Source organism: Streptomyces sp. NPDC058985, assembly GCF_042740985.1.
Classification (GTDB): Bacteria; Actinomycetota; Actinomycetes; order Streptomycetales; family Streptomycetaceae; genus Streptomyces.
The window spans coordinates 149031-206701 of record NZ_JBHYJX010000010.1 but is presented as its reverse complement, the minus strand read 5'-3'; the positions used below and the strand labels follow the sequence as shown (position 1 = coordinate 206701).

The window sequence follows — 57671 nt, the reverse complement described above, 5'->3', positions numbered from 1 at the left end:
TCGCTGAACAGCGCCGCGGTCAGCGATTCCAGATCGGAGTACAGCCATGGGTTGAGCTCCGCGATCAGCCAGTCCTCGCGGTCGTCCTGGCGCTGCAGGAGACGTATCACCTTGCCCAGGACCGTCGATTTTCCGGAACCCCAGGGGCCGATAAAAGCCAAGACGCCTGTTTCGGTCTGGGCCCGGACGCGCCCCAGCAACTCCACCGCGTGCCGCGCGTACTGTTCACGCCCCAGCAGGTCGGACCCCTCGGCGTCGAGGAACGGTTCGTCGTTGAAGAAGCGCGCGTCGCTCATCGGCATAGCGTGCCTGACCGCGTTGCTGCCTCGCTGCACATTGGTCGAGGCGGGCAGGTGCTGGGGTGGATGCCGATGGTGGTGAGGAGGTGTTGCTGGGTGGTGCGGAGGATGTTCCAGCGGGTGCTTTGTGTCTCGGCCCATCGCTGGATGGCGGGGGAGTGGTCCTGGCCGGCGTCGTGCTGCTCGCGGGCTTGGTGGTAGGTGCGTTGCCAGATGTGGGGCCAGGGTGGGTTCCACCAGGGGTCGAGGGTGTCGAGTGCGTGGGTGGTGGTGGGGGAGAGGCGTCCTTGTCGGGCGGCGCGGCGATTTTTGCACGAGCCAGCGGCCGAGGGGGAAGTCGTCGTGGTGGGTGTCGGCGCTGGGGGAGAGGTGGCCGTGGAGGGCGGCGTAGGTGCGTGCGTGGGCGAGTCCGGGGCTTGTGGGGTAGACGCGGCTGGTCCGGCGGCGGCTGGCGGGGGTGATGTCCAGGTCGGTCAGGAGTTGTTGCTGTTGGGGGCGTAGATGTGTCCAGGCGGCGTGTTGTGCTCTGATCCAGCTTCTTACGTCAGCCGGCAAGCCGGTGGGGCGGCTTTGCGTGGTGCGGGCGCGGGTGTAGGCGCGTTGCCAGGCCAGGTCCCAGGGTGGGTTCCACCACGGGTCGATCGTGGTGAGGGCCTGGTGGCGGGCGTTTGAGGTGGTGTCGCGTCGGACTTGTTGGCGTTGGTCATTCAGCCAGCGCCCCAGCGGGAAGCCGTCGTGAACGGTGGAGTAGGCCACGGCCAGGGTGTGGTGGGCGGCGGCGTAGGCGCGGGCGTGCGCGAGCGCGGTTTCGGCGTAGGGGTTGAGGGGCTGGGTGCGGGCGGTTTCGCTGGTGAGGCCGATGTCGGCGAGGAGGCGCTGTTGGTCGGGGTGGAGGTCGTCGTAGTGGTTGCGTTGTGCGCGTAGCCAGGTGCGCTGGGCGGGGGCGAAGCTGCGGAAGTGGTGGTCGGCGTCGAGGTGATGGCCGGCGTTGATCTGGTCGTGGATGTGCTGCCAGGCGCGCTGCCACGCCAGGCTCCAGGGCGGGCACCACCACGGATCCACGGCGGTCAGCGCCTTCGCCGCAGCAGACTGAGGCGCGCCCCTGTCGGCGTCGGTTCGGGCGTGCTGGCGTTGCCGGCGCAGCCACCGCCCCAGTTCGAACCCGTCGTGGACGGTGCTGATCGCGGCGGCGAGGGTGCCGTGTGTGGAGTGGTAGGAGCGCGCGTAGCCGAGGCCGACAGCAACGTCGGCCTCGCGCTCGGCGGGCCGTGCGGCGGCGCCGCGGGCCCGGTCCGCGGTCAGCCCGATGTGGGCGAGGAGGTCCTGCTGGTCGGGCTGGAGGGTGTCGTACTGGGCGCACTGGGTGGTCAGCCATGTGGCGAGCTGCTGACTCTCACGTCCGAGCCGCACGCGATTCTCATTTAGATGTCAGCTGAGAGATGTCCATGGCCCGCTAGTTGTAGGGATGTCACGGGTTTGCTTCAGACACAGTATGAGAACTGCTGATGTATGCACCTGAGAATCACGAGTTCAGTCCACCGAGAATCACAATACGACGCGGACTGTGACCTGCTGTTTCGCGCTGAGCGGTGGCGAGATGGTCTACACACGCTTCGCAGTCGACTGCGCTCGCATGTGCTGCACCTGGATCGGACTGTGCAACGCCGCGGTCTCCGCCCTGGCAGGAAGTCTGGGGCACCCCCGCCTGCGCGGGCGCTACAGGCTGACCGGAGCAGCAAGCTGAACAGGGCCGCCGAGTCATTCCCGCTGATACGGGCTCTGCTGGCCAATGACCACCTGGCAGGGCTGACAGCACGAGTCACCCCTTCTTGTGGGCTCGAAGGTCTCGGCGCCGAGGATGGTGCCACGAAGGCGTAGCATCCCGCTCGCGCCGGCCATGCCTCATCGTCGAGACCATGGAGCGCACTTCGGCGACCGTACCGACGGCGACGGGTCACTCCCGCTCGCGCGGGCTCTACCTCGCTGGGTCGTCCCGCGGGCTGCAGTTCCAGGAGTCATCCCCGCTCGCGCGGGCTCTACCCTCTCTGAACTGGTCATTCTAGCGCGGTTTGCCCGCGTTTTGCTTGGGACAGGGCAGTTGGCGGCTCGTCGTTTTAGCGTCGCCGGGGTTCAGGACAGGCTCAGGTGATCGCGAGGTGGCTGCCACAGCAAGGCCCGTTGAGGGTTGCGCGAAACCAGTGCAGCCCCATCAGCGGGTCCACTCAGGTCATCGACTGGCCGGCGGCACAGCGCTTCACCTGCAAGTCGAGCGGCTGTCCCCGCGGCTTGCCGAGCGGGGCAGCCGGGCAGAGTATGCCGAGCCGTTGCGGCACGAGGGACAACTCGACGCACAGGCCGCCCAGAAGCAGAACTGCTGACCCCGGATTCTCACCTTCGGTGAACTGCTGCCCACGCCACCACCGTTGCTGCGCCGAAGCCCTCGGCCGGCCTTGGTCCCGTCACCCTGGGCGTGGCCGTCCGTGCCTGTGCAGGCAGCGGAGTCAGGGACTCGCAGACCGGCCGGGACCTCGACGCCGCAGAAGGCGCCGGCTGAACGCGCCCGAGCCGCCCAGACCCTCCAGCTCCGGCAGCGCGGCGCCCCGTGGCGCCGCTCGCCCTCGTTCTGCGGCTGGAGCGATGTGCCCACCGCTCACACTCGACAGGCACATGCTCAGGTTCCCCCCCCCCGGGACACGGAAGGTTGACGAGCGGACCGCAACACTCCACAATATCGAACAGAAATTCGATAGAGGGGCTGGCATGGCGTGTGGACGCCGTGTCGGGGCGGGGGGAGACTGCACACCATGGGAAAGGGTTCTCACAGCGCTGCTCCGAATGCCATCGGCTACCAGCACCAGACGTGGTGGGCCCTGGTCGAGCTCCTGCAGACCGGCGCCAGCAGACCTGACGCAGCGCTGAGCCTGGAGCTGTACGACGACGTGGCGTGGGAACAGGCGGGGACGGCCACCGAACTCCTCCAGGTCAAGCATCACATCGGGCAGCACCGGTCACTCACCGACACGGCAACGGACGTGTGGCGCACGCTGAAGGTGTGGATGGACGAAGCCTCGCCGTCCGACCCCGCCGGTCCCGCGCTCGCCCTGGTGACGACCGAGACCGCGGCCCAGGGAACGGCCGTCGCCGCCCTGTGTCCGCACAGCCGCGATGAGGCGGAGGCCAAACGTCTGCTGGAGCACGTCGCCCGCACGTCCACCGCCCAGCTGACCGAGAAGGCCCGTGCCCAGTTCCTCGGTCTGGGGGAGGCGGACAGGCTGACATTCGTCTCACGCATCCGGGTGATCGACCGCTCGCCCCACATCCAGGACGTCGCCGCCCAGGTCAAGGAGCGACTGCACTGGGCCCTGCCGCCCGGGCATGAGGACCTCTTCCTGGCCATGGTCTGGCGGTGGTGGGACGAGACGGCGCTCGCCCTGTTGCAGGGCGTCCAGCGCGGCGTCGATGTGGGAGACGCGCAGGCGGCGATCGCCGACATCCGAGACCAGTTCACCCGCGAGAACCTGCCCACCCTGGTGGAACTGGCGGACGTCAACGCAGGAGAGCTGGAACAGACGTACCGCATGCACCCCTTCGTCCAGCAGATGCACTGGGTGGCCTATCCGCCACGTAACCTGCAGAAGGCGATCGTGGACTACTACCGCGCCTACACCCACTCGGTACGCTGGCTCGAAGAGGACCTCATCGGGGCAACCGAGCTGACCCGCTTCGAGAACGAACTCGTCGACGAGTGGGAGCGCGAGTTCGAGTGGATGATCGACACCCTCGACCAGGACGCGGACGACGACGCGAAAAAGACCGCAGGCAAGCAACTGCTCCGGCAACTCCTCGGCCAGACCAGCCTCGCAGTGCGCTCCCGCTACAACGACCCGTTCTTCGCCCGTGGGCAGCGGCACATGCTCGCCGACACTGGCAAAATTGGCTGGCACGCCGACTTCGAGACCCGCATCGCCGAACTGCTGAAGGTGGCCACGTGACGCCGCCGCTTTCTTCGGCCGCTGCGACGAGGAGATGAGCATGACCGCCTGGAGCGACCGCTCTCCGATCTCCGCCGTCATGCTCAACCCGGCCCTGATGGCGGCCGTCCTGGCCAACGCGACGCAGGGACACGAGAAGGAAACTGGCCAGCCCATGCCCTGGGTCCTGGGCTTCGTCGCCGCTCCCATGGTCCTGCACCAGCCCACCCGTAACGCCCTGCCCGCCTCGACCAGAACCCACCTGGGCGCCTGGATCGGCAAGAACCCCGTCCTGCGGGCCGGATTCCCCGCCCGCGCCCAAACCCTGGCAGAGCCCGTCAAGGAGGGCACCCGGTTCGGCCTGGCCCACCACGCCCTCACCCTGGAACCCGACGGCTGCCTGAGAGCCACCTTTCGCCGGCCGCGGGGATTCAAGGCCCCCGAAGAGCTCGACCAGATGCTGCGCAAGGCCAACCTGGTGGGACGGTGGCTGGCCAAATCCGACAGCCCGGCGACTGTCTTTGCCGTCCTCGGCGTGACACCCTGACCGGGTGCAATTGCTCGCGATCATCCTCTACAGCAAGACGGGCGACCGACAGGTCCTGGAATTCACCCCAGGAGCCCTCAACGTCGTGACGGGCGAGTCGAAAACAGGCAAGAGCGCCTTGCTCGAGATCGTCGAGTCCTGCCTGGGACGTGACACCCTGCAAATGCCGGTGGGCCCCATCACCAGCACGGTGTCCTGGTACGCCGCCCTGTTCCAACTGGACGGCGGCCGCGCCTTCGTCGCGCGTCCCGCTCCCAAGGCAGGTAAGTCATCGACGCAGCAGGCCATGCTCGCCTTCGGCGCAGACCTCGAGCCGCTCGACTTCGAGCAGCTCGAAGTCAACTCGGACACCAACACGGTGCGCGAGCAGCTCGGCCGGCGCATCGGCATCGAGGAGAACCTGCACGAGCCCCCGGCCGGCTCGGGCCGCCAGGCGCTGGAGGCCCACATCGGGCATGCAGCCCTGCTCTGCCTGCAGCGTCAGAGCGAGATCGCCGACCCCGGGTTTCTCTTCCACCGACAGGGCGAGCAGTTCATGGCTCAGACCCTGAAAGACACCATCCCCTACTTCCTCGGCGCCGTTCCCCGCGACCAGGCGCTCAGACGAGCCCAGCTCGCAGCAGCCAGGCGCGAGGTGCGCACCGCCGACACGGCCTACCAGCAGGCCCTCCAGGGCGCCCAGAGAGCACAGGCCGGGCTCGCTTCGCTGTGGCGAGAGGCCTTCGCGCTCGGCATGGTCACCACCGAGGAGCAGCCCGAGCGCACCGCAGCACTGTCCGCCCTGCACGCCGCGGTGAGTTCCGGCCCCGTGCCGACAGCTGTCGACCCTGAGACAGCTGGCCGCCGCAACGCACTCGAACGAGAACGCGACCAGCTCCGCGCCCGCCTCAGAGGCGTGGCCGCGGAACGTGAACTTCTCCTGCAGCAAGACGACTACGCCGGCGACTACGCCGGCGCCGTTCGCACCCAGACGGCACGCCTGGCCAGTCTCAATCTCCTGGGCGTGCAACCGGACAGCGACAGGGACGAGTCTGCTGTCTGCCCCTTGTGCAGGTCGGCGATGAGCGAGCCCGACCCCACAGCGCGCGAACTCCACCAGAGCCTTGAACGCCTGCAGACCCAACTGCAGGACGTCGAGGCCGCACGGCCCGCTCGACGGGCCGCCCTCACCCAGCTGGACGAGCGGGCAGACGAACTGCGGGCATCACTGCGCAGCGTCGAAGCGACGCTGCAGTCCCTCGTCTCCGCCCGCGCTGTCACCGAGGAACTCACCGACACCTCTCGCCGCGATTTCATGCGCGGCCGCATCCACGCGAGCTTGGCCGCGCTACCCGCCAGTACACAGGAGGAAGTGGCCCGGCTGAAGCACCTTCTCGAGGCGGCGCAGAACCGGGTCGAAGCGCTGACGGCTGAACTCGACCCGAACGAAGAACGTGAACAGCTCACCTCGCGCCTCGTCGCGATCAGCCAGGACATGACCGACTGGGCCGACCGGCTCCAGCTCGAACACAGCGGGCAGAGCGTCCGCCTCGACCTCAGCCGCCTGACCGTCGTGACCGACACCGAACAGGGACCGGCCCCCCTCTTCCGCATCGGCAGTGGAGAGAACTGGGTCGGCTACCACGTCATCGTCCATCTCGCTCTGCACCGCTACTTCTCCCGGCAAGGCCGCCCCGTCCCGCGCATCCTGATGCTGGACCAGCCCACCCAGGTCTGGTACCGCTCGGAAGTCGACCAAGCCTCAGGAACCCTCGAGGACGACACGGACCGGGCAGCTGTGACCCGGCTGTTCCGACTCATCCACGACGTAGCCCGTGAACTCGCCCCCGACCTCCAGATCATCGTCTCCGACCACGCCAACCTGGACGAGCCATGGTTCCAGGGCTCCGTGCGCCACAACTGGCGCGGTGGACGCAAGCTCATCCCGGAGCGCTGGATTGAGGAGGCCGGCCAGGCGGGGTAGCACTCCAACGTGCGAGCGTGCGCCACCCGCAGACCGAGGCACCGCAGCCAAGACGGCCCGCTCCACGCCAACTGCCGCACCGAACCGAGGGATGCTTACTCCCTGCCTCTGCAGCGCAGTACCGCGGACCCCGCTCCCTCGGCTGGCGCAGACCAATTTCGGTGACGGCTGGCTCACGACACGGTTCTTCCGCTGAGGCGGTGGTCGCTGCGCGGTCGCAGATGGTGGGAAGACGACCGCTTCAACCAACGAGACGGCCGGGGAAGGCACCCGGCGGCGGCTGCGGCAGAGCAGCCGCGGATCGCTGAGCCGGCGGCTCCGCACCTGCGGCTGTCAGTGGCGAGTCGCACATTTGGAGGACAACTGTGCGGTACTCGCTGGAGGAGGAAGCCATGGATAAGCGAGCACGGGACCTTGCAAGCGAGCTCGGGGTCCCGGTGCACGAGATCATTGGGCGTGCCTGGAAGTTCAACCGGTCCGTGGTGACAGCCGACTCCCTCCTCTCCAGAGCGCTGGAGGAAGGCATCCGCCACGCAGCGCTGTTGGCCTCTGTGTCCGCCTTTGGTCGGCCCCGCGCACCCCAGCCGCCGGCAGGGAGGCACAGGCGACGGCCTTGGCGGACACTCGGCGACCTCGCCCCCATGGAGCAGGCGCTGGCCCGTGATCAGATCAGGAGGCGGAGTCCTTACTGGTATGGCGCCCCCGACCACAAAATCGCACCAGACGAATACGGCACCGTGCAACGCCTGGCTCGGGTCTGGGCGGACAACTGGTTCAATGACAAGGAGGTCACAGCCTGGTTGGCCCTGGGCGTACAGAGTCCCGGCGACGCTGCTGGGTGGCGGAAGCAAGGCTTCGACGCTACGTCCGCCGCCGCGTGGCTGGCCATTCGCGTACAGTCCACCAGCGCGGCAATCTTCACTGCGGCAGGTGTCACGCCCGCGATGCTGGACACCGCGTACGCCATGAAAGGCAAGGCACTGCGTGGCGGCAAGCTGCCCCTGCAACAAGCGCTGGTGCCGAACGTGGACGGCTCCAGCACTTGGAGCGGGTCGACAAGCACCTCAACAGCCAGGCCGACTGGTTCGCAGACCCTGAACTGCGCCCCGGCCGCTGGGTCTGGTTCGAGGCGCCGCTGCGCTTCATCACCCTCCGGGGCGCATACCAGCACCTGGTTCTCTTCGCCGATCCCGCTCCCGGGGAAGAGCCTGCGCACGAGCAGGAAACAGGCTGCCGTCTGCTGATGCACGGCTCCGCCCGACACCTCCTCGGATACGCACCCGTCACGATCGACGGGCCCCCGCTTGAGGGGATCGACGGTGGCTCCAGCATCGGAACAACGTTCCTGACGACCGCTGGTCACGTGGTACAGGCCTTGTCGCTGGAACACAACCCCGCGGCAGACAGCACGCCCCCGCCGAGTCCGGACCTCAACGGCGCCGCCGTCCGGCACCTGGTGGACGCACTCGACGCCCGGCACGAGCAGGCGGGAAGCGCCGCACTCATGCACGGGTACGCCCGGGTGACGTCCCTACTGCCGGCCACGGACAGCGCTCAGCGGCTGGTCGTGGCAAGCCCTCTGACCGTGGAGTACGCGTACAACCAGTCATGACACGCCAAACGACCCACGACCGCGCAGAGCGATGAAGGATGCCCCACATGAACGGCACCGGCGATGACCTGCCAGATGTGATGCGCTTCCTGCGCGGCTACCTCACGGAGACCTTCGCAGACCTGATCGACATGGGGGACCTCAACCGCTACCCCTCGGCCGGAAGGGACTTGGGCTTCCTCTCGCGAGCCCTGGCAGCTCAGGCCGTGCGCATCCTCACCCAATGCAGCGCCCAGGAGGCCGCAGCAGCAGTGACAGACGGCGCGGACGACAACGGAATCGACGCCGTCGCCTTTTCGCCGAACGGCTCGGACATCTGGTTCATCCAGGCAAAGTGGAGCGACAGAGGCAGGGCGGTACTAGGAAAGGACGGCGCCCTCAAGCTTGTGGCAGGACTGCGCCGCTTGGCCAGCGGCCACTACGAGGGCGTCAACGCGAAAATCAATCGCCAGCTCACACGGATCGACGAGGCACTGAGCTCACCGCAGTGCACCGTGCACTTGGTCGCCGCCCTCGCCGGAGACGGCCAGCTCACCCACCAAGCGGAACAACGGCTGGCCCGGGTGGGAGAGGAGTTCGGCTTCGACGGCCGTACCCCGGTCAAAGTACATACGCTCGGTCTGGCGGACTTCCACTCCTCAGCCCGCCTCCACACTGCCCACGCACCGGTGCGCATCACGGCGACTCTCACACAGGGCTGGCACGCGGTTCACACGCCATACCCGGCGTACATCGGAAGCGTCCCCGCCGGCGAAGCAGCCGCATGGTTCGAGGCACACGGCTCCCACCTGCTGGCTCCGGCCTTGCGCAACGCCCGCAACGACCGGATCGATCAGACCCTCGTCGAGCAACTCATCAGCGAGCCCGAGCACTTCTGGTACCTCTCCAGCGGCGTCACAATCCTGTGCGACTCCGTCAGGGCGCAGTTCTTCGCCCGCCGAATCCCGGGAGAACCAGCCCGGCTCGAACTCGAAAACGCACGAGTCATCAACGGGGCGAGCACTCTCGCCGCGGTGGCTCACGCGGTGGCACGCCACCCCGCCACTGCCGAACACGCACTCGTCCCACTGCGCGTGATCTGCGTCGACAACGCACCAGAACGCTTCCTCTCCCAGCTCACAACAGCCTCCCAAAGCGACAGCAGCGCGGACCTCCTCGACAGGATCGAAGCCGACCCGCAGCAACTGCAGATCCGTGAGGAGTTCGCCGCGGAGCTGGGAAAGCACTACGTCTTCAAAAGGGGCACCCCGCCCCCCGCACCCAGCGCCGGATGCACCATGCAGGAAGCAGCCGTCGCCCTCGCCTGCGCCCACCCGGACGTCTCCCTGACCGCTCACACGAGCGCCGACCTCGAGTACGTCCTCCTCCCGTCCCCGGCCGGCGCCTACACCCGCCTGTTCGGCCAGGCCCCGCCCGGCCGCCAGATCTGGGCAGTGGTACAGGCACACCGCCTGGTCCAAAGCACCCTGGCCGACATCGCGCGCGCCGCATCCCCGTGGACGCGCGACGTGATGGAGCACGGCAACCTTCTGATCAGTCACCTTGTCCTCCAGAGCATCGGCCTTGAGGAAACCGAATACTGGGTTCAGAGCGCACAGGAAAGTCAGGACTGGGCGTTGGAATGGACCAAGGACATCGTCCGCGCGCTCGCATCCGCCGCAAAGAACCTCTATGGGCAAAACGTCTTCCTGGCCAGCGTGTTCACCGACGCCCACAAGTGCCGCAGACTCGCTGAGGCCGTCACTGGAGAGCTTGCCACCCTCAACCAAGCACGAAACGACAGCCCTGCCGCTCACGTAAGGCGCCGCCCCAGCAGCGTCTCAGTCCTGATCGACCACGCCCGCATCCCGGACGGCACACGCCTGATCTACCGCCCCAGCAGTCCTGTCGAAGATCAAGCCATCGGCGACTGGCTGCGTGAAGACCCCCGACGCTACCTCGCCACATGGGTCAACGACCGTCAGCGCCCGTTGATCTGGGAAGCCGACCAGCAGGCCTACTCACCCAGCGGACTCGTCATGCACATCTGGAGGGAAGCTCGCTGGAACGAGGCCCCCGTCGCGGTCCGAGGCCCCGCCAGCTGGTACCTGCCCGGCGAAAGCACACTCGCCGACCTCGCCGGACAGCTCACCCCCCGCGCAGCGCTGGACGGCGGCGCCTGACGTGAGAACCATCAACGACCGCTACGAACTGCGCACCCTGTTGGGACAGGGCAGCATGGGACAGGTCTGGCAAGCCTGGGACAACCGACTCAAACGCGCCATCGCGATCAAAATCATCAGCCCCGAACGGCTCGCCACCCCCGACAAGGGCCTCACAGCCGAAGACATGATCGCCCGCTTCCGCCGCGAAGCCGAACTCGGCGCCCGGTTCTCCCACCCCAACATGCCCGTACTCCACGACGCAGAACTACACGGAGGCGGGAAAGACCTTTACATGGTCTGGGAACTGGTGCTGGGCAAAAACCTCGGCGAAATCCTCGACGAGAACAGACGCCTCCCCGCAGACCAAGCCCTCTTCATCGCCCAGCAGACAGCACAAGTGCTGGACAGCCTGCACTCCTACCCGGTGATCCACCGGGACGTGAAACCAGCCAACATCATGGTCACCGACGCAGGCGCCGTAAAACTCCTCGATCTCGGCATAGCCGCGGTGTTCGGCACCGCCAATCCCCGCCTGACGCAAGCAGGTCAACTACTCGGCACCCTCGCCTACATGGCGCCAGAACAATTCAACAGCGGTCTCATAGCTCCTCAGACCGACCTCTACGCCTTGGGCTGCGTCATGTACGAAATGCTCGCGGGCGAACCCCCATACACCGGCGAAGCCATCGTCATCATGGACGGACACCGCAACGGCACACCAGTACCGCTGCAGACCCTGTGCCCGGACCTACACCCACAGATCGCCGAACTCGTCATGAGCCTCCTGGCCAAAGACACCACCGAGCGCCCCGCCTCCGCTCGCCGCGTCCTCGACCAGCTCAACGCCCTCCACGTCACTGCCCGACCAGCGACACCCTCAACACCCCCGAAGAGCGCACCGCCAGGAAAACCCACCAATCCGGACCTTCCAGCCGCAACCCGCAAGGGCCAAGCCCTCGCGCTCTTCCACGCCGGCCACTTCGGGAAGGCCCTACCGCTTTACTCCGCCCTCAGCACCGAACTGGCCGACGCCGGCCCCCACCACGCAGCCGACGCCGCAGAGTGTCAAGCCAAAGCCGCCCACTGCCACCTACGCCTAGGCAACGTCGAGTACGCCCTCAGCGCCTACCTCTCCCTGGCCGAAACACTCCCACAGGACGACCCCCTCGAACCCCTGCTGCTCGACGTACGATGCGAGATCGCACTGCTGCAGGAAATGACAGGTCGCCCAGAGGCCCTGGAATCCCTGGCGAACCTCTACCCGCTCCTGGACGAACACCTTGGCCGCGACGCACCCCGGACGACGCAAGTACGCGAAGCCCTCAACCGTGCTGCGGCGCGGTCCCTGACGAACTCGTGACCTCTGCGGAGCAAACGAGCCTCTCGCTCGTCTCACGGGAGTACCTCGATCGACGGCACCGGAGGAGACACCCTCGGGCGTGCGACTCATGCGAGCGGGCCGTCGAGATGAACGGGCTTACAAGCCGGGTTACTCCCGCTCGCGCGTCCGCTATGTCGATCTGATCAAAGGCAGACTGGATCGTCACGGCTCCCTCCTGCTCGCGCGGGCACTGCGCCGACAGGACGGCCGTGGTGCTAGGCCAGTCCGAGTCACTCCTGCTCGCCTGGGAACGACATCTTCTTCCCCCTCCACGTTGCGTAGGCAGACGAGGCACTGGAGTCACCCCCGCTCGCGCAGGCACGATCTGGTGTTCAGCCCGTGCACCACGTCAGGGTGTGTGCCACAGTTCACTCACCACCCCACTCTGCCTTGCGCAGCCCCCTGGCTCCACTCCGTATCGAGTGGCAGACCCATCGGCGGGAAACGATCTTCGGCCAACTGGGAAGCGATCTTCCACCGCTTCTGGAGCGGTGTGTCGGCTGCTTCACTGCGGCAGGCCGGGAGTTACCGGCCAGGCTCCGGGGCGTCACCGACCGCGAGAATCGTGCCGTCCTGACGCGCCACGGACGTTCGGCAGGCCTGTCCGCCCGTGGGCAGGAGACGACTGGTGCGAGGAGGAAGGAGGGCGGTCGTGCTCCGGTTCTGGGCGTCGAAGTCACCTCGTTCTGCGGCGGCTGCGTGACCGCCGGAGTGCAGCGGGCGCTCCCACTGGTGGGGTAACAGCCAGCACTGGCTGGCTTTGCGCCCAGGGGTTGTTCGTGAGTGCGAGAGCAGTGAGAAGGGCAGGGGCTGTTCAGGCGCGGGGTCGTCGACACGGCCAGCCGATGCCGGTGACCGGGTGGGATCTTCGGGTAGGCGACAGACGGGTCCATTCCAAGGCCGCGCGGTGACGGTGGCCCTCTCGTCGAGACGCCCGTGGCGGAGTGCGGATCTGGGGCGTTCTTGCGGGCCGCCGCATCGAGGGCGTCGAAGGCCTTGCTTCCGCCTGACCTCTGGACGGCTCACCGCATGTCTGTGGCCTCTATTTCACCCACCTCCATGTGATGACCATCACATGGAGGTGGGTGAAGTTTTTTGCCGTTGAGGCTTCCTGCAGGGGCCGAGGAGAGAAGGTCTTCTCGTTAACCCGTAAGGAGTTCGTGCGTGCCCAGTAAGTCTTCGAACAGGAGGCGCCTGCTCGCCTTCCTGGCGCCGGTGATCGACACTTCAGCCGGACTGCTTGCGGCCGTCTGGTCGTCTTCCCGGTGGGGAATCGATCCGATGGACGGCGGGAAGCTGGAGGACTGGCCGACGCTGCGTCTGCGCATCCCAGGGCTGGTGAAGGGCCATGAGGCTGCCCATACGGCACAGCCACAAAGTGATCGTTTCCTCGTCAGCGCGCCTCCACCTTCCGAGCCTCTCTTGGGAAGGATGCGGGAACAAGCTGTCGAAATCCGCAAACCGGAGGCCGCTTCCCTCCCTGCTGCGGGACATCCGGCATCGGTCATCGCGAAGCTCCGTCAACCGCAAGCACTGCCCATCCGCCATCCCGGCCAGACTATGGGGCACGACAGGCCGACGCCTTCGATGGTCACATTCCGGGTCTTGAGTCCCACACCGGGCGAGGGGCTTGCCACGCTGTTCATCGGTGGCAACGGCTCCTCGCCTCTTCCGCCTGTGACCGTCTATCGCGATGGCACCGTCGACACTCGACGGCCCACGCTCTACCCGCCGGACCGCACCGGAGAGTCGACTTCGGAGCTGATCCCGCAGTCTGACCGATCGGCCCTGCAATCCCGCGCTGTCCAGGCGCTGGAAGCGCGGCAGGCGGCGTTGGCCGGACACGACTACCTCGTGGAAGCCTTTGCAGCAGACGTACTGGGACTGGCGCGCAGTGCCCGCTGGCGAGAAGCCGTGTCCACGGCCCTGCTCGGAGACTGGGCCGAACCGCTGTTCTCGGGGCAGCGTCTCGATGACGCCGCGGTGACCCGACTGCGCGTGGAGGCTCGCATCACCCATCGACACTTGGTGCCCCTTTGGCGTCGCCGGACCCGGCACGGCCGGGTACTGCTGCTGGACACTCCACTGGGCGATGGCCTCAGCCTGCATGATCTTGCATCCGGAATCACCGACACCGAGGCCCCTCTCCTCGAACACGACCCGGAAGACGCACGGCTCGCCGCCCTCATCCGAGCCCTGCAGCCAGCCGAACGGGCTGCTGCCCTGGCCTGGGCGGATCCCAATGTGCGGAGTTGGACTGAAGCCGCTCAGCAAGCTGGCGCTGACGATCCGATTGCCTTCGGGGAGCGGGTGCGCCGCAAGTGTCGTCGTCTCGCAGCCGAACTTGCCCGCCGCCGCTCCCTGACCGTCCACGCCGGCGGTGAGTCGGCATGACCATGCTGTTCTCTGCACTGCCTGAGTTCCTCGGCACCCTTGCCGCATCCTCGGTCATCGCCGCAGGCACCCGAGTTGTCCATCATCTTCGGACACGACGTTGCAGGGCAAAGGGTGCCCACGAGTCGGACCGCCCGACACCTTGATGGCACCTCCCGCATCGGGTGCTCACACTTCACACAAACGGCGGCGACGGTCCGGCGCTTCGCGCAGGCCGCTGGTCCTTGGCGGCCAGACTTCCTCGGTGAAGGTGGGCGCGCAGCTACCGTGATTCGATGACTACGCGGGCGGCACGCGCCCCGTGAGGTTCTCCCAGTCGTTAAGAGCCTCCTCCAGCTTGGAGTCTGCGGCCTTGCGATGCGGGTCCTGGCGATTGCGCTGCCGTACCTGGGTGAGCCGGTCGTGCGCTGCTTCCTGTGCACGGGTGTCTGCCCTGGCTTCTTCCAACGCCTCTTCAGCCGTCGCGAGTTGGTGAGGAATCCGGGCGCGAAAGCTGTTCTCTTCCGCGACGGCGTTTTGGATGGCCACGGTGAAGTCGCGCACTGCCTCCTCGTCGAACCGCTGCTGGCCGTCCGTTGCAGGAAGAAGGTGAGGGTACTTCGCACGGTGCACCCGCCCGGTGGCATCGGTGAGGTAAATCGAGTGGTTGGTCTTGCCCGGGTCGAAGCGGGCATCGAGGCCGGCCAGCTCGATCGATCGCGTCCCCGGCCCGGACGTCACCATCAGGACGTGCCGGAACAGGACGAGCTCACCGAGGCCGCCCAGTCGCTCACCGGCGCCGGGACTGCGCAGTCGTGCAATCTGCTGCTCCAGCTGACGCAGCCTCCGCTCGTACGCGCTCTGCGCCGAAGTGAGACTAGCTAACGCAGCAGACTCGGTCTCGGCCGCCCTGCGGGAGACCTCCCGCGCCCTCTGGCGTGCACTGGCCAATGCTTCACGGTCGCTCTCGTACTTCAAGCTGAACGCGAAGGCCCACCCGCCAGGAAACCTGTGCCGCCTCCACAACACCCACAGGCCCAGGCCAATGACAACAACCACAACCCACTGCACCGCGCTCATGCCCTCTCCTTCCACTGCCGACTGACTGTCTTACTGCCGTTGAGTCGACTGCGGCGGCGGATTGGGGCAAGAGGTCAGCAACACCACATCCCTCTGGGCACTTTCACTTCGCACGTCCCGGACAACTCACCTTCCCCGGTGACGGTCTCAATGAATTGGGGAGAGGCGAACAAGCGTGCGGCGGGAATCCGGTGGAGCAGACCGCCATGCCGAAAATCGGAGGCGAAGACGTCGTTCCTGCTAGCGTAGGGACAAGGTGAAGGTCGGCTCTCTCCGGCGCTCCTCGTACGGGGCACCCCCGCTCGCGCGGGCTCCATACCAGTCCGGCGCCCGCGACGTAGTAGATCGCGGAGAGTCACCTCGCTCGCATGGGCAACAGTAGTTCGGCGACGGCACGGATCCGCGGCGCTTGTTGGACCTGCTTTGCGCAGCACTCGACGGTCCCTGGGAACAGCGGGGCGAGACGCCTCAGCCGACACGCCCATACTGGGACCGCAGACGGCTCACCAGACCGGCGATCTCCGCCGGCGTGAACACCGTGACATCCGGCAGGTCGGTTTCGGCGATGGCGATCTGCCACCGGCCACGGTCATCCCGGGCCACCTTGACCGAAGGCTCCGCGAACCAGTCCGTGCTGATCCCACGCCTCACCACGACGCCGATGAGCGCCGGATACGACGGCATGAGTCCCAGCAGAGACCCGGGAGTCATCAGCAGGTCGGCCAGCGCCTCGATGGCGTCATCGCCTCGCACTCCTTCCGAGTTGAATCTGAACTGGCCGGCACCGGCGTCCGTCAAGGTCACCGCCAGATACTTGCAGTCCTCAAAGCGTTCCCACGGCGGAATCCTCCAGGAGAAGGTCATAACCCTCATCCTCCGTGCCGAGTACGGGAGTTGCCGAGGTATCCGCTCTCTTCTCGCGGCACGGAGACGTGTTTCAGCCACGGGCCGGAGCGCGCCTGCGATCCGGGGCTGAGCAGCGTTAGCATCCGCGAGCCGAAGACCCGGGGGAGGCGACGCGGATGCTGTGGACCTTATTGAACAAGCCCTGGTTGGCTCCAGTGGTCCAGAAGGTGCAGCTCTTCAGAAGTCCGAGCCGGGACGAGGTCTACGAGCGGTGTGTCGAGGCGGCCGTCGATGCCCCTCCGCGCGCACACAAGCTCGGCATACGGCCTGGCGCCTCACGCCGTCACGTCTTCAACGACATGCACACCCCGGAGTACCGTGCCGCGGTCTACACCAAGGTCGACGGCGCGCTGCAGAAAACCGCGTACGACAAAGCCGCAGTCGACTTCGAGCGCGTCCGGGCCCGGCAGCAGGCAGCTGCCGATCAGACCGAGTGGCCCTGGAAGGTCGTCTGCAGCGTGCTGCTGGGCGCAGGGTTCATCGTGCTCACCACCTGGGGCGTGTTGGCCCTGCTGATCGCTCTGATCAGCGGATCCTTGCTGACCTTCATTCTGTTCTGGAGTGGCACCGCTGTCTGGTTCAACCTCCGCTACTGCCTGATCGCCGGATCGCTCGCCATCTCTCGCGTTGGGGCCCGCGTCGAACTCGGCTACCGCGCCGTGCTCTGGGGCGAGACCCTGCACGACGACGGCGTCGTTCCCGTCATGGACGCCATGATCCGCAATCTCCTGGGCGACGATCCCGACTCCCTGTTCGTCCCACAGGGAACCTCCACCGGCCTGCGTGCACCGCGAGCGCCCGGCTTCGCCATCCCCACTGAGGCCATGGAACAGCTACAGCGAAAGCTCAGCCACCTCGATGAAGGCACCATCGCCGTCTGCGGTCCCCGCGGCGTCGGCAAGTCCACCCTGCTCGAAAACGCGGCAGATCAGGCCGATTTCGGCTTCGTAGCCCAAGCTCCGGCCACCTACGCCCCGCACGACTTCCTCATCTCGCTCTCCGTGCGCCTGTGCCAGAAGTACATGGACTACGAAAACTACCCGGTACCGGAGTTCGCCCGACTGTCCCCGTTCCACCGCCTGCTTCAAAGCACCCGCCGCCGCCTTACAGCGCTGGTCCGCTGGTCCTCGTTCGCGCTGCCCGCGGGGGCATTGCTGGTCCTCGGTGCCTCATCGGCGGCCCGCTCCCTGTACGACCAGTACAAGAACTCGGCCACCCACACCGCAGACACTGCCGTCCACGCCGTCCACGCCTGGCTCCGCGAGGTCTGGAACGGCGACGCCGTCGTGACAAGCGTCCTGGTCATCGTGGCCGGCATCGCCTGGTGGCTCTCTCGCCACGACCCGTGGATTCCCCGATCCCTAGGGAGACTGTGGAGCAGACTGGGCGCCAAGCTCGGGATCCTGCTGGCCCTCGCCAGCCTGGGCAGTGCCTTCTTCGATCCGCAGATCCGCCAGCTCGCCCAGCACGTCCACCTCAGCACCATCCTCGTCACCGCGCTCCTGGCCGGCGGATGGTTCTACTCCTGGACGGCCAGCAACCTCGCCCAATCCCGCGCAGCCCATATGGAGATCGGCTACTGGACCATCTACGCCAGCGACGCCTTCCGGCTCCTCGCTGCCGGTCTGGGCACATACCTGGTGTACATCTTGGTGCGCACCCCCTCGACCTACGCGCCGTTCGCCGACACAGACAACCCGAGCCGACTCGCCGGAATGGTCGCCGGCGCCCTTCTCGCCCGCGCTGCCGGATGGAAGCCCCGACCGGCCAAACCCCACCTCGTCACCCGCTGCGAGAACCACCTCTACCGACTGCAGACCATCCAGACGACGACTAACACCCTCTCCAACGGCACTGCCCAGATCATGTCACTCGGCGGCTCGCACGCGACGTCCATCTCCACACTGCCACCGAACTTCCCCGCCCTGGTCGAAGAATTCCGTGACTTGCTCACCGAAATCGCCGACACGCTCGCCCGCCGCAAAAAGCGGGTCCTCATCGGCATCGACGAAGTCGACCGGCTCGGCTCCGACGCCCAGGCCCTCGCCTTCCTCGCGGAGATCAAGGCCATCCTGGGCGTGCGCCACGTCTACTACCTGATCTCCGTCGCCGAAGACGTCGGCGCCGCTTTCGTCCGCCGCGGCCTGCCCCATCGCGACGTCACCGACAGCTCGCTCGACGACATCATCCACGTCGAGGCCTGCACCCTCAAAGAAGCCAAGACCATCCTCGACAGGCGCTCCCAGGACCACACCGTCCACACCGCGCTTCTGGCACACAGCCTCTCCGGCGGACTCCTGCGCGATCTGCTCCGCTACGGCCTGCAGATCGAAGAGATTCAGGTCAAGACCCGCACCCACGAACTCGCCCACATCGCCCGCGAGCTCATCCTCGAAGAACTCTCCGAAACCCTCGCCGGCTTTCGGACCCTGCTCGGCAAGCAACAGTGGACTCATGAAACCAGCGGCGTACTCAGCGACCTCCGCACGCTCTGCGGGCACCTCAAGACCTCACAGTGCGAGTGCACCGACGGCCCGCTGCGACAAGCGCTCGGAGAATTCGCCCACCAGCCCGCGGACGCTAGGCCCCTCTCTGCTGACATCGCGGACGGCGCCCGCCAGCTCATCGAGGAAGCCGCCGCATACAGCTACTTCTCGCTCACCCTCCTCGAAATCCTCACCGCTCCCGGTCTCGACCGCCGCACCGAAGAAGCCAAGGCGGAGGGCCCCTACGGAGCACTCGAACGGCTCGCTGAAGCACGTCTGGAACTGACGATCTCACCGCACAGCGCCCGTACCCTCATCACCCGCATCCGCAAGGCCTGGTCCCTCAACGACAGCCCGACCATCGACATCTTCGGGTCCGTCCTGCGCCGATGGTCCTGCCCCCTGCACGGATCGGACTCCTTCGGCCGGCGCAGAACGCGACCAAGCCGCGCTCCCCGCCTCGCCGACCCGTCGGACAGGCATTGACCAGAACGGGCGCGCAGCCGTCGCGCGCCAAGAGGCAGCCCCACACGCGTGGGTGACGTGCGCTGTGGTCCCAGCTGGTGTGCCGCATCTGCGAGACAGCCCCACACGCCGGTCCGTAAGCGTTCCGGCGGACCGCAGACGCACGGTCATCACCGACCTGTGCGCCGCACGAAGAGACTGACACGCCAGACCGGATGATTCCAGAGTCGAAGGAAGCGGCCGCCGCTCGGTCCAAGGCCGCGCATCGATACCGCCTACGTGCGCAGGAGCATGTCGTTGGCAGAGATCGACGAGACACCCACACGCCCAGGAGACAGGGCGAGGACTGTGGTGTCGTTGAAACCCCTGCCACAGGCCTACGCGTGTCGCAGACCTGGGCCGGACGATGAGGCAGGAACCTGTCGGTGCGGGGTCTCCCGCCGTGAATTCCCCGGTTGCGCGGGCTCGACGGTCTGGGCGCCGATGATGATGCCACGAAGGACGCATCATCCCGCTCGCGCCGGCCACGCCTCATCGTCGAGACCATAGAGCGCGCTTCGGCGACCGTACCGACGGCTCACTCCCCCTCACGCGCGCGCTACCCGTACGTCCAACTGGTGCGCAGCACGCCAGCCCAGTCATCCCCGCTTGCGCGGGCGTTACATGATCGACCTTGAAGAGCGCGTGAACCGCGTGGAGTCATCCCCGCTCGCGCGGGCGTTACCCTCTCTGACCTGGTCATTCTAGCGCAGTTTGCCCGTCTTCTGCGTGGGATTGGGTATAGAGAACGATGATGCGACCGAAGATCTCGTACTGCTTCCAGGGCATGCTGCAGAAGTCACCAGCCAGCCGATGACCTTGTTGCTGCCCCCCGGAAGCGACGGCCCGCCGCCTCCGCGCCCGGATAGGTCACGAAGTCGTTCCCGTCTGGAGGGCTGCTGGCAGAGAGCCGGTGCGGACGTGGGTCCCTCATGCCCGTCGGCCTGAGGGACCCACGTGCCGTTTCATTACTCCTTGACCGGGGTCGCCTTCAGCAGGGGCAGCCACTGTGATGGCAGCGCTTGCTCGGCCCGGAAGATGTCGGCGAGTTCGGCAGGGCTGAGCACTGTGATCGTGCGTGCTCGGGCGGTGCGCCACGAGCGGATGAGGCGGTCGAAGACTTCCAGGACCGTTGGCGGGCGTACGAGGTAGGTCTCGTCGTCGGCGAGCATGCGCGCGGCGGCCATGATCTTCGGCTTGGGGGACATGAGGAGCGCGATGGAGCCGCTGGGCGCAGAGGTCTTTCGCTCTGCCTCCGTGTACCTGAGGTGTCCTTGGGTTTGGCGGACATTGTCGGGGCCGATCTCACCGGTGGGCGTGGCTTCGCTCTTGGCCTCCCAGGTGACCCAGCGGGCGTCGTCGAAGATCCAGACGGCATCAGGGGCTGCGGGGTTGGCGTCGTCGTCGTTGCCGTAGCTCTCCGAGGCGCCGGCGAAGGTGCCGAGGTGGACGAGTCCGGCTTCGTAGGCGCGGTACTCGGTGTCTGCGAGGCCGGCCCGCGCTTCGGTGAGGGCGCGTTCGAAGGGCTCGGGGCGGTGCAGTTCGGTACGGGCGATGACGGCGCGCATCGCGGCTTCATCAACGGGGTCGAGGTCGCCGAGGACGGGCGCGTGGGCACGGTCGCTCGGCGAGGCAATGTGGGCGAGGAAACTGCTGGTCTGCGCCTTGCGCTGGAGCTCGCGGTAGTAGCGGGCCCCGGTGGCGCGGTGCGTCGAGTCTCCGCTCTGCTGCGCGAGCCGCTCGGCGATGCTGTATCCGAGGTAGTTCCATAGCGCGGCATAGCGCTGGGGTGTCCGCTCGCCTTTGAGCTGGTCCAGGACGCGCTGTACGGCGGTGAGGGCCCAGTCCCATTGGTTGTTCCAGATCGCCTCCCAGGCCGCGACCTCGTGCCGGGCCGCGTTGTGCAGCTCACGGGAGCTGGGGGCGACGGTACGGGTGTACTGCTCGCGCTGGGAGGAGATATGGGTGTCGACCGCAGCCCAGTCCTGATCATGCCTGCGGAAGACGGCGAGGTTGTCGAGCATCTCGTTGGAGGTGGTGCCCAAGCTGTTCGTCCGTCCGAACTCGACCTCGGCGTGGACTTCCGGGTGCAGTGCCCCCTGGACGTCTGGACCGGACAGGTACGACGTCAGGGACCGGCCGAGCACCATGACGGCCGCCCAGTCCTTGTTGTTGCGTGTGGCCCGGCCCGAGCCCTGCACGATGCGCGCGCGGATGCGCTCCTGAAGCACTTCCAGGGCGCCGAGTGATTCGTGCAGGAAGCGTTCCTGCAGGTCTCCTCGGGCGGGCAGGCCTGCGAGTACGACGAGCCGGCAGTCGGCTCCGGGGAGGTCTATGCCGTCGTAGCGGTTGGTGAGGAGCAGGGCCGCCTGGTCCATCGCGGTGAAGGCAGTGAGGTCGTCTTCGACGTCGTTGGCCTTCACGACGGGATATGTCTCGGGCAGGCACTCCTTGGCGAACGTCTCGGCGGTACGGCTGTCGGGGGTGAGGATGACCGCTCGTCCCGCGCTGCTGATAACCCCGGAGACGAAGGCGGGTACCCGCGCGGGCGCCGTAGACAGATCGTCGGTCAGTTCGGGGAACATGAAGAACCGTCGCCCGGTGCCCCGGGTCTCCCAGCCCTTGGGGACGGGGATACGGTCGATCTTCCTTCGCCCGAAGGCACGCTCGAGCTCGCCGCCGTCTCCGAGGGTCGCACTCATGTATACGCGGCGGGCAGGGCTGCTGAAGGCCTCGTGCTGCGTCGTGGGCGCGATGAGCGGGCGGATGAGGATCTGTCCGTACGAGACGTAGGTCAGGCATCGGTCGAGGCGTCCCTGGAGGAACTTCCAGGCATGGAAGGCGTCCGTACTCAGCTTCGAGCCGTGGGCTGCTGCCGCGACGGCTTCTTCGAGGGGGATGGACTGCTCGGCAACACCGATGGGGGAGGCGAGGTACACATACGACGACGAGTCTTCTGCCTTCGGAGCGCGCAGCCGGGTGTCCACGAGTGGATCCAGTGCGGGCTTCAGCACGGAGAGAACGTCGAGGTACGCACTCTCCTCAGTCTTGCGGGAGATGGCGAGACTCCACGGACTGGCCACATACCCCTCGGCCGCGTGAGCGTCGTCCAGGACGAGCATGCCAGCGTTGTCGAGAGCCGGATTCGAGTTGAATACATGGCTGTAGACGCTGACGGCGACGGCTTCCCCTGCCTCGTACTGCGCCTGGTGGGCTGGATTCCACGTTTTCACGCGATTGACGAGAAGTACGTTCGGAATCCCATACTCGTCGAACTTCGCTGCCGTTTGCCGCGCCAATTGCCGCGTGGGACAGAGGTAGGCGACACGTTCGCCGTATTTGCGGCGCCGGTAGTCGCTGATCAGTCCTCCGACAAGAGTTTTACCCGCCCCGGTCGGCAGCTCAATTGCTACGTCTGACGCGTGCGACTTCGTTTCGTGCCAGTCTCGAAGGACATCCTGTTGGTGTCCCCACACGAATTCGGGCCCACGGTTCGTGAGGGCAAGAATCCGATACAGGTCGACCGGGTCTTCCGGCATGGCCGCCTCGGCGGACTTGAGCTTGAAGGCCACTGCACTCCGTTCCCCCCGCTGAGCTGACAAGAGCTCAGCATCCATCCCCTGCTCGACTTCTCAAAGTACTGCAGCATGCCCGGCCGCTGGCAACAACTGGATGCGGAGGGGGTGATGCATGTCCACGCGTCCGAAGGAGACCCCCGACTCGAGCCTGTCCGTAGAGGCAGACGAACGATCTCCAGGCCACGCCACGGGCTGTCGCATGCACGCCCCGGGGGCGGTGTCCGCCGTTATACGGTCAGGAGCTGGCAGTCATGCGGCAGGCGGGGCATACCTTGGGGCTTCGGGGCCCGTAGCGGTGGATGGGGGCAGCACACAGCATGCAGGGCCCTATCTCCCAGGGCGGGCACCTCAGTTCCGCTGCGACGACGAGGCGCTCGCGCCGTGACAGGCGCAGGGCAACAGGCCTCGAGGGCTGCAGGAGGGCATCGGCGGGGGCGTGGCCGAAAGTGTGTAGCCCGATGGCTGAGGCTCTGTCGCGTGGCGGGCGCGGACTGCTGGTGTGGGGGCCTTCCTCCCCGTAGCGGCAGGAAATGTCGAGTGCCTGCTCCCGGTAGGTGACCGGCTCGTCGTCGACCGGGCCGGGCGCGGGCGGGTCGTCGGCCTCTGCGGTGATCTCGCGCCAACGGTCGACGTCGCGCGCAAGGGCCCACAGGTAGGAGGTGCGCCTCGCGTCCTGCGGGTCGCGGGAGCGCACCGGCAGGTGCTCGCCGTCAGCGCTGGTGACGACGAGCTCGTCCAGTGCGGTGGCACGCTCCTGAGGAATGCACAGGGCGGGCAGAAACCAGCCGCTGTGCCACATCCTGCAGGAGCCACCTGCGGTGGGGCAGGGGCGCTCGCTGCCGGGAGTGCACTTCCAGATCTGCAGGTGCCGGACCCCGCCGCGGATGATGAGGGCAAGCGGGGAGACGATGCGCTGCCAGGGCACGTCGTCGACACGCGTCCACGGGGCACGGTCGATCAGGGCAGAAGAGTCGTCGGACGTCACCCACAGCGGCGCGATGTTGCGCTCGCGGGCCTTGGCGGAGCGCCGCCGTACGGTGTTCGCGGTGATGGGGGAGTACTGGGCCTCCCACCCGACGCGCGCGCCCGCTCCCGTCACCAGCACATCGGTGACGACCCGCCCGTCGGGCGACCGGGCCTCGGTCTCCACATCCAGCCCGTGCCGCGCTGCCGTGCGAGCGATCCGCTCCTTCATCGCCTTGTGCTTGTCGCTCTCCTGCGGTGTCGCCGCATGGGTGAGGGGCAGATGCGCCGCCACCCACGTGACCTGTCCGTGGCTGCGCCGGCGCCGCACGAACATCCACGGTGATTTGCCGGCCAGAGCGCACTGGCACTCCTCGCCCCGGTAGTCCTTCAGGCACTGCAGCAGGTTCCTGGCGCGCTGGTCGACGGGCTGGGTGATCTCCTCCAGCAGCCCGGCATAGCCTGGGTTGCCGAGATCTTCATACGTCAGATTGATCTCGATGCCGTGCCCGGTGTGGAACACCCCGTTGGCCATGGCAACGACAGTAGGCCCCGGTGCAGGGCGTGGAAAGAGGACCGCGAGTAAGGCGTCCGCGCCGCACCGCGGTGAAGCTGCCGGGCCGGCAGGCCTCCCGTCCGCCGGGCAACGGAGCCTACTGCGAGGCGGTCCACCTTCAGTTCGGCCAGGAAGGGCCTGTTGGGTGACCCGGTGCTGCATCTGGCCGTTCAAGCGGTCCATCGAGACGAGCGGTGCCACCCGTAGGATCGTGATCCTCGACTGCTGCTACAGCGCCCATGCCTTCGGCGTGCAGTCCGAGTCGGTCGCGGCCCTCGCTGAGATCGACGGCATTTTGATGGCGGCCGCGGCGGAGACCGCTGTGGCACTGCCCCCGCCCGGCGAGCCCCACACCGCCTTCACCGGCGAACTCCTCGAGCTGCTGCGAGGCGGCGTCGCCTCCCCGAACGAGTTCCTCGACCTGGACGCCGTCTTTGGGAGGGGGTGGCAGCGACGGGGCCACCAGCTCCCACAGGTCGTCCGGAACAAGATCAGCGCGCACCCGGACACCTTGCCGACCGAGATTGTTGAGTACAAGACCCGCGGCATCTCATCGCGACTTGCACGCAGAGTCTGGCGTCAGTTCGCCAGATCGAGCGCTCAGCCTGAGGCGCCCTCCAGCGGAAGGTGGTCTCGGAAGTACTCCGACTCCAACCACTCCTCCTTCACGAACAGCGGACGTGTCAGGCGCGCTGCCCCGACCTGCTGCGAGCGCAGAAGAACCCCGATATCAGTCAGGGAAAGCGAGTCATCAGGCGTGTAGAGCAGACAGTTCCCATGCTCCGCAGCGTGGTCCAGCAGGAACCGCTGGCCCTGCTCCGGATCGCTTCCCGCCAGCGGGAAGCCAGACAGGAAGACCTGCGGACCGGTGACCGCATCCAGCGCAACACAAGCGAGCTTGCCCGCGTCGTAGAACGCTCTCACCCCGTCCGGGAAGTCCTCCTGCGCATACGGACCGCCAGCCCGTTCCTGCGGTCCAGGGACCAAAAGCGCCTGGGCGACCTCGGCTGGAGACATCCCGAACTGCAACGGACCCACACCGGCTCCCGACCGCAGCTCCCAGCACTCCCGCTCCGTATCCACGCCCATCCACCCGCTCCAACGTTCCGACCAGTCCGGACCAAGCCGCACGCACAGGGCCGTGGGCCAAGGCGCCAACTCAGCTGTACAAGGGCCAACAGGATTGCTGCTATCGGCCGGGGTCATTCTGAAACGATCAGTTAGACGAGTCCCATCATTGCGGGCCGGGAGAAACTCTCCGCCTATTTGATCAAGCCTGGGACAGCCCACCTCGTGAAGGTGCGAGGTCAGAGGCTCGCTGTACAGAAGGCCCGTTGCAGGCGGGATCGGATGCCGCGACGTGCGTAGTTCCCTTCCGCAGGATCACCAGTCGTCTTCTACGTCCAGCGGGGACGGGTCTCTCTCCCAGGCCAGATCGAGGACGTACCGTTCGGTGTGCGGGGTGTGCCGCCAGTCGTCCGCCAGGCGGGCTTCCGGCCCGGATGCGGCCAGATCGCGCAGTGTCGTTTCGTGATAGCTGCCCATGGCCTGGCGGCCGGTCCACCAGGCGGTTCCCCGGTACACCCCTGGGCGAGGCAAGGTCATGTCCCCGGCGGGACCGTAGCTGAGCTGGTTGACGACCAGCGCTCCGGTTTCGGACTCGAGGGTGATGGCGACGTGGCCTTCGGCGTCGCCCGGAGCAGGGGGCGGTGCGTCCCAGATTCGGATGTCGACCTGGGCGGGGATGTCGGCCTGAAGGCTGTAGAGGTACAGGTGGTAGCCGTTGCCGGCCACCACCTGTCGGCGTGCGGCGTCCATGGCGGCTGCGTCGTCGAGGTAGGCGTCGGCGTCATACACCTCGATGAAGCGACGACCTGGAACGGCGTTGACGCTGTACTCGGACAGGAGCCCCATGAAACGGGCCTTTCTCTCAGCGGGTGATCTTCACGTAGAACGGGTCGCCGTCCAGCATCCGGTTGAGGGTATACATCGTGTTGAGCCGACGTCCTCCTTCCTCATTGTCGGTTCCCTCGATCAGGCGGACGGAGTACCGGTCGTCGCCCTTGTTGGACCCTTCCTTGGTTGAGGCGAAGGGGTACTCGTCGCACTGCAGGGACGTCCCGCTGTAGTCGCCCCAGACGTTGTTGCAGGTCGCGATGGACTTGCTGCGGTTCTTCTGCTGCTCGTCCGCGTCGATGAGCCGGTGCAGCGGCTCGCTCGCGCCGGGGACGGTCTTGTTCGGCCAGGACGGGAACGTCCGCTCCGGCCGATTCTGCGCGTCGTAGATGTGCAGTGCGCTTTCGTCGACATCCGGGTCGCTCTGGCTCATGCTCAGTTCGACGCGGGCCTCGGTGAACACGGTTCCCTTGTACTTGCCGGCAACTGGTCCGGCGTAGTCGAAGCGGACGCCCGAACGGTAGGCGTCGACTTCTGTATAGGAAGTGGCGTTGGGGGAGTCCGCGGTCACGTCCATCACGACGGTGGCGTAGACACGCTGCTGGTTGCCGCTGTTGTACAGAGCTCCCTTGTCGGGGGAGGTGTAGGTCAGCGTCCACAAGGGCGTGCTGTCCCATGCCCCGAGCAGTTCGTCGCGCGACGTCGTCTGCGGGGTCGTCAGCTTGGGGTCGGGGTCGCTGCTGCTCGCGTTGATGGTGCTACGGAAGTGCTGGCCTACACGCCACTTGGTGGCGTCCTCGGTGCCGACTGTCTGTACGCGGATGTTCTCGATGCTGGTCGAATAGTCCACCCGACGAGAGCCGTCGTAGGCGAATCCCAGCGTCCACATGTCGAACCAGAGACGGCCGATGGACTGGGTTCCCTGCTTGTTGCGCAGCACGAGGTCGTAGGGGCGTTTCTGGCAGCTCTCGAAACGGCTCTTGATCCAGCCTTGTGCGGCCTTGGCCTTCTCAGCCTGTGCCTCGCACTGTGTGCGCAGGTCCTCATCCGCAGCGAGTGTGGGTTCGGCGGCTGTTCGGGCAGCGCGGTCACCGGTGTAGGCGGCGAGCGGTTGTGGCCGGTCAAGCCCCCTGAGTTCGTCAGCCGGCAGCGTCGCAGCATCGACGAATCGCAGCTGGTCGCCGTCAGGGGCGGAGACTGGCTCGGCGCCGGAGCCAGCGGCGGTGAGGGCGACAGTGAGCAGGCTGATGACCGACACGGCGGCGGCGCGCGTGAGACGGCGGCGGATTCTCACCGGAGGGCTCCTTGCGGGGCGGTGGCGTTCGATCGGTCGGCTGGGGAGCGCAGAGGCTGTGTCAGGGGCACAGGTCACCCCAGCACGCCTGGAGCAGATCACCCTGGGCTGAGTACGAAGCCTGGAAACCTTCGTATTCCCGGCCGTCACTGGGGCGTAGACCTGCGGTCGTGTGCGTCGAGGAGACGGTCCAGGCCGTCTCACTGCTCGTAGCGTCGAAGGAAGCCGCCGCGGTGGGCGGTGCCGTGACGGTAAGGTCGGATTTCCCGACGTCGAAAGCTTTGGCAGCTTGCGAGCGGATCTGAGCGGCGGACACGTTCGGTTCGCTGCGGCGCTGTATGGCAGGCGCGTCGGTGGCTTGCAGAGCCTCGGCGTTACAGGCGTCCTGGGTCATGACGCATTCGGCGAGGCCGGGCACGGTATCGAGGCAGCTTGCCGGGTCTTCCTCCATGCAGGTCTGGAGTGCGCGCTGGTCCACACCGTTGAACACGGCGGGGACGCTTTGAGCGGAAGCGGATGTGGCGGCGGCTGCGGGGCCGAACTGTGCACTGGTAGTGGTGCTGCGGGGCTTGCTGACGTTCCACTCGGTGAAGGAGGTGCTGTCGGTAAGTTTGGTGGTGAAGCAGTTCGGCGGCTTGTAGGCCGTGCCGCAGGCCGGGAGGGTCACGCTGGTGGCGGTGTTCGCCCGGGCAACGCGCCGCCAGGTCTTGTTCTCGTCCATGAACTGCATGCGGTTGGCGATGGACGGGACATTGGTGTACTTGGGGCCGATCACCTCCAGACCGACGTCTATGCGGTTGGGGTTGCCGCGCGGTACAGGCCGCTGATGGAGAGTGACGCCGACCATGTTGAAGTCGTAGAGAACGAACCACTGGTCTGCGCCGTCCTGACGGACCGCCATGTAGGTGTGGTTGCGGCCGTCGGCCACATTCGGGTTCACGCCAGCCCGAATGGTGTAGACCTGACCGCCGCTGGTCGTCAGCTCCCACCAGCGGGGTCCGTAGGACTGTGTCGTCTTGCCCGTCTTCTCCGCGTAGAGGCCGACTTCGATGTTCTCGGCGGCCGGCGTGTCTTCCGTGTTGGGGGTGACACGCATGTAGTTCGCCACCTGCACCGTTTCGGCGGAGGTGTCGACCTGGTCGAAGGTGATCGGAACGTTTCGCCAGGTGGCGAACCCGCCGATCATGGGTTCACCAGGCTGGCTGCACGACATGGCGTAGAAGACGATGCGTGCGTTGTACAGTCCCGTACACGCGGTGGTCGGTGCGTCCGCGTTTGCGGGCGAGGCGGTACCGGCAAGGGATATGCCTAGCGCGGCAGCGGCGCATACGGCAGCGGTGGATCTGGTTTTCTGGCGCAACAGTGTTCCCCCTGTGCTTGATCGAAGAAACCACAGCGGAACCTACCGACCCGTCCGGCGCCGCAACCCGTCAAACCCATACCTTGACCGAAAACATGTATATGGCACGAATCACGTTTGCTGTGTTTCCTCGCTCGAGTTGCCCAGCGAGGAAACACGCTAGCCTCCATCTTTCGTGAAGGTTCGCCGACGGAGTCGGTGGGCCGTTTCGCGGGTCACTCCCGCTCGCGCGGGTCACTCGGTACAGGGATCCAGGGGAGAGGGGGCCCTGAGAGACACTCCCGCTCACGCGGGCCTTGCGAGCTTGGGTACGGTGACAGTTGGGGCCACGGGCAACTCCCACTAGTGAGGGCTCCACCGCGCCAATCGGCACCACTGACGAGGGACGCGGGTCACTCCCGCTCGCGCAAGCGCTACGTCCCGCGAAGAGCCGCGGCGCGAGTCGCTTCCGCTCGCGCGAGCTCCAGAGGTCCTCGCGGTAGTAGGAGCCGACCATGACCGGGTCATCCCCGCTCGCGCGGGCGCTACGAAGTACCGAGGCGAGCCAGGCCGGAGCGCGGGCGTCATCCCCGCTTGCGCGGGCGCTACCCTTCGTGACTTGGGCATTTTAACGCCGCCTGCTCCTCTTTTGCTTAGAGCTCGTAACGCGATCTTGAGTGGGTGTGCTGGTCGAGCGTGTCCGGTGTGATGATCTGGCCGTTGTTGCTCGTGTGAGTACTCGGCCGTGGATCGTGGACGATGCCCTGTGGGCAGTGATCAAGCCGCTGCTGCCGCCCTGGCCTGAGCGGTCGCCGGGACCGAAGCCGGTGGACGACCGGTTATGCCTGCAGGGCATCCTGTACGTCCTGCACCAGGACATCGCCTGGCAACTGTTGCCCCTGGAGTTGGGGTTCGGCTCCGGACAGACCTGCTGGCGGCGCCTGAACCGCTGGCAACAGGCGGGCGTCTTCAAGCAGCTGCACCGCATCCTGCTCGCGAGACTGAACACGGCCGGCGAACTCGGCTGGTCTCGCGCATGCATGGACGGTTCCTACGTCCGTGCGAAAAGGGGGGAGCCGCAACCGGTCCGTCGCCGGTCGACCGGCGGAAGACGGGCAGCAAGCACCACCTGGTCTGCGACGGGAAGGGCACCCCACTCCACGTCATCACGACCGCGGCAAACGTCAACGACATCACTCAGCCCCTCGCCCTGATCGACGGCATCCCGCCGGTGGCCGGACGAGTCGGCGCTCCCCGCCAACGGCCAGAGGCTGTGCTCGGCGACAAGGCGTACGACTCCCGGGCCGTCCGCCGCGAACTGCGCAAGCGCCGGATCATGCCCGTCATCTCCCGCAAGGGTGCCCCGAACATCAAGGGCCTAGGCAAGCTCCGCTATGTCGTCGAGCAGACCTTCGCCTTGCTCCACCAGTTCAAACGCCTCGCCGTCCGATGGGAGCGCTGCCTCGAACTCCACGACGCACTGGTCTCATTGGGCTGCAGCCTCATCTGCTGGAGGCGCCTCAAGAAGACCGGAGCATGAGCTTGCGCCGCACTTCTAGGAGTTCCGGCTCACGATTGAGTTGGCGTATGACGCGAGATCGTGGACCCATATCTGCAGGCGCCGTCTCCTGAGCGCATCCAAGAGGGGAAGGGTGTGCCGATAGGTCGCTGACCAGGTGATATTGGTGCCGCCGTGGAGGGCAGGGTCCAAGTCCACGGCCCCCCGATGAGACGTGAACAGCCCTGCAGCCTGCTCGTAACTGAACCGCTGGTCGGGAATCATCTCGACGACGCGCTCGCGGAAGCACACACGCCCAGTGCGAGAACGGATGGTGCGGACGTCACCAACGCGTGCCGGTCGGTCGACTCCCGCAGGCACGTCCCACCCGACGTCGGCGTAGGCCGACCACGCCGGCCAGGATTCCGCCTCCAGGAGCGCCTCGTACACGAGGGCGGCAGAGGCCGATGAGTGCGAGGACGCGGAGATAGCAAGGGACGACACACGGGCAAGGGTAGGCCGCCTCTCACCATGATCGTGTTACGAGCTCTTAGGAGCGAAGCCAGATGAGGAGTGCGGCCACGGTGACGCTGCCGAGGTAGATGTATCGGCGCTTGTCATAGCGGGTGGCTACGGCTCGAAACTGTTTGATCTTGTTGATCGCCCGCTCGACGGTGTTCCTCGCTCGAGTGGGCTCGGTTGGAGCCGCACTTGCCGGCGAATCGTGGTCGGGGTGGACGCTGGCAGTGTCACCGTCGGGTGATCAACGGGATCCTGTTCCGGCAGCGGACCGGTCTCCCCTGGCGGGACCTGCCGCCTTGCTTCGGTAGTTGGAAGACGGTTCACGATCGTCATCGCAGGTGGTCGGCGGACGGCACGTGGGAGAGGATCCTGCGGGCCCTCCAGGGCGACGCCGATGCCGAGGCCCGGATCGACTGGAGCATGGTCAGCGTCGATTCCACGACCTGCCGCGCTCATCAGCACGCGGCTGGTGCCTCCACCCGGGCCCCGAAGATCCCGGGTCGGCGTAGGAGCCCGGCACGTCATCGTTCCGATGAGGCCCTGGGGCGCTCGCGAGGTGGGCTCACAAGCAAGATCCACCTTGCCGGGGAAGGTGGGTGTCGCCCGCTCGGCTTTGTCGTCACGCCCGGCCAGGGGGGGGGGATGCACCGCAGATGATTCCCGTCCTGGAAGAGATCCGCGTGCCCCGGCAGGCTGGTGGACGACCGCGCACTCGGCCTGACCATGTCGGGGGCGATAAGGCGTACTCATCACGAGGTATCCGTCGTCACCTGCGCAGACGTCAGATCAAGCACACGATCCCCGAGCCGAGAGACCAGCGGGCCAACCGCCGGCGCCGTGGCAGCCAAGGCGGCCGGCCCACAGGGTTCGACCAGGCGATCTACCGCCGCCGGAACGAAGTTGAGCGGATCATCAACCGGCTCAAGAACTTCCGAGCCGTCGCCACGCGCTTCGACAAGCGGGCGTACGTCTTCCACGGGACGGTCACCGTGGCAGCAATCTGCCTATGGCTGCGACCGAAGTGAAGTGCCCCGTTCAGAGATCCTCAGCACCCGGGTAGTGGTGACGAAGTTCGCTGAGTACGCGCTCGTCGACAGCCCTGACGTCCCAGGAGGAACTCGCTCGCACAGGCTCTACCGGTGGCAGATCGTGGGCCGGGACTCGGTCGTCGAGTCACTCCCGCTCGCGCGGGCTTACGCCCAGTTCAGCGCAAACGATGACAACCACCGTGAGTCACCCCCGCTCGCGTGGGCCCTGCTCTCCGCTCCGGCCGGTCAGTACCCACTCGAACGGGGCCACTCCTGCCCTCGCGGGGGCGCTTTCGAAGACGTGAACACCGACGACCTAGCTCCGGGCGCTCCGGCTCTCTCGGAGCAGTTACCCGCCACGGTACAGATTCTGGGCACACCCCGGACGCACCGTGCCCAGGCCGACTCTTCCGTGGCGGCAGGCGAGCGATCTCCAGGCACGCTAGGGGCTAGCGCATGTATGTGTCCGGCCGGGGTGTCCGCCGTTCGTTCCGGGAGAGTGGCAACCCGATGGCGCCCCGGGGCGGCGCCGCCGTTTCGTGTGGGCGCTACGTTGAGTCACTCCCGTTTGCGCAGGCGCTACTCCACCAAGGTCGCGCGGATCATCGTGCCCGTCGAGTCATCCCCGCTCGCGCGGGCTTCACCCGGTCACTGCTGCTGCGTGCGCTCTGGAGTGGGAGTCACTCCCGCTCGCGCAGGCTGTGCAGAATCGTGCGGGGTCGTTCGGTCAGCGCGGGGATCACTACTGCTCGCGCAGGCTTCACGGCGCTGGTGTTGCCAGCGGTATCGACCTCTGAGGTCACTACAGCCCGGCGTGTGCCGGACCCCTGCGTTGAAAACAGAGGACCAGAGAACCGAGTTGCTCCCGCTCGCGCGGGCGCTAGTGCACGAGCGGCGGGACGCCCGGACCGGGCCCTGCTAGCCAAAAGCTCCAGGGGAGCCACCCCCGCTCGCGCAGGCGCGCAACCTGGTGTTCAGCCCATTCAGTAGGTACGCGTACGAGTCACTTCCGCTCGCGCGGGCTCCACACCGCAGCGATCGGCACCACTGACGACGGATGCGAAGCATCCCCGCTGGCGCAGGCGTTACCCTCTCCGAACTGGGTACTATAGCGCAGCTTGCTCGCATTTTGCATGGTTTGGGTAGGGGAAGGATGATGCGACCGAAGACCTCGTACTGCCTCCGGGGCGTGCTTCGGAAGCCGCCCGCCCACTAATGAATTTGTCGCTGGCACCCGGCACCGACGATTCGCCACCTCCGCGACCGGATAGATTACGAAGTCGCACTTGAGCGTTAGCCGGTCGGGTTCTGCCCGGCCCTATTCCGATGCTGCGGCAGAGTCGGCCCTGCTACACGAGGCACTCCCGCTCCCGCGGGCTTCCGCCAGCTCCTCTCTGCGGAACGCAGTGCTGCTTCAAGGTCGCTCGCGCGTCTCTGATAGCCGGGTGATCACCTGGCGGGGCTGGGCAGCACGGGTCGCTCCCGCCCGCGCGGGCGTTACGAGTACAGCAACGAGGATGAGACGAGGCCGTTGGCGACCACGCAGGTTGCGCGGGTTCTCTCTGGTCAGAAGGGCGCGGGCCCATTCGATGGACGAGTCACTCCCGCTGGCGCGGGCTCTGCAGACGACGGCTGATCCGGAAAGGGTCGTACAGGGACACTCCCGCTCAACGGGCTCGGCAACGCTGCGGTCACCGTCCTGGACAGGAAGTCTGGATCATCCCCGCTTCCGCAGGCTTTACCTCATCGTACAAACGCGCGGGTTCTTCTGGGCGTTGGCCACCCGGATCGACACCAGCGTTGGGTCACTCCCGCTCCCGCAGGCGGTGCGAGACGGCGGACAACATGCTCACCTCCCGGGCCGAGTCACTCCCGCTCGCGCGGGCTCCACGCCCAAGACACTCGTCGTCGACCGAGGCAAAGTCGAGTCACTCCCGCTCGCGCGGGCGCTACGCAACCGGCAGACGTTCCCGGACAGCCCGAACGGGTCACTCACTCCCGCTCGCGCGGGCGCTGCGGCGCCGGCTACGTAGAGCTGCTGCCGGTGCGCGGGTCACCCCCGCTCGCGCGGGTGCTGCGACTGCGAAGGCGGCCGCCGTGTCTACCTCGCCGGGCCACTCCCGCTCGCGCGGGCGCTGCTGGTCGGCGCTGTGGGCCATCGTGAGCAGCGGCGGGTCACTCCCGCTCGCGCGGGCGCTGCCCTCTCCGGCCCGCCCGTTCTGGCATGGTGTGCCTGTCATTTGCTTCTGACTGGCTGGGAGATGATGGCACACGGGACTGGATGCACGGCAGGAATCTCTGCTTTCTGGCGTTCGTGGTCTCGTGAGCAGCACGGGGTGGCAGCGTTGGGGGATGGGAGTCGTTGAGGATGCCCGGTACGACGGTGTTGACCGTCGTCCGTGGGGGAAGTTCGACCGCACGACGCTGAGGGTGTACTCGCTGTTGTTCCACTTGATCGATGTGGGGGCGGTGGCCAGGGTGCTGTGGGACTGGTTTGTGACCCCGAGCCAGCGCCGGGTCATCAGCGATGGGCTCAACGTGCCGCAGGAGCAGGCGCGTTCGGTGGTGTGTTTCCTGGCTGCCATGCATGACATCGGGAAGCTGATTCCGTATTTCCAGGCTCTCGAGCCTGCGGCGTATGTGCGGCTGGGGGAGGACCTGCTGGCGGACACCGGCCCGGTGGTGCATGTGCCGCACGCGCGTGCGTCGATGCATGCGGGGCTGCAACTGCTGGGCGAACTGGGATTCGCCGTGGGCGGTAACGATAGTCCCGCCGTGCGTGCAGCGCAGTGTCTGGGCGGGCATCACGGCCGATTCCTGCAACTCGACGTGGACGGGGCGGCGTCCGCCCAGAGGGCGGAGGCCACGTTGGGCGGGCCCGCGTGGCAGGATCTGCGCCGCCGCTACGCCCGGCTGCTGTGGCACCTGTTCGGCGTCGATGCGGCTCCGGAGCGGCTGTCGGTGGAGGCGGCCGTGCTGATCACGGGGCTGACGATGGTCGCGGACCGGGTTGCGAGTCAGCGTCGCTACTGGGTGCCCAACGCGGACACGCCGTCCTTCGGCGCCGCCGAGCACCACAGCCGCGCCCGCCAGCAGGCCGAGGAGGAAGTCGAGCGGCTTGGCCTCGCCCGCTTCGCATTGGACCGGATCCCGTTCACCACCGCGCACCCGGGACTGGAGGAACCGAACGCTCTGCAGCGTTCGGCGATGGAGGAGCTGCCGCGCCTGGTCGCCGAGCGGGGGAGCGGCATCGCGGTGGTCACAGACGCGATGGGGACGGGCAAGAGCGTGGCCGCGCTGGAGATGGCGCGGATCTTCAACGAGCACTGCGGTACCCAGGGGGTGATGTGGCTGCTGCCGGCGACGGCCGCCGCCGATCAGGCCTACGAGGTCCTGGACCGGTATGTGCGCGCCCACCAGCCCGGGTACGCGCCGGTGACGCTGGTGCACCACCACAGCGACCTCAACGAGGCATACACCGGCCGGATCCTGTCACCGGCCGACACATCCGTTGTGGACGGGCCGCCCGACGACCCGTTCACCGACGACCAGGACGACTCCTTTGCCGACGACGAAACCGAGTACGGTCCGGGCGCCGCGGGGCCCGACCGGTGGCTGCGCGGCAGGGACAACGCGCTGTTGGCCCAGTACACCGTCTCCACCACCGACCAGGCGCAGATGGCCGTCCTGCCCGTCCGCCACAGTGCGCTGCGCATGCTGGCCCTGTCGGGCAAGACCGTCGTGGTCGACGAAGCCCACGCACTGGACCCGTTCAGCCAGCTCCAGCTGCTGCGTCTGCTGCAGTGGCTGGGGGCCCTGAACTGCCCGGTCGTTCTGCTGTCGGCGACGATGCCCGCATCGACCGCCACCGAGCTGGTGCGGGCCTACCTGTCGGGAGCCGGCCGTACTGGTCTGCACGGTGCCTCGTTCGCCCCCGGCTACCCCGGGTGGCTGTTCGCGGATGCGGCGACCGTCACCGTCCACCGCATGCCCGAGCAGGCCCAGGACGAGCAACGGGCCGCCCAGCGCAGGAGCGCACGCATCCACGTCCGCCCGGTCACCTACCGGCCCCTCGGACCGGCAGGCCGTACGGTCGAAGCGGGGGAGCGCCTGGCGGTGATCGCCAACCTGCTCCAGCCGGTCATCCGCCACGGCGGGTGCGCGGCCGTGGTGTGCGCGACGGTCGGCGACGCGCAGGACACCTACCAGTACCTGCGCCGTATCTGGAGCGGCCCGCCTGACGACCTGGTCCTGGTCCATGCCCGGGTGCGGGGGCGGCGACGGCAGAGCACACTGGGAGACCTCCGCCACCGGCTGGGGCCGACGGGTCCGCGCCCGGCCCGGCGCGTCTTCGTCACCACCAGTCTCCTCGACGTGAGCCTGGACATCGACGTCGACCTGATGGTCAGCGACCTCGCCTCTCTGACACGCCTGCTGCAGCGTCTGGGCCGTCTGGGCCGCTTCACACGCCTGTGGACCGGACAGGGTCGTCGGCCCCTCTGGTGGGGCGGGGAGAACAGTCCGACGCTGACGGTGCTGCACCCGGTCAACTCCCGTGGCGCGACCGCCCTGCCGCCCGGCTGGGACACGGTCGAGCCCGCTGTCGCCCTCCATGAAACCGCCCGGCTCCTGCCGGCCCTGGAGAAACAACCGCTCGTCGTCCCCGACGACGTCCAGGATCTCGTCGAACAGGTCCACGGCGTCACCTCCGGTTTCGCAGCCCAGACGACGCGCCTGCAACAGATGGCCGCAGCCCACCAGAGGCGCACCAGCCGCCAGGAGCAGCTCAGCGCAGTCCACCTGGTACCCCCGCCCAAACGGGTCTCCTCCCTGGCCGACCTGCACCGCCAGCACCTCACCACCGCCCAGGCCGCCACCCGGCCCGGTGTCCTGCCCCGCCGGCTGCTGCCCTGTTACCGAAGTGCCGACGGCACGCTGACGCTCGACGCAGCAGGCCTGCTTCCGCTCCCGGACCCAGAACACCTCGGCCCGCGCCACCTGCGCAGCATCCTCGAACACTCACTGCCCGTCCCGGCCGCCTGGGTCGCCCGCGCTTCCGCACCGCACCAGCCGCCCGCCAGCTGGAAGCAGCACCCCCTGCTCGCCGACATCGTGCTGCTGCCCACCGACTCCGTAACCCTTGAGAGTGAACATCATTTCGGCCAGCACTGGCTCCGCATGGACGAAGAACTCGGCCTCCAACACCGCAAACAGCAGTAATCACGATGCGTGAAGCCCAGCGCCAAAAGCATTACGCCATTACTTGATCGTCGGACTTTCTCACTGGTCGTGAGAGACGGCAGCGGCATGGTTCGCTGTACCCGCGACCCCGTCGAACCCTCGACCGCACCTCGCACATCCTTCCCCTCGCCCCACAAGGGCGCGGTGACGACCCCTTGCCCAGCCGTGCCTACGCGCGGCACGTGCAGCTGCCGCATGCCCGAGCCGGACCCAACCACTGGCCCAAGGAAAACACCGCCCTGGCTCCGGCACATCCCATCGCCCCAGGCCTTTACCGCACCTTCCGCTTCGGCCCCCTTTCGAAAGACACGCTCTTGTCTGCGTTACCCCCGCCCACCACCCCGTTCAGCGCGGCCGACCACCCCTGGATCGACGTCCGCACCGGCGGCCAGTACGACCAAGTGGGCCTGCGATCCCTGTTCCTGGACGCCCACCGCATCGACGACCTCGCCCTGCCCCAACCCCCGGCCGCGTCAGCACTCCTGCGGATCGCGGCCGCCATCACGGCCCGCATCACCGGCCTCGACGACCCCGAACTCACCGCCTCCCAGTGGAATGCGCTGCGCCGCAGCCGCCTGGCCGAGGGCCGCTTCGACCCGGACGCCGTCCACACCTACTTCGACCAGCATGGCTGGGACGTCTTCGACCCCGTGCGGCCCTGGCTGCAGACCCCCTCACTGCGCACCGAGTGCGACCACAGCACCGGCATCAACGCCTTTGTGCCCGGGCGGCCCGCCGGCCGCAACTTTGCCTGGTTCAGCCCGCACGGCCACCACACCGCCGAGCCCGTTCCCACCGCCGAAGCCCTGCAGATCCTGCTCATCCACCACTACTACGGGCGTTCCGGCACCGGCACAACCCGCACCTCCCTGGACGGTGTCACCAGCCGGCAGCAGACCAGCGGCCCCTTGCGCTCCAGCGTGTCCTTCCACCCGCTGGGCCGCACTCTGCACGAGACGCTCCTGGCCGGTGTGCCCGCCTTCACCGGCGATGACCAGCCGCCAGGCGCGGACACCTGCCCCTGGGAAGAATCCACGCCACCCGGCCCACAGGCCACGCGGCACGGTCCGGTGACCTGGCCCGGCCGGCAACTGACGGGACTGAGCCGGCACGCGATCCTCCTCGTGCCCGGCGACGACGGCACCACCGTCACCGACGCCTACCTCACCTGGGCCACCCAGCAGCCCAAGCCGATCACCACCGACCCCTACCTCGCCTACCGCATCACCCCCGAAACCAAGAAAGTCGACCGGCGCCGCACCATCCACCGCGCCGACGCGTCCCGCGCATGGTGGCGTGACCTGGAGACACTGCTCCTGGCCCCGGACGAACACGGCACACAACGCCGGCCGGCCATCTTCGACACTCTCAACGACCTCCCCGAACCCCTGCGACGCAGCCTGCGGATCCGCGTCCACGGATTCGACCAGGACGGCAAGGCCGTAGACCTCCAGTGGTACACCGCCATCACGCCGCCCCTGCTGAACTGGACGCAGGAACACGACCCGGCCAAGGCCCAGCGCATCGCCGAGTGCTGCCGGGAAGCCGAACAGGCCGCGCAGCGACTGCAGACCGTCGCCAAAGATGCGTGGGACACCGCCATGCGCAGCAGCCGCCGCCGCACCACACCGCCCCCCTGGGTGAACAAGTCACTGACCCGCTACTGGCCGAAGGCCGAGACGGTGTTCTGGCGGCTGCTGGAAGAACCCGACACACCAGCCCCCACGGCGTTCGCCGCCGCGGCCGCCGCCGCCCTGCGCGAGACCACCGAAGCCGCCCGGACCCGCCAGACCTCCGCGGCCCGCGCCGTCGCCCACGCCGTCCAAGAGCTCTACCGCCGGTCCGCCACACCCCGGAAAGCCGCCTGATGTCCACCGCAGCCGAACACCGCGCCTCCTGCGACGCGTTCGTCGCCCACATCCACCTCCTGTGCGCCGAACCCGGCGTCCGTGTCCGCCTCAGCCGGGGGAGAGGCCGGCCCGTAGAGGAATGCGCCCCCATGGACCGCTACCTGGCCCGGCGCACCGCGCACCGCCAAGGACGCCGCGCCTACTACACCGTCGCAAGCCTCATCGCGATGGCCGGACCCCAGTCCCACACCCCGGGCGTCCGCCCCGCCCCCGACGCCGGCCTCCTCAACCCCGAGGACGGCCCCGACGGCCTGCTCGTCGTCCCCGTCGAACCCGCCCCACCACCAGCGCCGGACCCGGCCGCCTGGTACGCCCGGCCGAACCTCGGTGCCACCCTCGCCACCGCCGTACGCCGAGCGGGCCACCAAGCTGAGCGCACCGAGAGCCTTCTCCACGTTCTGACCCGCCTCAGCGACGACCAACTCCACCGCCGGCTGCCCGCACCCGTCACACGGCTGCTGCAGGACGGCATCACCCCCGACTGGGCAATCCTCCTGAACGACCTGGTGCAGCGCCCCTACCGCCGAGACAAGGTCGGACTGCGCTGGCGCGACGCCTTCTACCTCGCCACTCCCGAACCCCGGCGCACCTGAAGCACGAAGAGGCAGCAGCCGGCTCCGGCCAGCCCCTCCAGGGCCTGCCGACGTCCCCGGCGCCGGCCGGACCCCACACCACGCCACAGCGCACGACTGGCCGGCCACCAGCACAGTGCCAGCCCCCTCGTCCCTCCTGTTCCGGCAGCCCCCGTCCCATGGGCTGCACCAGCGGCATGCCCGCCGCCCCATCGCGAAAGAGCCCCCTTCATGCACACCCCCGCACGCTTCCTCGACCTGCACATCCTGCAGCCCGTGACCGCGGCGAACCTGAACCGCGACTCCGACGGCGACCCCAAGACCATCCTCTTCGGAAACACGACCCGAGCCTTCGTCTCCCCCCAGGCGTGGAAGCGGCCCATCCGCCTCAACGTCGAGCAGGACCTGGACGAGCACGCCGCCCGCACCCGCATGGTGCCACCCCTCGTCGCCCGGAAACTGCAGGAAGCCCAGTGGCCCGAGGACCTCGCCGCTTTCGCGGCGGCCCAGATCGTCCACTCGGCCAAGGACAAGGGCCTGCAGCACAACGACCAGGAGGGCTACCGCACCCAAGCCATGCTCTACCTCCCCAAGGACGTCATCGACGACCTCGTCGCCCTGTGCGAAACGCACCGCACCGACCTCGAAGAAGCACTCGCCGCCCACAGGCCCAAGAAGCAGATCGCACCGGTCCTGCCCGCCAAAGACCTCGCCGCGCACCTGACCCGCCGCACCGCGAGCATCAACCTGTTCGGACGGATGCTCGCCGAAATCCCCGCCGGCCACGTCGAAGCAGCCGTGCAGATGGCCCCCGCCTTCTCCGTGCACCAAAGCGACCCGCAGCCCGACTTCTTCACCGCAGTCGAAGACCTCCCCCAGGACGGGGACTCCGGCAGCGCCCACCTCCAGACCGCGTTCCTGACCACCAGCCTCTTCTACCGTTTCGCCACCCTCAACATCACCGACCTCCACCGCAATCTCGGCCCCGCCGCCACCGCCGGCACGGTCAAGGATCTCGTCGAACTCTTCGTCCAGCACTTCATCCTCAGCATGCCCAGCGGCAAGAAGACCGCCACCGCACCGCACACCGTCCCGGATCTCGTCCACTACGCCGTCCGCGACCGCCGCTCCGTCTCCTACGGCGCCGCCTTCGAACAGCCCATCACCGCCCCCGCCCACGGCGGCTACACCGCCCCCGCCCGCCAGGCGCTCGCCGACTACGCCGCCACCATGAGCCGCCTGCTCGGCACCCGCCACCTCGTCGCCCACGGACACACCGGCACCCCAGCCAAGCCCGTCAAGGACCTTGGCTCCCCCCACACGTCCTTCGACGCCCTCGCCGCCGCCTGCGCCGCCGCCGCGACCGCCGATCTCACCCCCACGGGCCGGCCGTGACCGGCCTCGTCCTGCGCCTGGCAGGCCTGCTGCAGTCCTCCGGCGAACGCGGCGTCTTCCACTACCGCGACACCTGCGCCTTCCCCACCCGTTCCTCACTCATCGGCATGTTCGCCGCTGCCCAGGGCCGCCCCCGCGAGCACGCCCTCGACCCCTACCCCCACCTGAAGGCACCTGGTGACACCACCGTCCCGAGCCACCGCGACCTTACCCTCACCCTCCGCATCGACCAGCCCGGCACCCGCTACCGCGACTTCCACACCGTCGGCGGCGGCCGCCCCCGCGAGCAGGGCCTTCACACCGGCGAAGGCACTCGGCGAAAGGTGGCCGCCGCCACTCTCGTCTCCCACCGCGACTACCTCACCGACGCCGTCTTCACCGTCGCCGTGACCGGGCCCGCCCTCCTCATCGGCCACATCGCCGAAACCCTGGAGCGGCCCCGCTTCGGGCTGTTCCTCGGCCGCCGCGCCTGCCTGCCCGACGAACCCCTCGTCCTCAACCCGGACAGCCCCGACCCCGTCGAGGAACTCCTCACCCGCGTCCCCCTGACCCGCAGCCGTCCGCCCGGCCGCGCCGACACGCACCTGCCCACCACCTTCGTCTGGGAGCATCCGCCGCCCGGCACCGACCCCGCCACACCGCCCGACCGGGAAAGCACCAGCGAACCCGTCAACCTCACCCGCCACGCCCGGCGCCACCTGCCACGCCCCCTATGGATGACCACCGAAGCCCTGCCCGCCCACCTGTACGCAGGCCCCCGCCCCCTCCACGCCCTCACCACGTATATGCACGGAGCACCAGCGTGACCAGCCTCTCCCGCCTCATCCTCGACCCCCGCCATCCAGCGGTCAGAGCAGACCTCGCCGACGTCGACAGCCTCCACAAGACCCTGATGCGTCTGGTCCCCGACCACGCCGGTCCCACCCCCCGGGCCAGGGCCGGCCTCCTGTTCCGCACCGAACCCGGACCCGATCCCGTCCTCCTCGTCCAGACTGCCAACCCGCCCGACCTCACCGCCCTGCCCGCCCACTACGGCACCGGCCGCACCCTCGACCTCACCCCTCTGCTGAACTCCCTCACTCCCGGCCGCACGGTGCGCTACCGCATCACCGCCGCACCCACCGTCGCCCGCTCCGCAGGCAACCCCACCCCCCACCCCGTCACCGGGAAACGCCGCGGCAAGATCACCCACCTCACCGGCGACGACGCCCTCGCCTGGTGGCAGCGCCGCGCCACCGCCGCAGGCCTCGAACCCGTCACCATCACCTCCCTCCCACGCCCCTTTCCCCGCACCCGCGTGACGCGCTCGGCCCCCTACTTCACACTCACCCAGTTCGACGGCCTCGCCCGCATCACCGACACCACCCCCCTCACCGACGCACTGAAGAACGGCATCGGCCGGGCCAAAAGCTACGGAGCCGGCCTCCTCTCCCTCGCCCCCGCCTGACCCCCGACGAGAAAGCACACCCCGTGCCCCACCCGCCCGACCACGATGCCCTGCGCGCGGCCGCCATCCACCGCCTCTACACCCTCGAGCAGTCGGAACGACTCACCCGCGCCCGAATCGCCGGCGTCGCCGACGCGTTCGGTGTCGATCCCCGCACCGTCGACCGCTGGCTCGCCAACGCCCGAGCCAACAACGGCACCTACCAGCCCCCCAGCCGCACCAGCTTCGTCCTCACCCCGCACATGCTCGACGCCGTAGCCCGCTGGCGCGGCAACGCCACCGCCGCCTGGAAAGAACTACGCGCCGAAGACCACCCCGTCCCGTCCCTGGCCACCTTCCACCGCGCCACCAACAGAGCCCTCACCCCCGGCATGCGGGCCGGCCTCCGCGCAGGCGAGAACGCCCGCCGACGCTTCGACGTGGCCGGTGAACGCGAACGCCACCACCGCAACCACGCCTGGGAAACCGACCACGTCGAAGCCAGCGTCAAAGTCCGCGTCGAAGGCCACATCCGCAAACCCTGGATCACCTTCTTCGTCGACTGCGCCACCTCGGCCATCTGCGGCCTCGCCATCAGCCCACAACGCCCCAGCCGCGAAGGCGTCCTCGTCGCCATCCGCGACGCCATCCTCATCGACGAACACCACGGCCCGTTCGGCGGCATCCCCACCTACCTGCGCGTCGACGGCGGCAAAGAATTCCTCTGCGCCACGGTCACCGACGCCCTCGGCGTCCTGGGAACCGAAGTCATCGCCCTGCCGCCCTTCACCCCCGAAGGCAAAGGCAACGTCGAAGCCGTCAACGGAGCCATCAAAAAGACCCTGTTCGCCGGCATGCCCGGCTACACCCACGCCCCCACCCTCCGCGGCGGCAAACCCGTCGACCCCGACCAGCCACTGCTCCACTTCGAAGCGTTCGTCGAACACGTCCTCACCTGGGCCCACCACTGGAACCACGAGAACACCCCCAAAAGCCTGGACGGCCGAACTCCCCGCCAAGCCTGGGACGCCGACCCTGCACTCATCGACACCGTCAAGGCCGAAGACCTCCACACCTACACCCTCGAACGCCACGGCAAACCCCTGACCATCAACAACAGTGGCGTCCGCTGGCGCAAGCGCAACTACATCGCCGACTGGATGCACGGCCGCGTCGGCGAGAAAGTCGACCTGCGCTACCTCCCCCACCACGACCACCGCGTCGAGCTCTACGACCCCCACACCGGCCGCCACCTCGGCCCCGCCGTCATGACCGCACAAGCCACCCCGCAACAGGCCCTCAGCCTCAAACAAGCCCGGCGCCGCGAAGCCGACCGCCTGCGCGCCCAACTGAAGAAAGCCGAGAAGAACCGCAACGAACGCTACGCAGCCGCAACCCGCCCCGCACCACCCGTCCCCCTGGACACGATGCCCGAAGAAGAAGCCCTCGAGCACCTGCGCACCCTCGACGGCTTCACCCCGGCCGCAGAAGCCCTGCCCGACCTCATCAAACTGCCCGAACCCGACGCCGCACTCACCCGGCCCCTCGACCCCCGCACCACACCGCCATCCACCCCGCCCACACCACCCGAGGACCAGCCGTGAGCGCCCCCGCCACCTCGCCCCGCCCCAGCCAACTCCCACCACCCAGCCAGGACCACTACCTCGGCCTCACCGGAGCCAACGCCATGGCCACCAAAGCCGTAGCCGAAACCGAAACCCGCATCCTCAAAGCCATCAAGCACAACGCCCTGGTCTGCATCCACGGACACGTCGGCCTCGGCAAAACCTTCGCCGTCCACACCGTCCTACGCCGCCACGCCCCCGAAACCACCGTCCGCCTGCGCTACAACAACGGCGCCAACATGAACGAAATCCGCACCCAACTATGGCGCCGCCTCGACCTTCCCGGACCACCCCCGCAATCCGTCGGCCCCTGCGACCAGCAGATCCACGACGCACTCGAAGCAGAACCACGCGTCCTGCTCATCGACGAAGTACAAGGCCTCGGAACCAAAGCACTGGAATACTTCCGCACCCTGTGGGGCGACGACGCACGCCGCGCCCCCATCATCCTCGTCGGCAGCGGCAACGCCCGGCAGAAGATCCTCAACAACCCCGCCCTGCACTCCCGCATCCTCGACTGGTACCAGTTCAGCCCCCTCACCCCCACCGAAGTCCAGGCCGTCATCCCCGCCTACCAGCGCATCTGGGCCGACGCACAGCCCGAACTGATCCTGTACACCGACGACATGGCAGGCCACGGATCATTCAGGAACTGGGCACGAATCACCCTCCTCCTCCACGACGCCCTCGAGGAGAACCCCGACCTCATCCTCAGCAAAGACCTCATCCGCTGGGTACTCAGCCGCATCGATCCCACCACTCGCCACACTCCGCAACGCGGGTGACCGCACCGGCTCTCGGCCGCCACTGGCCGCCGTACCGCCCGAGCCGTGCCGAGCGCGGTTCACCTATGCCGATCCACGAACCGCCACACATGTACGGGAAGTACATGTCCTGCCTCCCCGCAGAGCGTCAGAGGAGCCCGGCTGAGGCCAGGGGCGCTGGGCGCATGCGGTCGACCTCGTCGTAGATCCGGGCGCGCAGCTGCGCTCACTCCTCGGTGAGCTGCAGACTTCCGTAGCGCGTCTCGTAGAGGGCCGGGCGTTGTGCGGGATGTGCGGTCCGCTTGGACACCTCCGCCTGACCATGCCAGCACGAGGACGACGTCTGGCTGACGGAAACGGCCACCCCGCCACGTACAGCAGGGGAGCAATGCAGAACCCGCCAACCGATGTGGAGGACAGCGCCCCAGGCCGGGTGGGGGAGGGGCTCTCGCTCCGAGCGGTGTCGGCGTCGATGACGATCATGTGCTGCTCACGAACGGCACGGGGCTTCTTCTGAGTGGCGTGGCGTCGCCGTGCCTCCGCATCCGACGCGCTGTCCGACTCGTGTACCACCGCAGCTCGTGCCGAATCCGCTCTCCTGGGTCGAGGTCGTGCAGCAGGGCGACCGCGAGGACTTCGCCGCTCACCAGGCCGGGGACCTGCCGTTGCTGGGACACGACGGCTTCCAACGTAGGGATGGCCTCCGCGCCCTCGTCCACCCTGGTCCTGGTTGACGCCGCCCTCGGCGTGGCCGGTCTCGAATTCAGCTGTCCCAGGGAACAGTGCGGGGCGTGTCGAAGCAGCCCCGGGGTCAGGTGTCGCGTTCCAGGAGGATCAGGGGGGTGCCGGCTCTGGCTGTGCGGCGCAGGGCTGTGCCGGGCTGCAGTGCTTTCGCAGCGAGTTGGTAGCCATCGGATCCGTCGTCGCAGGAGGTGAGCCCGTGGCAGGTGGCGAAGACGAGGGGTTCGTTCTGTGCTGCGATGGTGTACCCGCGTCTGCGGTACCAGCGCATGACGGGGAAGGCCCCGATGCGGATCTTGGCGAGGGCCAGGTGGGTTCCGTTGGCGCGCGCGGTGTTCTCGGCCTCCTGGAGCAGGACGGTCCCGACGCCCTGGGTGCGGTGGGATTCTGCGACGGCGAGGAGTTCGATCTCGACGAGGGAGTGGATCAGGCTGTTGCGGTGGGGCGACGGTTGTTGCTGAAGCCACCGGATCGGGGGCGTGGCGTACAGCATTCCTGAAACGGCCTCGCCGGTCCGGGCGACCCAGCACTGTCCCTGCCCGTACGGGAGCGGCACGCAGCCGCCGTGGTGGTCAATGGCTGCGGCCAGGGGAGAAAGACCGTCCGCCGGCAGGGGGCTGTCCTGGAGGGCGAGTGCACCAAGGGCTGCTGCCTCTTGCCCCTCTCCTCGGGCTGCGAGAGCAACTGCGGCGCGGCGGGTGCGGGCCTGGTCGGTCATGGGGGCACCTTATGACGGGGCGCGGCGCGGCCGTGTTCGACTGCTGGTTCATGCAAGTGCCGCCAGGACGGGAGCGGTGGCCCGCTTTGGAGCTTCTCCTGGCTGACCGTGGCCGCGCCTCGTGCCCCTCGCATCGATTGGACCCAAGGACCGACCAGGCGGGCGGCAGAAGCCGTCCGGCTGTCAGGCCGCAGACCGACCGTCCCACCAGACATCTGGCGGACCAAAGACGTCGGCAGAACTCTCACACGCCGATTCACCTGTGCCGTGCCGTGCCTGACGGTGTGCAAGTTATCTATTGGGACTGACATTCTCAGTGGGTAATGGCTGGAATCTTCAGAGTGGTGGAGTCGGTGCGCCTGCCACACTCTGTCCGTGAATCCCACGGTGGCCATGCGCCTGCTTCTTTCTCCGATCACCTGTGCGAAAGCAGTACGCTTGATGCGAAAATCCGGGTGGTCCCTGTCATTCGACGTGGCATGGCGGACCGCTCGAATCGCCTCCCATCCCGACGAGCTGGTCTACCGCGAGGCCGACCACCGTACGCACCTGGCATCGGACACGACGTCAGCTCATGTGTCACCGCCCCCTCGCGAACCACAGTAACCACTTCATAATCACCGTTCGCACGAACTCGAAGAGCGTTCGAATAGAGCCTCGGGGCTGCAGGGAAGTGGCCTATTTAGGAGTCCCTTTCGCGCCATGGGTGCTGGAAGCGGTGCGGACGCCATCGTCTCGGAGGTAAGAAGAGCACGCGTATTCCAGTTCTTGGTCGTCGCTTTCCGGGGGGAAGCCATGAATGACACCGCAGACCTCTCTCTTATCGCCGGCAGTGCACTGCCGGCGGCCTTCACCTTCCTGTTCCAGCGGCTGCAGACGGCCCTGGAACGCCGTCGCTCAGCGCGGACAGAGCAGCCGGAACACGCCCCGGACGTTCCCGCGGAACTGGTCGGCAGTCTCCAACTGCCGCTGACGATCGACGAGGACGAACTCGCCGACCACGCCCCGGTGCTGGAGGCCCTGGCACTCGGACTGCGACGCTACGACCGCGAACCCCACCTGGTCACCGCACACGATGCCGACCTGATGCAGGCGCTCGGAAAGGTGCGTGAAGGACTGGAGCGCGTTTACGGCCAGCGGTTCACCTTCCAGGGGGAGACGCGACAGAGCAGCGGCCCCCTCAGTGTCCAGCACTACGACACCGTGACCGGCGAGGTGGTCGGCATGGAAGCAGGGCAGGCGATCCTCGGTGCCGCCACGAGCACGATCAGGGCCGGAAGTGTCGAAGCCGGGGGCAGGGTCGTCGGGATGAAAGCCCCGATCATCGACGGCCGCAGCTGACGGACTGCCCTTACTCGCCTCCCCTCTGCCCTCTCGCGAGGAGGAACCCAGCGCATGACCCAGCCCGTCTTCGACAACTCACCTGCAGGGCCCGCCGAGGACCTACCGCAGTCCGTGGACGAGAAGGACGCACGACAGCCCCCGACGCCGGATTCCGGCACCTTCAGCACACGGGTGCCCTCACCGTCTCCCGCCCCGGACCCGGCCGCCGCCACTCACCCCATGGCGTACCCGGCACACACCACGGCGGAATTTTCGAAAGTCAGTCCGGTGCGTACAGAGGACACCGGCAGTACCCCCGGCGCCGGCGAGGGAGACGACGCGAGCGGAGAGGAGCCGACGAGGGACACACAGCCAGCCACCCCCGGTGAGCCGACGGCCGTCACCCTTCCCGCCACCGCCGACGCCACCACACCCCCCAGCGCTGCGGACAGCTCAGACGAGGCGCCCGCCTCCCCAGGCGGGGCCTACGCTGACGTTCACGCCGACACCAACCACGGCACCATGATCGGACAGTTCTTCGAGGCAGTGGAACGCCTCAGCGGTGCCCCCCTGCCTCCTCAATGGGTGGACCGGGAACTCGCCGACTACGTACCGGTGAAGAACGAGGAGGAACTCGCCCGCCGGCTGCAGGACGACCGCGTCGTCGTACTCTTCGCAGATCACTTCGGCAGCGGCCGGTGGACGACCGCGCTGCGTCTGCTGACGACGCTTCCCAGCCAGCCCCGCACCTTGAGGCGGATCCGCCGTGAGCCCGGCGACGCCTTCAGCACCGAAGGCATCAGAGGCCACAAACGCACCGGCTGGATCCTGGACCTCCGAGATCCGGACGACAGCATCCCTGCCACCTGCGACTTCGGCCTCGAACTCCGCCACACCGCGGACCTGGACGCGGACGACTCCCATCTCGTCGTGCTCATCAGCACCCGTCTGTGGCACCAGATCGGACACGGAGCCGGCCACCTTGCACGCACCCCAACCCCTCCGGCCCAGACCACACTGTTCGCCGCCCTCCTGCAGTCCGCCGGCATCGAGCACGCGAAGGACTTCGCCACCGACCACCGCCTGACCGAACAACTGACCAACCTGCGACCAGGACAGGTCAAAGAGCACGCCCAGACGCTCATCCGCGCCGAACGCCACTACCGCAGCGCCACCGGCAGAGGAACCGACCCAGAAAGCCCAGGCTTCGAAGCGGTCGTCGCAGCCGCCGCCAACGCCACCTCCGGATGGATGGACGTGCTCGCCACCTGGCACTCCCACCCCCAGAGAACCAGCTACGACCGCAACTACCTGCTCCTGACCGCCGTCTACGGCGGAGAACCCATCGACAGCGTCCACACCAAGATCGCTTCTCTCTCACAGGCCTTCGACGAGAAGGAGCCGGCCGGAGCACGGCCCAAGGGCCAGCAGGGACCGGGCCTGATCCAGCTGGCACGGCAGATCGAGGCCGATCCGCTCCCCGACGGCCGTCTGCGCTTTCCCGGGCCGGGATTCGCCGAGGCCGTCGTCCGCTACTTCTGGCGTGACCGGCCCGAACTCATCACCCCATTCACCCGGTGGACGGCGAAACTCTGCCTAGACCTCGGAAAGGAACAAGGCACGCAACTCGCCGAACGCATGATCCCCTGGGCGCTGCACGATCTCCAAGCCTCTCGCTCCACCAAACTGCTGCGGCAGGTGGCCGACGACTGGGCACAGGAAGATGCCCTGGCCCCCCACGCACACGACCTCATCGTCGCCGCCATACTCGACCCACAGACCGCGCAACTAGTCAAGAACGCCGCCGACCGCTGGGCCGGACAGCCGGACACCAGCCCACCACTCCTGCGGACCCTCACCCAGGTCTTCCAAACCCTCACCCCCGCACAACCCGCACGCATGCTCCGCCGATTGGGCACCTTCGCCTCCTCCCAGAAACCAGGGGTCGCGGATGCCGTCGGTGACGCTCTCAACACTCTGTTCAGCAGCGAAAAGCTCCGCCCCCAGGTCCGTCAGACACTCGACTCCTGGTTCACCGGCACCGACCAGGCCCTGCAGCATGCCGCGGCCAGCGCCTTCGTACACCTCGCCGCACAACGCGACCCGGCCGGCCTCCCGACCCTGCTGCATACATCGGATGCCGAAGCAGCCCCCTGGGTCGTCCGCGGCTGGAGAACCACGCTCGAGGCCGAAAAGCCCAGCCCCGCCGCACACCACGCCTGCGCCGTCTGGCTCGACGCGGCCACGACACGACCGGACACCACGGAACGCATCCTCTCCACGCTGATCCGGTCCGTGCACGACGTCACCGGCCACGACCTGCGGGGCCAGCGCTACCTCAATCTCGTCCGCATGGCCGAACGATGGCTCATCCGGGACGACACCACCCGCCACCACGACCGCGAGCACATCCACACCATGCTCATGCACCGCACCAAGCAGGCAGACCCTCACCACAGCCAGCACGACAGAGAGGACGCCTCGACGGGTGACTAGGATCCGGCTCTGGCCGGGACGGCAGGGCACGCTGACAGCAACATTCACGGCTGCCAGCACAGAGGCCGATTTCCGCTTCGACGTGCACGCCGAAGGACGCTGGCAGGCCACACGCCGAGGCCATCACGACCCCGACGCATCCGCAACCTGCCATGTCATCGACGAAACGAAACGGCTGGCAGCCGAACACTCGGTCCTCGCCGCAGCAGAACTGCAGCATCGACTCAACGCACTCCTCGGCCGGCCAAGACAACTGCGCGAGACCACCGTGAACCTCAACTGGGCACACGTGCACGTCCACGTCGACCCAGAGACTCAGCACGTGGCCCACACCCGCCTTCGCCTGCGCGCCCGAGCACAAACGCAGTGGGAACTCAAGCAGATGACGATGGCCCAAGCCGAAACCTACCGAGACCAGCTGCGCGAAGACCCCAACCTGCTCGTGGCGCAGCTCCTCCTCCACTCACCCCAAGCGGTCACCCAGCAAACCCTGGAAATACTCCCCCAGATCGCCAGGTCCGTAGCCGCCTACGCCCCCGGTGCCAAGTGGGTGCAGACAGCGCTCCTCCTCGACAAGTGGTTCGCGGACCTGCCGACCGACGCCAAGAGATTCATCATCGACCGCCTCAGTACTACCCTCACCGAATTCGGTGGCGAAGCCATCGCACAACAACTGAGAGATGCCCACGCCACGTCGGTACCGGCTGAACACCCCACTCAAGGGGAGGGCTCAGACCGCAGCCCGGCCGGCCTCAACGGCTACGATCACCACAGCGGATGACGAACGAGACACGATGCTCCCGCCCTGCCAATCGGCCACCTATATGCCACCGGGACGTCAGCGGCGCGCGGGCGAGGCCATGTGCGCTGGGCGCATGCGGTCGAGCTCGTCGTAGATCCGGGCGCGCAGCTGGGCCCGCGGCTCGGTGAGCTGCAGACGTCCATAGCGCGTCTCGTACCTGGCCAGACGGGCCCGGATGTGCCGGTAGAGGTCGGGGTGGCGGCGGACAAGCTCGTTGTAGGCCTGGTCCCCGGCCTTCTTCAGGAGTTGGTAGCTGGGGTCACGGCGCTCGGCCAGGGACATCCCGTCGTTGAGCGAGGTGATCAGCCGCACAGATTCCGAGCGGCGCTGCAGCAGTGCGGCGAACATGCGCCGCCGGTCGTGAAGCCGCCGAAGCTGTGCGTTGCTTCGCGGCTGGCTGGTGAGGGGGAGGTCGTGCAGGTGCTTGGTGTGGGCGTTGTTAGCACGCGGGGCCATCTCCACCAGGGTCTCGGTGAGTTGGTCGCGCCACCTGTTGAGCAGCAGCGGGTGGCACAGTGCGTCGTCGCGTGCGTCCTGTTGCGCGGCGTCGGCGACGATGTGCCGCCGGAGGGCCGGTCCGTCGAGCTCAAGCAGCTCGTGCACCGCGTCGGTGACGGGGGCGGCGAGCCATCCGTTGTCGATGCAGCGCGTGATCTTTTCCGGGATGGAGCGGATGTGGACGGTGGCCGAGGGCGCGAGTCCCTTGTCTGCCGCGAGGCGGCGTACGAGGGCCTCCTTCTCGTCCGGGAGGTAGCGGCCCAGCCACGCCCGGGCCAGGCGCCGGGAGTCGTCGGTGGGTGCGGGAAAGGGAAGGATCCCTGCGGCGGTGAGCTCCGCGATGCGCTGGTTCTTGAGGCGTCGCTCCGTATCGCGCAGCCGGTTCCGCACGGCCCGCTCCTGCGCGGCCAGGTCCTCGATCTCCTCGGGGCGGCCGCCGGACAGGGCGCGGACCTCGCGCCGGATCTGCCGGTCGTGCATCGCGTAGGTGAGGGCGTCGATACTCTGGTCGATGCGGTCGGGGCCGAAGAGCAACTCGTCCAGGCCGGTGCGCTGCAGGCCGCATGCGTGGGCGGTGACCACCTTGGCCAGGTCGAGGAAGCTTACGTTCACCAGGTCCGCGAGTTCGTGCAGGGGGAGCCGCCACGGCTGCGGGTGCGGTGCAGGGGTGGCTGTGAGGCCCGGACCGGAGAGCGGGGGAGCGGCCCGGTGGCGGACAGGCCGCTCATGCGGCTCGGTGAGGTCCAGAGCGAAGCGCATCTTCACATAGCGGATGGTGCGGCCGCGGTGCAGCACGGTTGTGGGGCGGTCCCACAGGGTCCGGCACGGGGCGCGCCTGGCAGCCCCGCAGGTTGGGCACGCGATCGTCGCGACCTCGCTGGAACGCAGATTCCACAGGGCCCGCCGCGTCGGGGAGGTGTCGAGTGCAGCGTCGGCCCGCGCGGAGTCGTCAAAGCTGGAGCACATGTGCCGGAGGCTGCCAGGCACAGCTCGCCTTCTGACCGGGCCACGCCGCGCAGGCGTCGTGCAGGCCCCGGAAGCCAGTCTTCGCGTTCCAATCGCGTACTTACGTTCGCATTGCTGCCGCACTATCGGGTGAACTCGTGCCGGGGAGTCTCCCTAACGGGCCCTGGTGCGCACCTTGACATGCATGCCGTTCGCGACCGTGCTGGGCCCCCGCCCGTCCGCACGTCGGGGCCTCTGCTCGCCTGACTCGGGCGTCGCGGCGTCTTCGGTCTGGTGACTGGCACCGGGCCTCGAAGCAATGGACAGGAACCCCGGCAACCCGGCCGTGCCAAGATCCCGTCAGGGCCAGCCAATCTGCCCACTACAGGTGCCATCGACGCAAGCCGCATCCCGGGCAGACGGGACCCAACGGTCGGCGCGCCGGGACCTCCCATACCGGCCCCGAGGACGGAGCTGCTCAGCGGCGGTGTACTGCGCGGGCGGCGGCAAGTTCGGCCTGTACGCGCCGCACCCGACCCCAGGGGAAGACCTCCAGGCCCAGCCAGGTGCCCGCTTCCACGTCGTTGCCGGACACGAGCCACACCGGCACGCCGTCGATCAAGGCGCGCAAGCACATGTCGGAGGTGCCGCCGCCACCGGCATTAAAATGATCATGAAATGCGATCACGAGGCCCGGGCGCTCGTGCAGCAGCATCCGCGTGTTCCGCTCCGGTCCCGCCATCCGCCAGTCGTGCGGGCGCTCACGCCGCACTGCAGCCCAGTCGACCGGGTGACACCGGTGGCGGTCTGCCCCCAGCCCGTGACGGCGGCACCAGCGGCACGCAGCAGCATCCGCTCCGGTCGCCGAGCCCTCGATAACCACGAGCCTGTCGCCATAGCGTCTTGAGAGCCGGCCCAGGACTGTCGCTACGGCAGAAGGCCACGGCCAGCGGCGGCTCCCGCACATCAGCACCCGGCCCTCCATCAGCTCCGGCACACCTCTCACCCGCCCTTCTGGGCCAGCGTTGCATGTGGCACTGACAGCAGACCGCAGATCTGGCTGTGCCCAGGACAGGAAGACGCGAACGGGGCGGTGAAAAGCGAGGCCGCACAGAAGCGCAGCTGCTGCGCGGTGGACGGCCGGAGCCGGAAGATCTGCATGGAGCTGCCCCCGCCCACCGTTGAGTCGCAGGCGCGCGCGAAGAGGGTGCGCTGAGGCGCAGCGCAAGGCCGAGGAAGCCGAAGCCCGCAAGGCCGGAAAGACGTTTGGCGACGTAACCGCAGCAGTGGCGGCAGCGCCCGCGGTGGACCTGGTTGAGGATGGCGGGGACGGCACATCGGTGGTCGCCGAGGCGCGGCTGCTTCGCGTGTTGGCCGACTGAGGAAGACGCTCCCGCTTCCTGCGCTGGGACGCAGGTACACGGCCTGCACGGTGTTCTACAAGTCCCTGGCTGTCGTAGCGGGGGCAGAGCCGTTCACAGACACAGTCTGTTGCGCAGGGCGAGGCTGTTACTCACTTTCGGGTGAACGGGCCGCGGCGGCTGGGGTGGCGTGATCTGGCGTGGGGGGGTCTTGGGCCATTGCCTGCAAGGCTCGTCTACCGAAGAGCTCCTCAATCTGGTGGATTTAGTACATAGATGGATATGGCAGGTGAGTGTCATGGTGACGTGAGTGATTGGTAACGCCTTCACGCCTTCTCCATGAACCGGTCGTCCGGTCGACAGTGTGTGGCTGCGCGGCCGACCGGCCGCCACCGCACCACGCACAACCTGGCCTCGTGGCCTCTGGGCCTGCCTGGTCGTGTTGTGCCTGTACCCAGCAAGGGGAACCTGTGTCGAAGTCCATCACTGCCCGCCGCCTGACCGCCGCCGCCCTCGTCGTCGGCGCCCTGACCGCCGCACTCGCGGTGCCGGCCACGGCCGCCGACCACGACCACCGGGCGAAGCGGCCGAACGTGGAGATCAGCCACGTCCAGTACGACTCTCCGGGCCGTGACACCCGCTCCAACCGCTCGCTGAACAAGGAATGGGTGGAGATCACCAACAACACCCGCCGCGCGGTCAACCTGGACGGCTGGACTCTGAAGGACGAGGACGGCCACACCTACACCTTCCGCCACTACCGCCTGGACGGCCGCGCCACGGTCCGCGTCCACACCGGCCAGGGCCGCGACACCCGCCACGACGTCTACCAGGACCGCCGCAACTACGTGTGGGACAACCGCTCCGACACGGCCACTCTTCGCAACGACCACCGCCGCTTCATCGACAGCCAGTCCTGGGGACACCACCGCCACGGCGGCCGTCACTGACACACCGCCTGAGCCGATAGCCGGGCCGGGTCGGCAAACGGCCCGGCCCGGACGTCGGGCACAGCACTGTCCCCGCGCGGCGCGCCACCCCCTGCCAGGGGTGGCGCGGCGCCGGCCTGGGGCTCTACGCGCTGCCCATGCCGGCTGAGTTGGGTGGCAGGCAGTACAGGGCGATGTCCAGGTCCCGGGGTGTCCAGGCGTGGGCGGGGGACGGGGCCTGACTGAGGAGGTTGTCGAGGGCGGCGATGTAGCGGCTGTACCGGCCAGAAGAGTGGGTGAGCGAGATGCCCAGGGAGCTCAGGGCGGTGTGGGCGCGGCGGTCGTAGACAGCCATACGGTGGGGTGCGGCCGCGGTGAGGGCGGTGGAGGCCAGTGCGTCGCCGCGAGTGAAGCCGGGAAGGCCGGCCAGCGCGGCCCGGCCCGCACGGGCGGCCTCGCTGCGACTGAGAGCGGGGTTGCGCACGGCGGCCGTGGCGGCCGCGGTCGCCTGCCGTACGGCCGTGTCCGCGGTGGTCATCAGCGCGCGGGCCCAGGGAGTGTCGGCGCGCAGGCGTTTGAACAGCAGCAGCGCTCCGATGTCGGCCTTGCCGATGCTGCCTTCGCTCTGGGCCCGCTGGGCAACCTGGTGGAGGATCTCGTCGTAGTGGATGCCGGACGACCGCGCATACATCTCGCGTGCAGTGATCAGCCGCTGCCAGTCGTCACTGCAGATGTCACCGGTCCGGTCCGTCACGGCCTGCTGGTTCCTATCGGTCTGTGAGCGTCCGGGGTACGGCGAGGGGGCCCCGGCTGCCGGGGTGTCTGTCCGACGGCCGCCTGTCGGTGCGCGGCGGGCTGTTGGTCAGCCGTGGTAGGTGATGTAGCCGTTGCCGTCGCGGTCGTTGGCCTTCTTGGTGTAGGCATGGACGTCGGCGCGGGCACCGCCCGGCTTGTAGAAGTAGATGGTGTCCTTGTCGTTGTTCCAGATGAAGTTGCAGTTCTGCCGGTAGACGACGTTCTTCCCGTCGGAGTCGGTGCCGCGGCCGCCGCGGAGGCTGACGTAGTCGCCGGGCTGCAGGGTGTGGCTGTTCTTGAAGGTGAAGGTGTTCCCGGCGGCGTCCTTGACCTTGTAGCCCTTCAGGTTCACGGTCGCCGTCTTCGAGTAGTTCTTGATCGTCAGGTACTCGTTCTTGGTGTTGCCGCCCGAGCACTTGTTGGAGTCCCGGCCCGGAGCGTCGTACTGCACGCCCTTGATCTTCAGGGCCGAGGAGTACTCGGCGGCCTGCGCCGGAACGGCGGCGGCGAGGCCGAGTGCGGCGGCGGCCGCCGTGGCAGCGGAAGCAGTCAGGGCGTAGCGGATGCGCATGAGGATTTCCCCCTCAGTGGTGCGAATGGAGCGCCCGGAGCCTACCGGAAGTGATCACGTCATGGAGGCAGAGTGAAGAACTTGTGACCATGGCTGCCGGTTGTCAGTAGTTCCCTGCGCCTGGTCACCCTGCGGGGCCCGGGGCAACTCCCCGGCTGGCTTGCCGTCAGGTGCTGCAACGAACGAACCCCGTCAGGGTGAATCCGAGGTCGTGGCAGAACCGGCCTGCTCGGTAGCGCGTCGTGCGGGGCATGGAAGCGATCAACGACGTGCATGTGTCGCAGCCGGGTCTGGTCGTGGTCGATGTCGCCGCGGCCGACGACGAGACCGCGTTCGCGTTCCACACGGCGCTTGCCGCCCGGTGGGCGACCACCGGGGTGGAGCGCACGACACGGGATGCGGGCCAGCCAGGTGTCCGTCTGCGCTGCTACCTCGACCTGCGCCAGCCCATCAACGCACCCGGCCAGGCGCCGACGCCCCACTGAACAAGCCGCCCTGCCCGGCCACTCGCCTTCCCGCGCCGGGCTCCGGGCACAGCACGACCCGCTGTCGTGGGGAGCCGGACCGCAAACGCCGGTATGACGAGTGCACCCACACGGGCGGCGCACTCGGCAAACGCCTGACAGCGCCCCCTCAGGGTCCGTTATGAACGGTGCATGCTCAAGTCTGTGCTGCGCGGCCTGGCTGCCGCTGCTCTCGCCGTCCTGCCCCTGACTGTCTCAACGCCCGCCCAAGCGGTTGAGACGCTTCCGCTGTCCGAGGCCATCGTGCGTCTGCCGGTCGCGGTCGAGTCCCGCGACGGCTACGACCGGGACGCATTCAAGCACTGGAACGCCGGCGCGAACCCGACGGATGGCTGCAACACCCGGGCGGAGGTGTTGATCGCGGAGGCGGTGGAGCCGCCGACGGTAGGGCCGAAGTGCCGCCTGACGGGCGGCCGCTGGTGGTCGTACTACGACCAGGTGTGGGTAACCTCGGCCTCCAGCCTGGACATCGACCACATGGGCCCGCTCGCCGAGGCATGGGACAGCGGCGCCTCCATCTGGTCGGCGCAGCGCCGGGAGGCGTACGCCAACGACCTCGGCGCGGCCGCCAGTCTGGTCGCGGTCACGGCCCGCTCGAACCGGTCTAAGTCGGACCAGGACCCGGCCCAGTGGCTGCCGCCGGCGGCCGAGGTGCACTGCCGCTACGTCGCCGAGTGGGTGGGCACGAAGCTCCGCTGGACGCTGTCGGCGGACGAGGCCGAGGTGGCGGCGCTGCGCGAGGTGGCGGACGGCTGCCCGGAGCAGACCGTGACATACGAGCCCGCCCCGTGACCAGGGTGAGGCAGGACGTGGTCCTGCTCACCGAGGACTGGCACAGCGGCGCCTCGACATGGTCGACGCAGCGCCCAGAGGCGTACGCCAACGACCCCGGAGACGCCACCAGTCTCGCCGCTGGTACCGCCCGCTCCAACCAGTCCAAGTCCGACCGGGACCAGGCCGAGCAGCTGCCGCTGGCGGGTGAAGCGCACTGCCGCAACCTCGCCGAGTGGGTGGGCACGAAGCTCCGCTGGACGCTGTCGGCGGACGAGGCCGAGGTGGCGGCGCTGCGCGAGGTGGCGGACGGCTGCCCGGAGC

At 67.9% G+C, this 57671-nt stretch carries 39 protein-coding genes and 3 pseudogenes (1 of these 42 only partly in view); 25 read left to right on the top strand and 17 right to left on the bottom strand.

Annotation, left to right across the window (positions count from 1 at the left end):
• Positions 1 to 1709, bottom strand: the beginning of a protein-coding gene (locus ACFW01_RS12535) for a P-loop NTPase fold protein (protein WP_384503383.1). The gene continues 1852 nt to the left of window position 1, outside the view; 1709 of the gene's 3561 nt are visible here — the first part of the coding sequence; the start codon lies at positions 1707 to 1709; its stop codon lies off the left edge, out of view.
• Positions 1710 to 3103: 1394 nt separating this feature from the next.
• Here ACFW01_RS12535 and ACFW01_RS12530 point away from each other — a divergent pair.
• The 7 genes from ACFW01_RS12530 to ACFW01_RS12500 all read left to right on the top strand — a co-directional run bounded on the left by ACFW01_RS12530 (position 3104) and on the right by ACFW01_RS12500 (position 14311).
• Positions 3104 to 4291, top strand: a complete 1188-nt coding sequence (locus ACFW01_RS12530) for an ABC-three component system protein (protein ID WP_384503381.1) — start codon at positions 3104 to 3106, stop codon at positions 4289 to 4291.
• A gap of 40 nt (positions 4292 to 4331) precedes the next feature.
• Entirely contained in the window at positions 4332 to 4817 is a 486-nt protein-coding gene (locus tag ACFW01_RS12525) for a three component ABC system middle component (RefSeq protein ID WP_384503379.1), read from the top strand.
• Between the two features lie 4 nt (positions 4818 to 4821).
• Positions 4822 to 6780, top strand: a complete 1959-nt coding sequence (locus tag ACFW01_RS12520) for a DUF3732 domain-containing protein (RefSeq protein WP_384503377.1) — start codon at positions 4822 to 4824, stop codon at positions 6778 to 6780.
• An 838-nt stretch (positions 6781 to 7618) separates the two neighbouring features.
• Positions 7619 to 8392, top strand: a complete 774-nt coding sequence (locus tag ACFW01_RS12515; protein WP_384503375.1) for an SAVMC3_10250 family protein — start codon at positions 7619 to 7621, stop codon at positions 8390 to 8392.
• Between the two features lie 47 nt (positions 8393 to 8439).
• A complete protein-coding gene (locus ACFW01_RS12510) occupies positions 8440 to 10554 on the top strand; it encodes an AIPR family protein (protein WP_384503373.1) in 2115 nt (704 codons plus the stop codon).
• Between the two features lies 1 nt (position 10555).
• Complete coding sequence (locus ACFW01_RS12505) at positions 10556 to 11896, top strand: protein kinase (protein ID WP_384503371.1); 1341 nt, start codon at positions 10556 to 10558, stop codon at positions 11894 to 11896.
• A 1185-nt stretch (positions 11897 to 13081) separates the two neighbouring features.
• Positions 13082 to 14311, top strand: coding sequence for a hypothetical protein (locus tag ACFW01_RS12500; protein WP_384503369.1), 1230 nt, complete (start codon positions 13082 to 13084; stop codon positions 14309 to 14311).
• Between the two features lie 279 nt (positions 14312 to 14590).
• On the opposite strand, the gene ACFW01_RS12495 is transcribed toward ACFW01_RS12500, so the two are convergent.
• Positions 14591 to 15370 (bottom strand): hypothetical protein, encoded by a 780-nt coding sequence (locus ACFW01_RS12495; RefSeq protein WP_384503367.1) that lies wholly within the window; start codon positions 15368 to 15370, stop codon positions 14591 to 14593.
• Positions 15371 to 15838: 468 nt separating this feature from the next.
• On the bottom strand, positions 15839 to 16234 hold the full coding sequence (locus ACFW01_RS12490) for a hypothetical protein (protein WP_384503365.1): 396 nt from the start codon (positions 16232 to 16234) through the stop codon (positions 15839 to 15841).
• Positions 16235 to 16392: 158 nt separating this feature from the next.
• On the opposite strand from ACFW01_RS12490, the gene ACFW01_RS12485 reads away from it, so the two are divergent.
• Positions 16393 to 19248: a hypothetical protein gene (locus ACFW01_RS12485; protein ID WP_384503363.1), complete on the top strand. Its 2856-nt coding sequence runs from the start codon at positions 16393 to 16395 to the stop codon at positions 19246 to 19248.
• A gap of 986 nt (positions 19249 to 20234) precedes the next feature.
• On the opposite strand, the gene ACFW01_RS12480 is transcribed toward ACFW01_RS12485, so the two are convergent.
• From ACFW01_RS12480 to ACFW01_RS12455, 6 genes are all read right to left on the bottom strand, one after another.
• On the bottom strand, positions 20235 to 22838 hold the full coding sequence (locus ACFW01_RS12480) for a DEAD/DEAH box helicase (protein WP_384503361.1): 2604 nt from the start codon (positions 22836 to 22838) through the stop codon (positions 20235 to 20237).
• Positions 22839 to 23079: 241 nt separating this feature from the next.
• Entirely contained in the window at positions 23080 to 24342 is a 1263-nt protein-coding gene (locus ACFW01_RS12475; protein WP_384503359.1) for a hypothetical protein, read from the bottom strand.
• A gap of 621 nt (positions 24343 to 24963) precedes the next feature.
• Positions 24964 to 25401, bottom strand: coding sequence for a hypothetical protein (locus ACFW01_RS12470; protein WP_384503357.1), 438 nt, complete (start codon positions 25399 to 25401; stop codon positions 24964 to 24966).
• Between the two features lie 345 nt (positions 25402 to 25746).
• Positions 25747 to 26277, bottom strand: coding sequence for a hypothetical protein (locus tag ACFW01_RS12465; RefSeq protein ID WP_384503355.1), 531 nt, complete (start codon positions 26275 to 26277; stop codon positions 25747 to 25749).
• 16 nt (positions 26278 to 26293) lie between these two features.
• Complete coding sequence (locus tag ACFW01_RS12460; RefSeq protein WP_384503354.1) at positions 26294 to 27553, bottom strand: NucA/NucB deoxyribonuclease domain-containing protein; 1260 nt, start codon at positions 27551 to 27553, stop codon at positions 26294 to 26296.
• A gap of 61 nt (positions 27554 to 27614) precedes the next feature.
• On the bottom strand, positions 27615 to 28739 hold the full coding sequence (locus ACFW01_RS12455; protein WP_384503352.1) for a hypothetical protein: 1125 nt from the start codon (positions 28737 to 28739) through the stop codon (positions 27615 to 27617).
• A gap of 902 nt (positions 28740 to 29641) precedes the next feature.
• Between ACFW01_RS12455 and ACFW01_RS12450 the strand changes: the two genes are divergently transcribed.
• Positions 29642 to 30432, top strand: a protein-coding gene (locus ACFW01_RS12450) for an IS5 family transposase (RefSeq protein ID WP_372481050.1) whose coding sequence is annotated in 2 segments (ribosomal slippage) — positions 29642 to 29957 and positions 29957 to 30432 — 792 coding nt in all. Because the reading frame shifts where the segments join, the coding sequence is not laid out codon by codon here.
• A gap of 15 nt (positions 30433 to 30447) precedes the next feature.
• Here ACFW01_RS12450 and ACFW01_RS12445 read toward each other — a convergent pair.
• Both ACFW01_RS12445 and ACFW01_RS12440 read right to left on the bottom strand, forming a co-directional pair.
• Positions 30448 to 30894 carry an SRPBCC family protein gene (locus tag ACFW01_RS12445; protein WP_226028016.1) on the bottom strand — a complete coding sequence of 149 codons (447 nt, stop codon included), beginning with the start codon at positions 30892 to 30894 and terminating at the stop codon, positions 30448 to 30450.
• 46 nt (positions 30895 to 30940) lie between these two features.
• Positions 30941 to 31078 (bottom strand): annotated as a pseudogene (locus tag ACFW01_RS12440) (IS5/IS1182 family transposase); the annotation flags it as partial.
• A gap of 11 nt (positions 31079 to 31089) precedes the next feature.
• On the opposite strand from ACFW01_RS12440, the gene ACFW01_RS12435 reads away from it, so the two are divergent.
• From ACFW01_RS12435 to ACFW01_RS12395, 9 genes are all read left to right on the top strand, one after another.
• Positions 31090 to 31937 (top strand): IS5 family transposase gene (locus tag ACFW01_RS12435; protein WP_384503350.1). Its coding sequence is split into 2 segments (ribosomal slippage): positions 31090 to 31545 and positions 31548 to 31937, totalling 846 coding nucleotides; the frame shifts between segments, so codons are not numbered across the junction.
• A gap of 2355 nt (positions 31938 to 34292) precedes the next feature.
• Positions 34293 to 37160 carry a CRISPR-associated endonuclease Cas3'' gene (locus ACFW01_RS12430; RefSeq protein ID WP_384503348.1) on the top strand — a complete coding sequence of 956 codons (2868 nt, stop codon included), beginning with the start codon at positions 34293 to 34295 and terminating at the stop codon, positions 37158 to 37160.
• Between the two features lie 335 nt (positions 37161 to 37495).
• Complete coding sequence (gene casA / locus ACFW01_RS12425; RefSeq protein WP_384503346.1) at positions 37496 to 39049, top strand: type I-E CRISPR-associated protein Cse1/CasA; 1554 nt, start codon at positions 37496 to 37498, stop codon at positions 39047 to 39049.
• Positions 39049 to 39684, top strand: coding sequence for a type I-E CRISPR-associated protein Cse2/CasB (casB, locus tag ACFW01_RS12420; RefSeq protein ID WP_384503344.1), 636 nt, complete (start codon positions 39049 to 39051; stop codon positions 39682 to 39684). Before casA ends, casB begins: the two co-directional genes overlap by 1 nt.
• 210 nt (positions 39685 to 39894) lie before the next feature.
• The gene (cas7e, locus tag ACFW01_RS12415) at positions 39895 to 41058 is read left to right on the top strand and encodes a type I-E CRISPR-associated protein Cas7/Cse4/CasC (RefSeq protein WP_384503342.1); all 1164 of its coding nucleotides are present in this window, start codon (positions 39895 to 39897) and stop codon (positions 41056 to 41058) included.
• A complete protein-coding gene (gene cas5e, locus ACFW01_RS12410; RefSeq protein ID WP_384503340.1) occupies positions 41055 to 41864 on the top strand; it encodes a type I-E CRISPR-associated protein Cas5/CasD in 810 nt (269 codons plus the stop codon). The genes cas7e and cas5e overlap by 4 nt, the downstream gene beginning before the upstream one ends.
• The gene (cas6e, locus tag ACFW01_RS12405) at positions 41861 to 42505 is read left to right on the top strand and encodes a type I-E CRISPR-associated protein Cas6/Cse3/CasE (RefSeq protein ID WP_384503338.1); all 645 of its coding nucleotides are present in this window, start codon (positions 41861 to 41863) and stop codon (positions 42503 to 42505) included. Before cas5e ends, cas6e begins: the two co-directional genes overlap by 4 nt.
• A 23-nt stretch (positions 42506 to 42528) precedes the next feature.
• Positions 42529 to 44088, top strand: a complete 1560-nt coding sequence (locus ACFW01_RS12400; protein ID WP_384503336.1) for a Mu transposase C-terminal domain-containing protein — start codon at positions 42529 to 42531, stop codon at positions 44086 to 44088.
• Positions 44085 to 44894, top strand: coding sequence for an AAA family ATPase (locus ACFW01_RS12395; RefSeq protein WP_384503334.1), 810 nt, complete (start codon positions 44085 to 44087; stop codon positions 44892 to 44894). Before ACFW01_RS12400 ends, ACFW01_RS12395 begins: the two co-directional genes overlap by 4 nt.
• A gap of 790 nt (positions 44895 to 45684) precedes the next feature.
• Here the strand turns inward: ACFW01_RS12395 and ACFW01_RS12390 are convergent.
• Positions 45685 to 46332, bottom strand: a complete 648-nt coding sequence (locus ACFW01_RS12390) for a GNAT family N-acetyltransferase (protein ID WP_384503332.1) — start codon at positions 46330 to 46332, stop codon at positions 45685 to 45687.
• A gap of 702 nt (positions 46333 to 47034) precedes the next feature.
• On the opposite strand from ACFW01_RS12390, the gene ACFW01_RS12385 reads away from it, so the two are divergent.
• The 3 genes from ACFW01_RS12385 (at position 47035) to ACFW01_RS12375 (ending at position 50932) form a co-directional block, all read left to right on the top strand.
• The gene (locus ACFW01_RS12385) at positions 47035 to 47673 is read left to right on the top strand and encodes a hypothetical protein (protein ID WP_384503330.1); all 639 of its coding nucleotides are present in this window, start codon (positions 47035 to 47037) and stop codon (positions 47671 to 47673) included.
• A gap of 504 nt (positions 47674 to 48177) precedes the next feature.
• Complete coding sequence (locus tag ACFW01_RS12380; RefSeq protein ID WP_384503328.1) at positions 48178 to 50151, top strand: hypothetical protein; 1974 nt, start codon at positions 48178 to 48180, stop codon at positions 50149 to 50151.
• A complete protein-coding gene (locus tag ACFW01_RS12375; protein ID WP_384503326.1) occupies positions 50144 to 50932 on the top strand; it encodes a hypothetical protein in 789 nt (262 codons plus the stop codon). Before ACFW01_RS12380 ends, ACFW01_RS12375 begins: the two co-directional genes overlap by 8 nt.
• Before the next feature lie 57 nt (positions 50933 to 50989).
• On the opposite strand, the gene ACFW01_RS12370 is transcribed toward ACFW01_RS12375, so the two are convergent.
• The 3 genes and pseudogenes from ACFW01_RS12370 to ACFW01_RS12360 form a co-directional block, all read right to left on the bottom strand.
• On the bottom strand, positions 50990 to 52417 hold the full coding sequence (locus tag ACFW01_RS12370; RefSeq protein WP_384503324.1) for a hypothetical protein: 1428 nt from the start codon (positions 52415 to 52417) through the stop codon (positions 50990 to 50992).
• 457 nt (positions 52418 to 52874) lie between these two features.
• Positions 52875 to 53111 (bottom strand): hypothetical protein, encoded by a 237-nt coding sequence (locus tag ACFW01_RS12365; protein ID WP_384503395.1) that lies wholly within the window; start codon positions 53109 to 53111, stop codon positions 52875 to 52877.
• 99 nt (positions 53112 to 53210) lie between these two features.
• Positions 53211 to 53363 (bottom strand): annotated as a pseudogene (locus ACFW01_RS12360) (SLOG family protein); the annotation flags it as partial.
• Positions 53364 to 54227: 864 nt separating this feature from the next.
• Here ACFW01_RS12360 and ACFW01_RS12355 point away from each other — a divergent pair.
• Positions 54228 to 54707: a lamin tail domain-containing protein gene (locus ACFW01_RS12355; protein WP_384503322.1), complete on the top strand. Its 480-nt coding sequence runs from the start codon at positions 54228 to 54230 to the stop codon at positions 54705 to 54707.
• 124 nt (positions 54708 to 54831) lie between these two features.
• Here the strand turns inward: ACFW01_RS12355 and ACFW01_RS12350 are convergent, their stop codons facing one another.
• Both ACFW01_RS12350 and ACFW01_RS12345 read right to left on the bottom strand, forming a co-directional pair.
• A complete protein-coding gene (locus tag ACFW01_RS12350) occupies positions 54832 to 55440 on the bottom strand; it encodes a hypothetical protein (RefSeq protein WP_384503320.1) in 609 nt (202 codons plus the stop codon).
• A 108-nt stretch (positions 55441 to 55548) separates the two neighbouring features.
• Positions 55549 to 56052 (bottom strand): lamin tail domain-containing protein, encoded by a 504-nt coding sequence (locus ACFW01_RS12345; protein ID WP_365980956.1) that lies wholly within the window; start codon positions 56050 to 56052, stop codon positions 55549 to 55551.
• A gap of 251 nt (positions 56053 to 56303) precedes the next feature.
• On the opposite strand from ACFW01_RS12345, the gene ACFW01_RS12340 reads away from it, so the two are divergent.
• The 3 genes and pseudogenes from ACFW01_RS12340 to ACFW01_RS12330 form a co-directional block, all read left to right on the top strand.
• Entirely contained in the window at positions 56304 to 56537 is a 234-nt protein-coding gene (locus ACFW01_RS12340; protein WP_384503318.1) for a DUF6207 family protein, read from the top strand.
• Positions 56538 to 56708: 171 nt separating this feature from the next.
• Positions 56709 to 57368 (top strand): HNH endonuclease family protein, encoded by a 660-nt coding sequence (locus ACFW01_RS12335; protein WP_384503316.1) that lies wholly within the window; start codon positions 56709 to 56711, stop codon positions 57366 to 57368.
• 209 nt (positions 57369 to 57577) lie between these two features.
• Positions 57578 to 57671 (top strand): annotated as a pseudogene (locus tag ACFW01_RS12330) (HNH endonuclease); the annotation flags it as partial.

Excerpts from the sequence above, each read along its gene's own strand:
- ACFW01_RS12335 (WP_384503316.1), top strand. The coding sequence starts at position 56,709 with ATGCTCAAGTCTGTGCTGCGCGGCCTGGCTGCCGCTGCTCTCGCCGTC.
- ACFW01_RS12370 (WP_384503324.1), bottom strand. The coding sequence starts at position 52,417 with ATGTGCTCCAGCTTTGACGACTCCGCGCGGGCCGACGCTGCACTCGAC.
- cas7e (WP_384503342.1), top strand. The coding sequence starts at position 39,895 with ATGCACACCCCCGCACGCTTCCTCGACCTGCACATCCTGCAGCCCGTG.
- ACFW01_RS12485 (WP_384503363.1), top strand. The coding sequence starts at position 16,393 with ATGCTGTGGACCTTATTGAACAAGCCCTGGTTGGCTCCAGTGGTCCAG.
- ACFW01_RS12380 (WP_384503328.1), top strand. The coding sequence starts at position 48,178 with ATGATCGGACAGTTCTTCGAGGCAGTGGAACGCCTCAGCGGTGCCCCC.
- ACFW01_RS12465 (WP_384503355.1), bottom strand. The coding sequence starts at position 26,277 with ATGGGGCTCCTGTCCGAGTACAGCGTCAACGCCGTTCCAGGTCGTCGC.
- ACFW01_RS12455 (WP_384503352.1), bottom strand. The coding sequence starts at position 28,739 with ATGATCGGCGGGTTCGCCACCTGGCGAAACGTTCCGATCACCTTCGAC.
- ACFW01_RS12525 (WP_384503379.1), top strand. The coding sequence starts at position 4,332 with ATGACCGCCTGGAGCGACCGCTCTCCGATCTCCGCCGTCATGCTCAAC.
- ACFW01_RS12495 (WP_384503367.1), bottom strand. The coding sequence starts at position 15,370 with ATGAGCGCGGTGCAGTGGGTTGTGGTTGTTGTCATTGGCCTGGGCCTG.
- ACFW01_RS12345 (WP_365980956.1), bottom strand. The coding sequence starts at position 56,052 with ATGCGCATCCGCTACGCCCTGACTGCTTCCGCTGCCACGGCGGCCGCC.
- ACFW01_RS12430 (WP_384503348.1), top strand. The coding sequence starts at position 34,293 with ATGGGAGTCGTTGAGGATGCCCGGTACGACGGTGTTGACCGTCGTCCG.
- casB (WP_384503344.1), top strand. The coding sequence starts at position 39,049 with ATGTCCACCGCAGCCGAACACCGCGCCTCCTGCGACGCGTTCGTCGCC.
- ACFW01_RS12510 (WP_384503373.1), top strand. The coding sequence starts at position 8,440 with ATGAACGGCACCGGCGATGACCTGCCAGATGTGATGCGCTTCCTGCGC.
- ACFW01_RS12530 (WP_384503381.1), top strand. The coding sequence starts at position 3,104 with ATGGGAAAGGGTTCTCACAGCGCTGCTCCGAATGCCATCGGCTACCAG.
- ACFW01_RS12490 (WP_384503365.1), bottom strand. The coding sequence starts at position 16,234 with ATGACCTTCTCCTGGAGGATTCCGCCGTGGGAACGCTTTGAGGACTGC.
- ACFW01_RS12475 (WP_384503359.1), bottom strand. The coding sequence starts at position 24,342 with ATGGCCAACGGGGTGTTCCACACCGGGCACGGCATCGAGATCAATCTG.
- ACFW01_RS12365 (WP_384503395.1), bottom strand. The coding sequence starts at position 53,111 with ATGCTGCTGCACGAGCGCCCGGGCCTCGTGATCGCATTTCATGATCAT.
- ACFW01_RS12385 (WP_384503330.1), top strand. The coding sequence starts at position 47,035 with ATGGGTGCTGGAAGCGGTGCGGACGCCATCGTCTCGGAGGTAAGAAGA.
- ACFW01_RS12340 (WP_384503318.1), top strand. The coding sequence starts at position 56,304 with ATGGAAGCGATCAACGACGTGCATGTGTCGCAGCCGGGTCTGGTCGTG.
- ACFW01_RS12390 (WP_384503332.1), bottom strand. The coding sequence starts at position 46,332 with ATGACCGACCAGGCCCGCACCCGCCGCGCCGCAGTTGCTCTCGCAGCC.